This is a genomic window from Pseudomonas sp. GW822-FHT01E03 (assembly GCF_058802985.1).
The window spans coordinates 113,005-170,675 of the sequence record NZ_JBXAOQ010000004.1 but is presented as its reverse complement, the minus strand read 5'-3'; the positions used below and the strand labels follow the sequence as shown (position 1 = coordinate 170,675).

48 protein-coding genes (2 of these 48 only partly in view) are annotated in these 57,671 nt (G+C 60.5%); 26 read left to right on the top strand and 22 right to left on the bottom strand.

All coding sequences use genetic code 11. From position 1 onward, the window contains the following. Together AC1RP7_RS09575 and AC1RP7_RS09570 are read left to right on the top strand one after the other, a co-directional pair. Positions 1 to 1,074: the 3' portion of an NAD(P)/FAD-dependent oxidoreductase gene (locus tag AC1RP7_RS09575; protein ID WP_493181255.1), read on the top strand. 54 nt of this gene lie to the left of the window's left edge; only the last 1,074 of its 1,128 coding nucleotides appear in the window; its start codon lies off the left edge, out of view; the stop codon is at positions 1,072 to 1,074. Positions 1,075 to 1,164: 90 nt separating this feature from the next. Beyond that, positions 1,165 to 1,806 (top strand): helix-turn-helix transcriptional regulator, encoded by a 642-nt coding sequence (locus AC1RP7_RS09570; protein WP_407514535.1) that lies wholly within the window; start codon positions 1,165 to 1,167, stop codon positions 1,804 to 1,806. Positions 1,807 to 1,936: 130 nt separating this feature from the next. Here the strand turns inward: AC1RP7_RS09570 and AC1RP7_RS09565 are convergent, their stop codons facing one another. From AC1RP7_RS09565 to moaC, 4 genes are all read right to left on the bottom strand, one after another. Further along, positions 1,937 to 2,713, bottom strand: coding sequence for an ABC transporter substrate-binding protein (locus AC1RP7_RS09565; protein ID WP_057713394.1), 777 nt, complete (start codon positions 2,711 to 2,713; stop codon positions 1,937 to 1,939). 306 nt (positions 2,714 to 3,019) lie between these two features. Beyond that, the gene (gene moaE / locus AC1RP7_RS09560; RefSeq protein WP_007989960.1) at positions 3,020 to 3,472 is read right to left on the bottom strand and encodes a molybdopterin synthase catalytic subunit MoaE; all 453 of its coding nucleotides are present in this window, start codon (positions 3,470 to 3,472) and stop codon (positions 3,020 to 3,022) included. Positions 3,473 to 3,475: 3 nt separating this feature from the next. Beyond that, on the bottom strand, positions 3,476 to 3,718 hold the full coding sequence (gene moaD, locus AC1RP7_RS09555) for a molybdopterin converting factor subunit 1 (protein ID WP_493181256.1): 243 nt from the start codon (positions 3,716 to 3,718) through the stop codon (positions 3,476 to 3,478). Then, positions 3,715 to 4,188: a cyclic pyranopterin monophosphate synthase MoaC gene (gene moaC, locus AC1RP7_RS09550; protein WP_057713392.1), complete on the bottom strand. Its 474-nt coding sequence runs from the start codon at positions 4,186 to 4,188 to the stop codon at positions 3,715 to 3,717. The genes moaD and moaC overlap by 4 nt, the downstream gene beginning before the upstream one ends. Before the next feature lie 737 nt (positions 4,189 to 4,925). Here moaC and AC1RP7_RS09545 point away from each other — a divergent pair. Next, the gene (locus AC1RP7_RS09545; protein ID WP_493181257.1) at positions 4,926 to 5,369 is read left to right on the top strand and encodes an HIT family protein; all 444 of its coding nucleotides are present in this window, start codon (positions 4,926 to 4,928) and stop codon (positions 5,367 to 5,369) included. 128 nt (positions 5,370 to 5,497) lie between these two features. Here AC1RP7_RS09545 and AC1RP7_RS09540 read toward each other — a convergent pair whose 3' ends face one another. Further along, complete coding sequence (locus tag AC1RP7_RS09540; RefSeq protein WP_008050144.1) at positions 5,498 to 6,892, bottom strand: PhoH family protein; 1,395 nt, start codon at positions 6,890 to 6,892, stop codon at positions 5,498 to 5,500. Between the two features lie 336 nt (positions 6,893 to 7,228). Continuing rightward, positions 7,229 to 8,353 (bottom strand): polysaccharide deacetylase family protein, encoded by a 1,125-nt coding sequence (locus AC1RP7_RS09535; protein WP_218494236.1) that lies wholly within the window; start codon positions 8,351 to 8,353, stop codon positions 7,229 to 7,231. A 267-nt stretch (positions 8,354 to 8,620) separates the two neighbouring features. Here AC1RP7_RS09535 and yaaA point away from each other — a divergent pair, with 267 nt between their 5' ends. The 16 genes from yaaA to AC1RP7_RS09455 all read left to right on the top strand — a co-directional run bounded on the left by yaaA (position 8,621) and on the right by AC1RP7_RS09455 (position 28,941). Then, complete coding sequence (gene yaaA / locus AC1RP7_RS09530; protein ID WP_057713390.1) at positions 8,621 to 9,400, top strand: peroxide stress protein YaaA; 780 nt, start codon at positions 8,621 to 8,623, stop codon at positions 9,398 to 9,400. Between the two features lie 826 nt (positions 9,401 to 10,226). Then, positions 10,227 to 11,543, top strand: a complete 1,317-nt coding sequence (locus AC1RP7_RS09525; RefSeq protein WP_057713389.1) for a nucleotide sugar dehydrogenase — start codon at positions 10,227 to 10,229, stop codon at positions 11,541 to 11,543. A gap of 95 nt (positions 11,544 to 11,638) precedes the next feature. Continuing rightward, entirely contained in the window at positions 11,639 to 13,120 is a 1,482-nt protein-coding gene (gene alg8, locus AC1RP7_RS09520; protein WP_057713388.1) for a mannuronan synthase, read from the top strand. Positions 13,121 to 13,156: 36 nt separating this feature from the next. Continuing rightward, positions 13,157 to 14,326 (top strand): alginate biosynthesis protein Alg44, encoded by a 1,170-nt coding sequence (locus AC1RP7_RS09515; protein ID WP_102671020.1) that lies wholly within the window; start codon positions 13,157 to 13,159, stop codon positions 14,324 to 14,326. A gap of 15 nt (positions 14,327 to 14,341) precedes the next feature. Further along, a complete protein-coding gene (gene algK, locus AC1RP7_RS09510; RefSeq protein WP_493181258.1) occupies positions 14,342 to 15,844 on the top strand; it encodes an alginate biosynthesis TPR repeat lipoprotein AlgK in 1,503 nt (500 codons plus the stop codon). After that, complete coding sequence (locus AC1RP7_RS09505; RefSeq protein WP_150814297.1) at positions 15,841 to 17,325, top strand: alginate export family protein; 1,485 nt, start codon at positions 15,841 to 15,843, stop codon at positions 17,323 to 17,325. Before algK ends, AC1RP7_RS09505 begins: the two co-directional genes overlap by 4 nt. 26 nt (positions 17,326 to 17,351) lie before the next feature. After that, positions 17,352 to 18,926, top strand: a complete 1,575-nt coding sequence (gene algG / locus AC1RP7_RS09500) for a mannuronan 5-epimerase AlgG (RefSeq protein ID WP_349736461.1) — start codon at positions 17,352 to 17,354, stop codon at positions 18,924 to 18,926. A 10-nt stretch (positions 18,927 to 18,936) separates the two neighbouring features. Beyond that, positions 18,937 to 20,385, top strand: coding sequence for an alginate O-acetyltransferase (locus AC1RP7_RS09495; RefSeq protein ID WP_492587611.1), 1,449 nt, complete (start codon positions 18,937 to 18,939; stop codon positions 20,383 to 20,385). Positions 20,386 to 20,393: 8 nt separating this feature from the next. After that, positions 20,394 to 21,518 (top strand): mannuronate-specific alginate lyase, encoded by a 1,125-nt coding sequence (locus AC1RP7_RS09490; protein WP_057713382.1) that lies wholly within the window; start codon positions 20,394 to 20,396, stop codon positions 21,516 to 21,518. A gap of 213 nt (positions 21,519 to 21,731) precedes the next feature. Further along, complete coding sequence (locus AC1RP7_RS09485) at positions 21,732 to 23,297, top strand: MBOAT family O-acyltransferase (protein ID WP_057713381.1); 1,566 nt, start codon at positions 21,732 to 21,734, stop codon at positions 23,295 to 23,297. An 11-nt stretch (positions 23,298 to 23,308) separates the two neighbouring features. Further along, complete coding sequence (locus tag AC1RP7_RS09480) at positions 23,309 to 24,484, top strand: alginate O-acetyltransferase (protein ID WP_057713380.1); 1,176 nt, start codon at positions 23,309 to 23,311, stop codon at positions 24,482 to 24,484. 14 nt (positions 24,485 to 24,498) lie between these two features. Further along, positions 24,499 to 25,155, top strand: coding sequence for an alginate O-acetyltransferase AlgF (locus tag AC1RP7_RS09475; protein WP_493181259.1), 657 nt, complete (start codon positions 24,499 to 24,501; stop codon positions 25,153 to 25,155). Between the two features lie 187 nt (positions 25,156 to 25,342). Continuing rightward, on the top strand, positions 25,343 to 26,794 hold the full coding sequence (locus AC1RP7_RS09470) for a mannose-1-phosphate guanylyltransferase/mannose-6-phosphate isomerase (protein ID WP_057713378.1): 1,452 nt from the start codon (positions 25,343 to 25,345) through the stop codon (positions 26,792 to 26,794). Between the two features lie 290 nt (positions 26,795 to 27,084). After that, on the top strand, positions 27,085 to 27,549 hold the full coding sequence (locus tag AC1RP7_RS09465; RefSeq protein ID WP_057713377.1) for a hypothetical protein: 465 nt from the start codon (positions 27,085 to 27,087) through the stop codon (positions 27,547 to 27,549). Between the two features lie 33 nt (positions 27,550 to 27,582). After that, positions 27,583 to 28,407 (top strand): SDR family oxidoreductase, encoded by an 825-nt coding sequence (locus AC1RP7_RS09460; RefSeq protein ID WP_057713376.1) that lies wholly within the window; start codon positions 27,583 to 27,585, stop codon positions 28,405 to 28,407. Positions 28,408 to 28,551: 144 nt separating this feature from the next. Beyond that, positions 28,552 to 28,941 (top strand): DUF4440 domain-containing protein, encoded by a 390-nt coding sequence (locus tag AC1RP7_RS09455; protein ID WP_493181328.1) that lies wholly within the window; start codon positions 28,552 to 28,554, stop codon positions 28,939 to 28,941. A gap of 115 nt (positions 28,942 to 29,056) precedes the next feature. Here AC1RP7_RS09455 and AC1RP7_RS09450 read toward each other — a convergent pair whose 3' ends face one another. Genes AC1RP7_RS09450 through AC1RP7_RS09435 form a run of 4 tightly spaced genes read right to left on the bottom strand, consistent with a single transcriptional unit; the run spans position 29,057 to position 33,879 of the window. Next, complete coding sequence (locus tag AC1RP7_RS09450) at positions 29,057 to 29,920, bottom strand: efflux RND transporter periplasmic adaptor subunit (RefSeq protein ID WP_057395860.1); 864 nt, start codon at positions 29,918 to 29,920, stop codon at positions 29,057 to 29,059. A gap of 24 nt (positions 29,921 to 29,944) precedes the next feature. Further along, positions 29,945 to 30,145 carry a DUF1656 domain-containing protein gene (locus AC1RP7_RS09445; RefSeq protein ID WP_218494232.1) on the bottom strand — a complete coding sequence of 67 codons (201 nt, stop codon included), beginning with the start codon at positions 30,143 to 30,145 and terminating at the stop codon, positions 29,945 to 29,947. Then, positions 30,135 to 32,327 carry an FUSC family protein gene (locus AC1RP7_RS09440; RefSeq protein WP_493181260.1) on the bottom strand — a complete coding sequence of 731 codons (2,193 nt, stop codon included), beginning with the start codon at positions 32,325 to 32,327 and terminating at the stop codon, positions 30,135 to 30,137. Before AC1RP7_RS09440 ends, AC1RP7_RS09445 begins: the two co-directional genes overlap by 11 nt. A 52-nt stretch (positions 32,328 to 32,379) precedes the next feature. Continuing rightward, on the bottom strand, positions 32,380 to 33,879 hold the full coding sequence (locus tag AC1RP7_RS09435; protein ID WP_493181261.1) for an efflux transporter outer membrane subunit: 1,500 nt from the start codon (positions 33,877 to 33,879) through the stop codon (positions 32,380 to 32,382). A gap of 278 nt (positions 33,880 to 34,157) precedes the next feature. Between AC1RP7_RS09435 and AC1RP7_RS09430 the strand changes: the two genes are divergently transcribed. From AC1RP7_RS09430 to AC1RP7_RS09400, 7 genes are all read left to right on the top strand, one after another. After that, complete coding sequence (locus AC1RP7_RS09430; protein ID WP_150814291.1) at positions 34,158 to 35,126, top strand: LysR family transcriptional regulator; 969 nt, start codon at positions 34,158 to 34,160, stop codon at positions 35,124 to 35,126. Positions 35,127 to 35,808: 682 nt separating this feature from the next. Further along, the gene (locus tag AC1RP7_RS09425) at positions 35,809 to 36,969 is read left to right on the top strand and encodes an efflux RND transporter periplasmic adaptor subunit (protein WP_057713371.1); all 1,161 of its coding nucleotides are present in this window, start codon (positions 35,809 to 35,811) and stop codon (positions 36,967 to 36,969) included. Continuing rightward, complete coding sequence (locus AC1RP7_RS09420) at positions 36,966 to 40,067, top strand: multidrug efflux RND transporter permease subunit (RefSeq protein ID WP_493181262.1); 3,102 nt, start codon at positions 36,966 to 36,968, stop codon at positions 40,065 to 40,067. Before AC1RP7_RS09425 ends, AC1RP7_RS09420 begins: the two co-directional genes overlap by 4 nt. An 8-nt stretch (positions 40,068 to 40,075) precedes the next feature. Continuing rightward, positions 40,076 to 40,753: a heavy metal response regulator transcription factor gene (locus AC1RP7_RS09415; RefSeq protein WP_056726212.1), complete on the top strand. Its 678-nt coding sequence runs from the start codon at positions 40,076 to 40,078 to the stop codon at positions 40,751 to 40,753. Further along, positions 40,743 to 42,107 carry a heavy metal sensor histidine kinase gene (locus AC1RP7_RS09410; protein ID WP_493181263.1) on the top strand — a complete coding sequence of 455 codons (1,365 nt, stop codon included), beginning with the start codon at positions 40,743 to 40,745 and terminating at the stop codon, positions 42,105 to 42,107. The genes AC1RP7_RS09415 and AC1RP7_RS09410 overlap by 11 nt, the downstream gene beginning before the upstream one ends. A 247-nt stretch (positions 42,108 to 42,354) precedes the next feature. Then, positions 42,355 to 42,579, top strand: coding sequence for a hypothetical protein (locus AC1RP7_RS09405; RefSeq protein ID WP_057713368.1), 225 nt, complete (start codon positions 42,355 to 42,357; stop codon positions 42,577 to 42,579). A gap of 247 nt (positions 42,580 to 42,826) precedes the next feature. Beyond that, positions 42,827 to 44,329: a sensor domain-containing diguanylate cyclase gene (locus tag AC1RP7_RS09400; protein ID WP_493181265.1), complete on the top strand. Its 1,503-nt coding sequence runs from the start codon at positions 42,827 to 42,829 to the stop codon at positions 44,327 to 44,329. 174 nt (positions 44,330 to 44,503) lie between these two features. On the opposite strand, the gene lpxC is transcribed toward AC1RP7_RS09400, so the two are convergent. The 12 genes from lpxC to AC1RP7_RS09340 form a co-directional block, all read right to left on the bottom strand. Continuing rightward, on the bottom strand, positions 44,504 to 45,415 hold the full coding sequence (gene lpxC, locus AC1RP7_RS09395) for a UDP-3-O-acyl-N-acetylglucosamine deacetylase (RefSeq protein ID WP_007916984.1): 912 nt from the start codon (positions 45,413 to 45,415) through the stop codon (positions 44,504 to 44,506). 112 nt (positions 45,416 to 45,527) lie between these two features. Continuing rightward, positions 45,528 to 46,721, bottom strand: a complete 1,194-nt coding sequence (gene ftsZ, locus AC1RP7_RS09390; protein WP_007972612.1) for a cell division protein FtsZ — start codon at positions 46,719 to 46,721, stop codon at positions 45,528 to 45,530. Between the two features lie 73 nt (positions 46,722 to 46,794). Further along, positions 46,795 to 48,054: a cell division protein FtsA gene (gene ftsA, locus AC1RP7_RS09385; RefSeq protein ID WP_007989901.1), complete on the bottom strand. Its 1,260-nt coding sequence runs from the start codon at positions 48,052 to 48,054 to the stop codon at positions 46,795 to 46,797. Between the two features lie 15 nt (positions 48,055 to 48,069). Further along, entirely contained in the window at positions 48,070 to 48,939 is an 870-nt protein-coding gene (locus tag AC1RP7_RS09380; RefSeq protein WP_057713366.1) for a cell division protein FtsQ/DivIB, read from the bottom strand. Between the two features lie 4 nt (positions 48,940 to 48,943). Next, complete coding sequence (locus tag AC1RP7_RS09375) at positions 48,944 to 49,927, bottom strand: D-alanine--D-alanine ligase (protein ID WP_057713365.1); 984 nt, start codon at positions 49,925 to 49,927, stop codon at positions 48,944 to 48,946. Then, on the bottom strand, positions 49,924 to 51,384 hold the full coding sequence (gene murC, locus AC1RP7_RS09370; RefSeq protein ID WP_007989894.1) for a UDP-N-acetylmuramate--L-alanine ligase: 1,461 nt from the start codon (positions 51,382 to 51,384) through the stop codon (positions 49,924 to 49,926). The genes AC1RP7_RS09375 and murC overlap by 4 nt, the downstream gene beginning before the upstream one ends. Beyond that, positions 51,377 to 52,447: an undecaprenyldiphospho-muramoylpentapeptide beta-N-acetylglucosaminyltransferase gene (gene murG / locus AC1RP7_RS09365; RefSeq protein ID WP_218494226.1), complete on the bottom strand. Its 1,071-nt coding sequence runs from the start codon at positions 52,445 to 52,447 to the stop codon at positions 51,377 to 51,379. The genes murC and murG overlap by 8 nt, the downstream gene beginning before the upstream one ends. Beyond that, positions 52,437 to 53,654, bottom strand: coding sequence for a putative lipid II flippase FtsW (gene ftsW, locus AC1RP7_RS09360; protein ID WP_056726220.1), 1,218 nt, complete (start codon positions 53,652 to 53,654; stop codon positions 52,437 to 52,439). Before ftsW ends, murG begins: the two co-directional genes overlap by 11 nt. Further along, positions 53,651 to 54,997, bottom strand: a complete 1,347-nt coding sequence (gene murD / locus AC1RP7_RS09355; protein WP_057713362.1) for a UDP-N-acetylmuramoyl-L-alanine--D-glutamate ligase — start codon at positions 54,995 to 54,997, stop codon at positions 53,651 to 53,653. Before murD ends, ftsW begins: the two co-directional genes overlap by 4 nt. Positions 54,998 to 55,003: 6 nt before the next feature. Continuing rightward, on the bottom strand, positions 55,004 to 56,086 hold the full coding sequence (gene mraY / locus AC1RP7_RS09350; protein ID WP_015096766.1) for a phospho-N-acetylmuramoyl-pentapeptide-transferase: 1,083 nt from the start codon (positions 56,084 to 56,086) through the stop codon (positions 55,004 to 55,006). Further along, entirely contained in the window at positions 56,086 to 57,453 is a 1,368-nt protein-coding gene (locus AC1RP7_RS09345; protein ID WP_090457613.1) for a UDP-N-acetylmuramoyl-tripeptide--D-alanyl-D-alanine ligase, read from the bottom strand. Before AC1RP7_RS09345 ends, mraY begins: the two co-directional genes overlap by 1 nt. Then, a protein-coding gene (locus AC1RP7_RS09340; RefSeq protein WP_057713360.1) for a UDP-N-acetylmuramoyl-L-alanyl-D-glutamate--2,6-diaminopimelate ligase crosses the window boundary here: on the bottom strand, positions 57,446 to 57,671 show its final stretch. Its footprint extends 1,238 nt past the window's final position; only the last 226 of its 1,464 coding nucleotides appear in the window; its start codon lies beyond the right edge, outside the window — the gene reads right to left on this strand; its stop codon occupies positions 57,446 to 57,448. The genes AC1RP7_RS09345 and AC1RP7_RS09340 overlap by 8 nt, the downstream gene beginning before the upstream one ends.

The window sequence follows — 57,671 nt, the reverse complement described above, 5'->3', positions numbered from 1 at the left end:
GGTTTCTGGTTGTCGCAGCACGGCCGCGTGATCGTGCTCGAACGCGAATCCCATCCGGCCTATCACTCCACCGGCCGTTCGGCGGCGCTGTACACCGCGGCCTACGGCACCCCGCAAGTGCGGGCGCTGACCCTGGCCAGCCGGGACTTTTTCGACAACCCGCCCAGTGGTTTCTGCGAACACCCGCTGCTGACCCCGCGGGGCGAAATGACCGTGGACTTGACCGGCGACCCGGACGAACTGAACAGGCAATACCAGAGCGCAAAAACCACGGTGCCGGAAATGCAATTGCTCGGCGCCGACGAGGCCTGCGCGCTGGTGCCGATCCTGCGCCGGGAAAAGGTCCACGGCGCCATCTACGACCCGACCGCCAGCGACATCGACACCGACGCCCTGCACCAGGGCTATTTGCGCGGTATCCGCCGCAACCAGGGCGAAGTGCATACCGACAGCGAAGTCGTCGGCCTGAGCCGCGACGGCCAAGGTGTATGGCACGTTCAGACCAACAGCCAGACGTTCAGCGCGCCAATCATCATCAACGCCGCCGGCGCCTGGGCCGACAAGATCGGCGAACTGGCCGGCGCCAAACCGCTGGGCCTGCAACCCAAACGCCGTGCCGCGTTCATCTTCGCCGGCCCCGAAGGCGTGGACATCCACCATTGGCCGATGCTGGTCAGCCTCGACGAATCCTTCTACATGAAACCCGACGCCGGGATGTTCCTCGGCTCGCCGGCCAACGCCGACCCGGTGGAACCCCACGACGTGCAGCCCGAAGAGCTGGACATCGCCATGGGCATCTACCAGATCGAAGAAGCCACGACCCTGACCATTCGCCGCCCGACCCGCACCTGGGCCGGCCTGCGCAGCTTCGTCAGCGACGGCGACCTGTTGTCCGGCTTCGACCCACAGGTAGCGGGGTTGTTCTGGGTCGCGGCACAAGGCGGTTATGGCATCCAGACTTCGCCGGCCATGGGCCAGGCCAGCGCGGCACTGGTGCGCGGTGTAGCGTTGCCCGAGTCGCTCGGCCGTTTCGGCCTGAATGCCGAAATGCTCTCCCCTGCCCGCCTCGGCTGATCCTGATCCTCAGGTGACGTGCCCACACGATTACGGCACACTTTCAGCGCCCCTTTGATGGGGCGCTGACGCTGCCTGGAGTTCCACTGTATGAACGCCCTCGAAAAAGACTCGGCCCTGGACGACACGTCCCTGGATAACTTCCACGCGATCGCCGACGCCATTGCCACGTTGTTTTTCCCCCACGCCGAAGTGGTGCTGCACGACCTGCGCACGCAAAAGGTCGACTACATCGCCAACAACCTGTCCAAGCGGGAAATCGGCGACGACTCGGCGCTGGAAGACATGCTCAGCGACGATGTCAGCGAACGAAATATCGGGCCGTACGAAAAGCTCAACTGGGATGGTCAGAAGATTCGCAGCCTCAGCACGGTGCTACGGGACAGCGAAGGTCATCCGCTGGCGGTGCTGTGCATCAACCTGAATATTTCGTTGTTCGAAAATGCCAAGGCCGCTTTGGACCTGTTCCTGTCGCCGACCAAGCTGATCCCGCAACCGGATGCACTGTTCCGCGATGACTGGCAGGAGCGGATCAACACCTTCCTCCACGCCTGGCTGCGTGAGCGCCAGTTGAGCCTGAATCTGCTGACCCGCGACCACAAGCGTGAACTGGTGCTGGCGTTGCACGCCGAAGGCGCGTTCAAGGGCAAAAGCGCCTCGAACTACGTGGCCAATGTGCTGAACATGGGCCGGGCGACGGTGTACAAGCATTTGAAGGAATTGAAGGGCTGAACCCTGAGAGATGTACTGGCTGGCAGGGCCTCATCGCGAGCAAGCTCGCTCCCACAGTGTCCGAGTCGTGCGCAAGAGATATGTACACCACTGAACCTGTGGGAGCGAGCTTGCTCGCGATGGCGGTTTGTCAGTCGCCGTAGATATCAGACTTGAAGTACTTCTCGGAAATCTTCTGGTACTCACCACTGGCGCGAATGCCATCAATGGCCGTGTTCAGCTCGCTGACCAACTCGGTGTTGCCCTTGCGCACTGCAATCCCGGCACCCTCGCCCACATATTTCGGATCTTTGAGCTCCGGCCCGACAAAGGCGTAACCCTTGCCTCGCGGCATCGACAGGAAGTCATTCAGTGGAATGGTGTCGGCAAAAATCGCGTCGAGGCGACCGGCGGCCAGATCCATGTAGATTTCTTCGTTGTTGCTGTAGCGCTTGACGTTGATGCCCTTGGGCTCGAATACCTCGGAGGCGTAACGGTCGGTGGTGGTGGCGCGCTGCACACCGACAGTCTTGCCCTTGAGGCTGGCGTACTGGTCATCCACCACCGCGCCGTCCTTCATCACCAGACGCGACGAGGTGAAATAGTACTTGTGGGTGAAGTCCACCGACTTCTTGCGGTCTTCATTGATGGTCATGGACGACAGCGCCATGTCGATTTTCTTCACCTTCAGGGACGGAATCAGACCATCGAACTCACCTTCGACCCACACACACTTGGCCTTCATCTGTGCGCACAAGGCATTGCCGATATCATAGTCGAAACCGACGATTTCGCCTTTGTCGGTTTTCGAGGCGAACGGTGGATACGCCGCTTCGATACCGATGCGCAGGGTTTTCTCGGCGGCGAACACAGAGCTGCACGCCAACAGGCTCAGGGCCAGACCGGTAATGAGGGGGAACTTCTTCATGTTCGTTTTCTCGCGGTTGTTGTTGGTTTGGCAAGACAGAAGAAAAAGCTGAAACGGGTGGAAACCTTTTTTGTACTTATAATTCCATACTGGACTTTTATGTATGAACCGTCAATGAGGTAAATGCAGCCCGTTCCGGCCGATGGTCGGGTGGTGAATCCGGGAGTGATTGGTTGAATCGAAAGGCCTCATCGCGAGCAAGCTCGCTCCCACAGTGGATCTGGATGAACACAAACTTTGTGTACGACGCAGAACCCTGTGGGAGCGGGCTTGCCCGCGACGACTGACTAAAGAACGCCGCAGAAACTACTGCTTCCAGCGATCCGCCGCCGCATGATCACTGTCACGCCCCTCGACCCAACGCGGCCCGTCACTGGTGTTTTCTTTCTTCCAGAACGGCGCACGGGTTTTCAGGTAATCCATGACAAAGGCGCAGGCGTCGAATGCCGCCTGACGATGGGCGCTGGCCGCGCCGACGAAGACAATCGGCTCGCCCGGCTCCAGGGCGCCGATGCGGTGCAGCACTTCCAGCTTGAGCAGCGGCCAGCGCTGCTCTGCCTCGATGGCGATCTTGCCCAACGCTTTTTCAGTCATGCCGGGATAGTGTTCGAGGAACATCCCGGCGACGTCGAGGCCGTCATTGAAGTCGCGCACGTAGCCAACAAAACTCACCACTGCACCCACGCCGACATTGGCATCGTGCATGGCGTTGACTTCGGCCCCAGGGTCGAACGCCGTGGACTGCACGCGAATCGCCATGGTTCAGCCTCCGGTCACAGTCGGAAAGAACGCCACTTCATCGCCGTCGCTGACCGGTTCGTCGAGCTGGCACAGGTCTTCGTTGCGGGCGCACATCAGGTTCTGCTCGCTCAACACCTCGGCACCGTCACGTTGGGCCAACAGTGCGCGGACGTCGTCGACGGTGGCGAAGCTGCCTTCTACTTTCACCGAATCCAGACCCAGCGCTTCACGATAACGGGCGAAAAACTTTACGGTAACGTTCATGACTGCTCCGCCTGGAAATGTCCGCTCTTGCCGCCGACCTTCTCCAGCAGACGCACGCTTTCGATGGTCATGCCACGGTCCACCGCCTTGCACATGTCGTAGATCGTCAGCGCGGCGACACTGGCGGCGGTCAGGGCCTCCATCTCGACACCGGTCTGCCCTGACAGTTTGCAACGCGCCACGATACGCACCGAATCCTCGCCTTCGGCACTGAGCTCGACCTTGACACCGGTCAGCATCAGCGGATGGCACAGGGGAATCAGATCGCTGGTTTTCTTCGCCGCCTGGATACCGGCAATGCGTGCCACGGCAAACACATCACCCTTGGGGTGGCCGCCACTGACGATCATCTGCAGGGTTTCGGGCAGCATGCGCACCAGCGCTTGAGCGGTCGCCTCACGGAACGTCACAGCTTTTTCAGTGACGTCGACCATGTTGGCGCGACCTTGGGAATCGAGATGAGTCAGCACGGGATTACTCCTGATCAGGAGCGTCGATTGTAAACCTGCGGGTCAATTTTCCGCACGCACGATTATCGGGTCACAAATCCCCTGTAGGAGCGAGCCTGCTCGCGAAAAACGCAGGGACAACGCGGTCATTCAGGCAGCACGCGTTTTCGTTGACGTCCATCGCGAGCAGGCTCGCTCCTACATTTGGATTTGTGTTGGGCATAAAAAACCGGGCGACCTTGCGGCCGCCCGGTTCCGGTGGACTGTTACAAATGCGATTCCTTATTAAGCTTACAAACACTGCCAAACAACAGAAATACATGTAACAAAACCCTACTGGAAATGCGCTTTTTTTCACATCGTCGAACGACTCAACCTTGTTCACCAGTTGATAACTTACTGATTACTCTATAACAAATTTCGACGTAAGAATTCTCCGCAAGTCCGCACCAATAACCTGCTGTGAAACTTCCTACAACTGAATGATTGACCGAGTTGTTAATTCGAGAAAAACTGACCAACAAAGTTCACGATCCTACAAACTCAAGTCAGTGGTATCACAAAAGGTCTTTGGCACGCGTACTCAGTAAATCCAATATCCCAGTCTACGCTATTGCTCCCGGCGCAGTTTCCGGCAGTCATCAGCCAGGATCTCCTGAAGAAATCATGAACACGCTCACTTTTCTGCCGACCTCCGGAAGGAGCTCAACGGCGCGGGCCCTACACGCTAACCATGGTTGGCACACGGAAGGTTAGTCATGTCAGCACGGACAATTTACTCAGGAAAACACATCATGATCTCTCATTGCCGGGACTGTGACATCCCTGGCTACATGATTATTTCTCTTAAGCGGGACATAACAAGACTTGCAGAACTAAGCGCAGAGGAAAGTGCCGAACTGATGAGTGGGCTAGCATTTACGGAGCGAGCGTTAAACACTCTATTTTCTCCTGAAAAAATATACATAATGCGTATTTCCGAGCTCAATCATGAACTGCATTTTCACGTTTTCCCCAGGTATGCTTCCGTGACCAAGTTATATTTGTCGGAACACAACGAATATATTATTGATGGCCCCTTCTTTTTCAGTTGGGCGCGAAAAAAGTTTAGTAGCTCACAGCCTGAGCCGACCCAAGAGGTATTGAACGCTCAATCAATTCTTACGGAAACCCTCAAGGGCTATTTTTCGCAACCTCTGTAAACAAGACTGCTTTCGCCCCAGGCTTTGCAGAAACACATTCATCGGTATTGGGTCTGCCCTGAGGCACAGCCTTTACCTCGCGTACAAAAAACCGGGCGACCTTGCGGGCGCCCGGTTTCGGTGGACAGTTACAGATGCGATTCGGCGTATTCGGCCAGGATCGAACGTGGTACCCCTTGCAGGGTGATGTGCACCCCGTTCGGGAAGTCCTTGAAGCGTTCAGTGAGGTAGGTCAGCCCGGAGCTGGTCGCGGACAGGTAAGGGGTGTCGATCTGTGCCAGGTTGCCCAGGCACACCACTTTGGAACCGGCACCGGCACGGGTGATGATGGTTTTCATCTGGTGCGGCGTGAGGTTCTGGCATTCGTCGATCAGGATCAGGCTCTGCTGGAAGCTGCGGCCCCGGATGTAGTTGAGGGATTTGAACTGCAACGGCACTTTGCTGAGGATGTAGTCGACGCTGCCATGGGTGCTTTCGTCATCCATGTGCAAGGCTTCGAGGTTGTCGGTGATGGCGCCCAGCCACGGCTCCATTTTTTCCGCCTCGGTACCGGGCAGAAAGCCGATTTCCTGATCCAGGCCCTGCACGCTACGGGTAGCGATGATGCGGCGATAACGTTTGCTGACCATGGTCTGCTCGATCGCAGCGGCCAGCGCCAGGATGGTTTTACCCGAACCCGCGGCACCCGACAGGTTGACCAGGTGGATATCCGGATCGAGCAAGGCGTACAACGCCAGGCTCTGATAGATATCACGCGGCTTGAGGCCCCAGGCTTCCTGGTGCAGCAGCGGTTCCTGGTGCAGGTCGAGGATCAGCAAGCGGTCCTCTTCAATCTCCTTGATCCAGCCGACAAAGCCCTGTTCATCAATGATGAATTCGTTGATATGCACCGCCGGCAGGTTGTCGATCAATTGCACCTGATGCCAGGTGCGGCCGTGGTCCTGACGGGTTTCAACCTTGCTCACGCGGTCCCAGAAAGAGCCGGTCATGTTGTGGTAGCCATTGGGCAGCAAGGACACGTCATCGACCAGTTGGTCGGTGCTGTAGTCCTCGGCCGCGATTCCGCAGGCGCGCGCCTTGAGGCGCATGTTGATGTCTTTGGTGACCAGCACCACGGGCTTCTTCGGATCGCGCGCGTGCAGGTCGATCAGTTGATTGATGATTTTGTTGTCGTTCAGGTGCTCGGGCAGAATCAGGTTCGGCTCGGCATGCTTGCTCATCAGAATTGACAGCAAACCCTTGGGTCCGCTTTTGCCACGCTGGATCGGCACACCCTGCTCGACGTCCTCGGGTGAGGCATCGCCCAGAGTCTTGTCGATCAGGCGGATGGCCTGGCGGCATTCGGCGGCTACGCTGTGATGCCCGCTCTTGAGCTTGTCGAGCTCTTCAAGCACGGTCATCGGGATCGCGACGTGGTGTTCTTCGAAGTTAAGCAGCGCGTTTGGATCGTGAATCAATACGTTGGTATCGAGTACATAAAGGATTGGCTGGTTGGAAGAAGAGCTACGTCCGTGATCATCCATACTCGGTCACCTTTGTGGGAGCCATTCGACGCAATACCTTGACGGTGCTGCGCCTCGAAGTGACTGCCGAATACACCTGCGGGGACTCAAGTGTTCTGCATACATGCGGGGTCTTGGAAGACGCCACCTGTGTTGCAGGTTTCGGCGGTCTGTCTTCGTAATACTCCAAAACGTGTGACAGAAAAAAGTACTTTGACGCTTTTTTGAAGTTTATTTTGCAGATTGACCAATAGCACTTGGCGGACTGCCATCACCCGTTTAAAGTCGGAAGTCCACCTGCAACGAATCCCCTTCCAAAATTGCCAAAAACCCAATGTTTACGGGGTTTTGTCATTTTCAGCGAAACGCATCCTGGCAATCCTCCCAGCCGATCCCGACAGGCGCCGTTTGCGTGACCAGCCACGGCAACGCCGTTTTCACTGCATCCTGTTTCACATTGAAATTGATCACCCCGTGCCGCCACAGCAGCATCAGGGTCAGCACCCGTTGCGCACTCGGGTTGCCCTTGAGTTTGCCGGCACCGTCCTGGGCGTCGATGCCCCACAGCGCTATCTGCAACCCCTGAGTCTTGAAGAAACCTTCGGCATCGGAACGGCGCTGGCCATCGGGCGGACGGAACAGGGGCACGTAGTTCTCCGGCAACTTGCTTTTGACCAGTTCGGCGCTGCGGCGCACCGAGTCCTGCCAGTCCTGCCAGTGGCTGTGGGAACGGAACTCCCAGCCTTGTATGCCGATGCACTGGCTCGAGTAGGTCGCTTGCAGGTTACTCACCGAATGTTCGGCCAAACGGGCCAGGATGTCCTTGCCGAGGACGAAGAACGTCCCGCTCATGTTCGACTTGCGCAGGTACTCGGTGACCCAGGCGGTGTTATCCGGCACGGCGTTGGCGGCACTGTCGAAGGTCAGCAGAAACAGCCGGTCATGCATCCCGTCGCCGCTGCGCTCATAGTCGCCAAAATGATCGACTTCGCTGCTGGTTTGCGGGAACAAAGCGGCCTTGCGCAGCTGTTCGTCCAGGTACTGGGTGTGGAACACACGGCTCGGCTCGGCCCACTTGATGTAATAGCTGTCTGCGCCGACCTGGAATTTGGCAGCCTGCTCGCGCAAGGTGGGCATGTCTTCGACCAGAAAACAGAAGGAGGCATCCTGGTCGCAACTCTGTTGGGCGAAGTTGTAGTTGGCCAGCAGCCGTTGCCACATGCGCTGACGAACCCGGTCGACCGACTCCAGATTGATCGTGCGCAGGCCCAGGCGTTGGGCCAGGGCGGGTTCATCCAGCGACTCGCTGGCCAACAGGACACTGGAAAACATGAGGATCTCGGCCCTGGACGCCACGTCGAACAGTGTCGGGTTGCCGAGTTTCTCCGGCCAGGTGCTGCGATCGAGCGTCGCCACATCGCCCGGAGCCGCAATGGCGCCGAAGCTCAGTAGCCAGATCGAAATGAGAAAAGCGATACGCAATGGGATGTCTCCATAACAAAACCCGCGCGGCACTATAGCTGATCCACACACACCTCCTGCAGCAACACTGAACCACTGTGGGAGCGAGCTTGCTCGCGATAGCGATCTGACATTCAACAATGATGTCAGCTGACACACCGTCATCGCGAGCAAGCTCGCTCCCACAGGTTTTGTGCTATGCCACCAGTCATCACCTATGGACGCGATAGCTGGAGTCAACGAAGACAACCCCCTAGAATCGCCGCCACGATTAAAGGAGACGACTTCATGCTGATGGTGATTTCACCCGCCAAGACCCTCGACTATGAAACACCGCCGGCGACCCAGCGCTTCACCCAGCCGCAGTACCTCGACCACTCCCAGGAGTTGATCCTGCAATTGCGCGAGCTGACGCCCGCGCAAATCAGCGAATTGATGCACGTTTCCGACAAGATCGGCGGGCTCAACGCCGCGCGTTTCGGCAGCTGGACGCCCGCGTTCACCCCGGAAAACGCCAAGCAGGCGCTGCTGGCCTTCAAGGGCGATGTGTACACCGGCATGAATGCGCAAACCCTCAGCGAAGCGGATTTCGATTACGCCCAAAAACACCTGCGCATGCTCTCGGGCCTCTATGGCCTGCTGCGTCCGCTGGACCTGATGCAACCCTATCGCCTGGAAATGGGCACCAAACTGGCCAACGCTCGGGGCAAGGATTTGTATGCCTTCTGGGGCACGCGCATCAGCGAGTGGCTGAACGAAGCCCTGGTCGATCAAGGCGATGACGTGCTGCTCAACCTGGCGTCCAACGAGTACTTCTCGGCCGTCAAACGCAACGCCTTGAACGCGCGCATCATCAATACCGAATTCAAGGACCTGAAGAACGGCCAGTACAAGATCATCAGCTTCTACGCGAAAAAGGCCCGTGGCTTGATGAGTCGCTTCGTCATCGAAGAACGCATTAACGACCCGGCCACCCTCAAGCAGTTCGACGTTCAAGGCTATCGCTACAGCGCCGAACAGTCCAAGCCGGACAATCTGGTGTTTCTACGCGATCACGCACCAGAGTGATGCATCCGGTCGGTGCACGACCTCCACAAACCCTCGTGCGCCGACCCTTGATTCACTTCAGACTTCCCTGCCATTTCGCCATTTTTTTGGCGCCATAAAAACACCAACTGATTTTCTAACTTTAGTTTCACTCGACTTCAATCATTTTTTTGCGTAGTGGCACTGACTTTTTTTAACAGTAGTGGCAAAAAAATATCCCCTCTGTTGAGCCGCCTATATATAAAGGGCGAAACGGCAAGTGCTATCAATTTGAGAGCAGTGCCATCTTTCTCAATATTTCAAGAAATTTCAGATTTCGCGATGAGTGGGCTGGAACTATGTCCAAACGAGCCGCTCATACCACCGGTAACGATTCTCGCCGAGCGTGTACGAGATAACTTACGCAGATAAGCGATTCGTGTAGCGAAGTTGTAATATTAACTTGCGCTGACTAATCACCGATTTGGACAACAGCAATCGGACAGGAGATAACGCGGTATGACTATCCCCTACAAGGCCACGACAGCGCCCCTATAAACGTGCTCACCCGAGCACCCAACCGCTTGATCCACGGGCTTTCGGCCTGACATCAGGCGTGCAAGGCTGTTGCACCTGCATCCTTCCGACAGGAGGATCGGCTGCATAACAGGGCAAATCATAACAACAAGGCCTAGTTGCGCACCCCTTGAGTGCATTTATTTAGACACTCGTAACTTATATGCCAGCACAGGGCATTGTCGTGCCTGTAAGGCACACTTGCGAGTGCACTAAAACACGCTGAATACCATTAACTCCGGCCATTTAATGGCTTGATGTTTACAGGCTTGATAACAGAGAGGTAATTGCGATGCGCATCAGCATTTTTGGTTTGGGTTACGTCGGCGCAGTATGTGCCGGTTGCCTGTCTGCACGGGGCCATGACGTCGTTGGCGTCGATGTGGCCAAAGACAAGATCGATATGATCAATGCCGGCAAATCGCCGATCGTTGAACCAGGCCTGGGTGAACTTCTGGCCCAGGGCATCCAGACAGGTCGTCTGCGTGGCACCACCAACTTCGCCGAGGCGATTCGCGACACCGACCTGTCGATGATCTGCGTAGGCACGCCGAGCAAGAAGAACGGCGATCTGGAACTGAACTACATCGAGGCAGTGTGCCGCGAAATCGGTTTTGTCCTGCGTGACAAGACCACCCGCCACACCATCGTGGTGCGCAGCACCGTACTGCCGGGTACCGTGGCCAATGTGGTCATCCCGATTCTCGAAGACTGCTCCGGCAAGAAGGCCGGTGTTGATTTCGGCGTGGCCGTGAACCCTGAGTTCCTGCGCGAAAGCACCGCCATCGCCGACTACGACCAGCCGCCAATGACCGTCATCGGTGAATTCGACAAGGCGTCCGGCGACGTTCTGCAATCGCTGTATGAAGAGCTCGACGCACCGATCATCCGCAAGGACATCGCGGTCGCCGAGATGATCAAGTACACCTGCAACGTGTGGCACGCCACCAAGGTCACCTTCGCCAACGAAATCGGCAACATCGCCAAGGCGGTCGGCGTCGACGGTCGTGAAGTGATGGACGTGGTCTGCCAGGACAAGACCCTCAACCTGTCCCAGTACTACATGCGCCCAGGCTTCGCCTTCGGCGGCTCGTGCCTGCCAAAAGACGTGCGTGCCCTGACCTACCGCGCCGGTTCCCTGGACGTGGAAGCTCCGTTGCTCAACTCGCTGATGCGCAGCAACGAATCCCAGGTGCAGAACGCTTTCGACATCGTTTCCAGCCACGACAAACGCAAAGTCGCCCTGCTGGGCTTGAGCTTCAAGGCCGGCACCGACGACCTGCGCGAAAGTCCGCTGGTCGACCTGGCAGAAATGCTGATCGGCAAGGGTTATGACCTGAGCATCTACGACAGCAACGTCGAGTACGCCCGCGTTCACGGTGCGAACAAGGACTACATCGAGTCGAAGATCCCTCACGTCTCGTCCTTGCTCAATTCCGACTTCGACGCGGTGATCAACAACTCCGACGTGATCATCCTCGGCAACCGCGACGAGAAGTTCCGCGCGCTGGTGCAGGAAGTTCCACACGGCAAGCAAGTGATCGACCTGGTCGGTTTCATGTCCAAGGCCACCAGTGTGACTGGCCGGACTGAAGGTATCTGCTGGTAAAGCAGCCGCAAGCTTCAAGCTCCAAGCCGCAAGTTCAAAGCTCCTCGCTTGGGGCTTGAAGCTTGGGGCTTGCAACTGACTTTAGGATTCCGATTATGCACAGGCTAAAACACGGCCTACTCCAGGCCGCCGGTTGGCTGTTCTACCTGAGTTTACTGATGGGCCTCGCCATGGCGTTGCCCGTGTCCACGTTCGACTCCGAGTCGAAGGACTTTATTTTCCTGATTGGCGCCGTGGGTATCTGGCGCTATTCGATGGGTGCCACCCACTTTGTGCGCGGCATGATTTTTCTGTACATCGTCTACCCGCACCTGCGGCGCAAAGTGCGCAAGCTGGGCAAAGCGGCTGACCCGTCCCACGTGTTCCTGATGGTCACCAGTTTCCGCATCGACGCCCTGACCACCGCGCAGGTCTACAGCTCGGTGATCCGCGAAGCCATCGACTGCGGTCTGCCGACCACCGTGGTCTGCTCCATCGTGGAAATGTCCGATGAGCTGCTGGTCAAAAGCCTGTGGAAACGGATGAACCCGCCGTCCCGGGTGAAGCTCGACTTCGTGCGCATTCCCGGCACCGGCAAACGCGATGGCCTGGCCTACGGCTTCCGCGCCATCTCCCGGCACCTGCCGGATGATCGCGCCGTGGTCGCGGTGATCGATGGCGACACCGTGCTGGCCGAAGGCGTGGTGCTCAAGACCGTGCCGTGGTTCCAGATGTTCGGCAACGTCGGTGGCCTGACCACCAACGAATTCTGCGAAGTGCGCGGCGGCTACATCATGAGCGAATGGCACAAGCTGCGTTTCGCCCAGCGTCACATCAACATGTGCTCGATGGCCTTGTCCAAGCGCGTGCTGACCATGACCGGCCGCATGTCGGTGTTCCGCGCCACCGTGGTCACCAACCCGGACTTCATCGCCGACGTGGAAAGCGACTCGCTGCAACATTGGCGCCTGGGTCGCTTCAAGTTCCTTACCGGCGATGACAAGTCGAGCTGGTTCAGCCTGATGCGCCTGGGCTACGACACGTTCTACGTGCCCGACGCGGCGATCAACACCGTTGAACACCCGCCGGAAAAGAGCTTCATCAAGGCCAGCCGCAAACTGATGTTCCGCTGGTACGGCAACAACCTGCGGCAGAACTCCCGTGCCCTGGGCCTGGGGGTCAAACGCCTCGGCGTGTTCACTTCGGTGGTGCTGTTCGACCAGCGCGTGTCGATGTGGACCTCGCTGCTGGGCCTGACCGTGGCACTGATCGCCAGCTTCAAGTACGGCACCGCGTTCATCCTGGTGTACCTGCTGTGGATCGGCATCACCCGGTTCATCCTGACCTTGTTGCTGTCGTGCTCCGGACACCGGATCGGCCCGGCTTACCCGGCGATTCTCTATTACAACCAGATCGTCGGCGCGCTGGTGAAGATCTACGTGTTCTTCCGCCTCGACCAACAGTCCTGGACCCGCCAACCCACGTCTCTGACCCGTGATCTCGCCAGCTTTCAACGTTGGTTCAACACCTGGTCGTCTCGGACCATGACCTTCTCTGCCGGCAGCATTTTTGTCGCCGTGCTGCTGTTGATGGTCTGACCGCCCCCTTATTGAATTAACCAGGAAATCGCCTTTATGAATACCGCCGTCAACGCCAACGTAGTGCATGAATCCGAAGCCCAGCGCCAACACGCCCGAGTGAAAATCCCGGCCAAGTTGCGTTTCTTCGGCCCTGACCGGACGCCGGTCGAAGCCCGGGTGATCGACCTGTCCGCCGGTGGCCTGGCGTTCAACGCCGGTCAATTGCCGCTGAAGATGGGTGACGTGTACAAGGCCCGCCTGCAATTCGTCATCGACAACCTCGGCCTGGCCATGGACGTCGAGTTGCAGGTCCGCTCTTTCGATCGCGAGACCGGACGCGCCGGCTGCCAGTTCCAGAACCTGGAACCACGGGACATCTCGACCCTGCGCCACCTGATCACTTCGCACCTGGCTGGCGACATCGTCAGCGTGGGTGAAATGCTGGCGACCCTGCAGCGCGACAACTTCACCAAGGCGCGCAAGGTCAAGGACGGCGGCCACGGCATGTCCGCGTTCGGACGCCTGAAAGCCGTGACCTTCAGCCTGGGGATCTTCGTTGTCGGCGTGGCTGCATTCGGCTTTGTCTTCAAATCGGTGTATGGCATGTACTTCGTCAGCCACGCCCAGGCCGGTCTGGTCAGCGTGCCGGGCGTGAACATCACCATGCCCCGCGACGGCACCGTGCAGAGCCTGGTGAAAGCCGACGGCGTGGCCGCCAAGGGCGCACCGCTGGCGACCTTCAGCACCAGCATGCTCGACGTGCTCAAGGGCCATCTGGACGAAGACCAACTGCAACCGGCCAAGGTTGAAGAACTGTTCGGCAAGCAGATGACCGGCACCCTGACCTCGCCTTGCGACTGCACCGTGGCCCAGCAAATGGTCGCCAACGGCCAGTACGCCAGCAAGGGCGACGTGATCTTCCAACTGGTGCCGCGTAACAGCGAAGCCAACGTAGAAGCGCGCTTCTCCTATCGCCAGTTCAGCGACGTGCGCCCGGGTACTTCAGTGCGCTTCCAGATCGCCGGCGAGGACAAGAGCCGCACCGGCAAGATCGTCAGCAGCACCAGCCTGAAAAGCGCCGACCTGTCTTCGGACATCCGCGTGCTGATCCAGCCGGACGAAACCCTGGACAGCTCCCTCGCCGGCCGCCCGGTGGAAGTGAACAGCGACCGTGGCCCGAACCTGAACTGGCTGATCGACAAAGCCATGGCTGTCGGTCTTTAAGTCGAGGACATGCCTGTGACTACTCCAACCCTCAACACGCCGCCGACCCTGTGGGAGCGAGCTTGCTCGCGATGGGATCGACGCGGTCTGTCTGATGCACCGAGCCAGCCGCATCGCGAGCAAGCTCGCTCCCACATGGGATTTGCGTTCTGTTCGCTAGCCTTGGCGGTCAGCCTCAGCGGCTGCGCCGGCCTGCCCGACCAGCGCCTGGCCAACGAAGCGCTCAAACGTGGCGATACCGCCACCGCCGCGCAGAACTATCGGCAACTGGCCGACCTGGGCTACAGCGAAGCCCAGGTCGGCCTGGCCGATATCCAGGTCGACAGCCGTGACCCGGCGCAGATGAAACAGGCCGAGGCGACTTACCGCGCCGCGGCCAGCGTTTCGCCGCGCGCCCAGGCACGCCTCGGTCGTCTGCTGGTGGCCAAGCCCGGTTCCACCGAAGCGGAACAACACGAAGCCGAAACCCTGTTGAAAAAAGCCGCTGCGGCGGGCGAAGGCAATACGCTGATCCCGTTGGCGATGCTGTACCTGCAATACCCGCACAGCTTCCCCAACGTGAATGCCCAGCAGCAGATCAGCCAATGGCGCGCCGAAGGCAAGCCGGAAGCGGGTCTGGCGCAGGTGCTGCTCTATCGCACCCAGGGCACCTACGACCAGCATCTGGATGACGTGGAAAAAATCTGCAAGACCGCGCTCAACACCAGCGACATCTGCTACGTCGAACTGGCCACGGTCTATCAGAAACAGGCCAAGCCAGAGCAACAGGCCGAGCTGATCAAGCAGATGCAAGCGGCTCATGCCCAAGGCACCGTTTCGGCGCAGCGCGTCGACAGCGTCGCCCGCGTGCTTGCCGATGCGTCCCTGGGCAAGACCGACGAGAAGACCGCACAGTCGCTGCTCGAACCGATCGCACCGGGCTACCCGGCGTCGTGGGTCACCCTCGCGCAACTGCTCTACGACTTCCCGGAACTCGGCGACGTCGACCAGATGATGAAGTACCTGGACAACGGTCGCGCTGCCGACCAGCCCCGCGCCGAGCTGTTGCTGGGCAAGCTCTACTTCGAAGGCAAACTGGTACCGGCCGACGCCAAGGTTGCCGAAGCGCATTTCCAGAAAGCCGTCGGCCGTGAAGTCGCTGCCGATTACTACCTCGGCCAGATCTATCGCCGTGGCTACCTGGGCAAGGTCTATCCGCAGAAGGCCCTCGACCATCTGTTGACCGCTGCGCGCAACGGCCAGAACAGCGCCGACTTCGCCATTGCCCAACTGTTTTCCCAAGGCAAGGGCACCAAGCCTGATCCGCTGAACGCCTACGTTTTCAGCCAACTGGCCCTGGCCCAGAACACTCCGCAAGCCACCGAGCTTGCGCAAACAATCCAAACGCAATTGCCGCCCGACCGGTTGGCCGAAGCCCAACGCCTGTTGAAAGAAGAACAGGCCGTGCGCGGTGCCCTGAGCCCGAACACGCCGGAACTGCATGCCCTGCAAGAAGAAGATGGCGAGGAATCCCAATGAAGTTGAATCCATTCATGAAGGCCGGCATTGGCCTGACATTCGCGCTGATCTGGTCTTGCCCGACGCTTGCTGCGATGACTGAAGAAACCAAGAACTTCGGCCTGGACGTAAAAATCACCGGCCAGTCCGAAGACGACCGTGACCTCGGCACCGCCGACGGCGGCGACGTCAACGGCGTCGGCCTCGACCTGCGTCCGTGGGTCTACGGCGAAAGCGGCGCGTGGAGCGCCTACGCCATGGGTCAGGCTGTGACGTCCACCGACATCATCGAGACCGACACCCTGCAACAATCCGATGGCGCCGAGAACACCGACAATGGTGATCGCGAGACCAAGAAAAACTACCTGGCGATGCGTGAGTTCTGGGTCGGCTACAGCGGCTTCACGCCCTACCCCGGTGAGATCCTGAAGTTCGGTCGCCAGCGCCTGCGCAATGACGACGGCCAATGGCGCGACACCAACATCGAAGCCCTTAACTGGACCTTCGACACCACCCTACTGCGCGCCAACGTCGGTATCGCCGAACGCTTCAGCGAGTACCGCACCGACCTCAAGGAGCTTGCGCCAGAGGACAAGGATCGTCTGCACGCTTACGCCGATGCGGCGTACCAGTGGACACCGGGCAACTGGGTGGGCATCCGCGGTCATCACACCCACGACGACGGCAAACTCGACTACGCACAACCGGGCGTGCCGAGCGATTCGCTGGACAAGAAACAGAACGGCGACATCAGCTGGCTCGGCCTCACCGCCGACAGCGACGCCTACAACTGGCGCAATACCAACACAGTCAACTACTGGGGCAGCATCACCGGCATGAGCGGCGACCGTGACACGGTCAATCCGCTGAACGCCGATGGTACCGCTCCCGCACAAGCCAAGCGCAGCGGCGATGTCGATGGCTGGGCCACCGATCTGGGTGTTCGCCTGCGCCTCGATCCGCAATGGCAAGTCGGTGCGGCCTACGCCCGCGCCAGCGAAGACTATGAACAGAACGGTCTGGAAAGTAACCGCTCGAACTACACCGGTACCCGCTCGCGCGTGCACCGTTTCGGCGAGGCTTTCCGTGGCGAAATGAACAACATGCAGAGCGCCACTCTGTTCGGTTCGTGGATGCTCAACGACGAATACGACGCCAGCCTGATCTACCACAAATTCTGGCGCGTCGACGGCAACAAGCCGGTCGGCAGCAACGGCATCGACGCAGTGCAGAACAATACCGATGACGTGACTGGCGCGATCCTCTCCAGTACGTCCCTGCCGCTGAACGATGGCGAGAAAGACCTCGGTCAGGAAATGGACCTGGTGGTGACCAAGTACTTCAAGCAAGGCCTGTTGCCGGCTTCGATGAGTCAGGCGATCGATGAGCCTTCGGCCCTGGTGCGCTTTCGTGGCGGCGTGTTCAAGCCAGGCGATGCGTACGGCAAGGAAGTCGATTCGTACATGCACCGCGCGTTCATCGACGTGATCTGGCGCTTCTGATGCACATTGCGAAGGGAGTCTCCCAGATGAATCATCCAGCCCGAAAAGGCTCGATCAGCCTGCTGGCCGGCGCGATGCTGCTGGCCAGTGCGACTGGCTTCGCCAATGTGGAGCCGGCGAAGCCGGCAACCACGGCCAAGGAACTGCAACAGGCCAAGACCTACACCGTCAGCAGCGCACCGACCGCGCCGCTGGAACTGGCTACGCCGAAACTGCCGGACGTTTCCGGCTTCACAGCCGAAGCCATCGCCGCGAAGATCGTGCGCAGCAAACCGGGCAAGATCAGCCTGCGCCGGATGATGCAGGAAGACGCCCTGAAGGACTTCATCGGTGGCGACAACAAGATGGCCGAGTGGGTAGTGCGTCAGCACGGCATCCCCCAGGCGATCTTCGTCGACGACGGCTACATGAACCTCAAGGACCTGGCGAAAAAGGTCCCCAAGCAGTACTTCAGCGAAACCTCGCCGGGTGTGTTCCTGGCGAAGTTGCCGATCGTGGTCGGTCGCCACGGCATCCTGGAAATCGACAAACAGACCCAGGAACTGCGCCTGTCCCAGGAGGCCGGCTCGTTCCTGGTCAACGACGGCCAGCTGTTCGTGCGTGACACAAAAATCACTGGCTGGCGCGAGAAAGACAACGGCCCGGCGACGTTCAATTCGCCCAAGGAATTCCGTCCGTTCCTGCTGTCCTGGGGCGGTACCGAGACCTACATCGCCAACAGCAAGATCGCCAGTTTCGGCTACGCCAACAGTAAATCCTACGGCGTGAGTATTTCCCAGTACACGCCGAACATGGCCAAGGTGCTCAAGCGTCCTGAGCCGACCGGCTGGATCGTCGGCTCCGAGTTCTCGGACATGTGGTACGGCTTCTACTGCTATGAAACCCGCGACTTCGTGGTCAAGGGCAACACCTACAAAGACAACATCGTCTACGGCATCGACCCCCACGACCGTTCCCACGGTCTGATCATTGCCGACAACACGGTGTACGGGACCAAGAAGAAGCACGGGATCATTATTTCCCGTGAGGTCAACGACAGCTTCATCTTCAACAACCGCAGCTACGACAACAAGTTGTCGGGCCTGGTGATCGACCGTAACAGCGTGAACAACCTGATCGCCCACAACGAGATCTACCAGAACCACACCGACGGCATCACCCTCTACGAGAGTGCCGACAACCTGCTGTGGGGCAACAAAGTCGTCAGCAACCGTCGCCACGGCATCCGCATTCGTAACAGCGTGAACATTCGCCTGTACGAAAACGTCGCCATGGCCAACGGCCTGACCGGCGTCTATGGCCACATCAAGGACCTGAGCAACACCGACCGTGACATCAAGCTCGACCCGTTCGACGCCCAGGTGTCGCTGATCGTGGTCGGCGGTGAGTTGGCGGCCAACGGTAGCGGGCCGCTGTCCATCGACTCGCCGCTGAGTGTCGAGTTGTATCGCGTGTCCATGCTCGCCCCGACCAAATCCAGCGGCATCAGCTTTTCGGGGATTCTCGGCGAGCGCCAGGATGAAATTCTCGACCTGCTGGTGCGCCAGCAGAAAGCCGTGCTGATCGACCCCGTCGAACGCCAGACCGAAATGCGGGACTGAGGATAATCTTATGCACCCACACTTGATCAAATTACTCAGCCTGTCGGCCCTGACCGCCGGCATTCTCGCCGCCAGCGGTGGTGCTCGCGCCGATGAGGTCAAAGCGCCTAGCTTCACCGCAGAACCGTGCTGCAGCCTGTGCCCGGCCGCCCACGATGCGAAGAACTACACCACCCGTTATCAGCAGAACTTCACCACCCTGGTACAGGCTCAGGGCGACTGGCTGTTCCGGACCCAGGAAGACCTGCGCACCGAATTCGACACCACGCCCGCCGGCTACAAACGCATGAAACAACTGCACGATGCGTTCAAGAGCAAAGGCGTCGAACTGGTCGTGGTCTATCAGCCGACCCGTGGCCTGGTGAACCGCAACAAGCTCAATCCGGCAGAGAAAGCCAGCTTCGACTTCGACAAGGCGCTGAGGAACTACAAGTCCATGCTCGGTCGTTTTGCGCAGATGGGCTATGTCGTTCCGGACCTGTCGCCGCTGACCAACGAGCAACTGCCCGACACCCTGCCCGCCCACGATTTCTACTTCCGTGGCGACCAGCACTGGACCCCGTACGGTGCCCAGCGCACGGCGAAAATCGTCGCCGAGAAAGTCAAACAGTTGCCTGAATTCGCCGACATTCCCAAGCGCGAATTCGAGACCAAAAAGTCGGGGCGCATGGGCAAGACCGGAACATTGCACAACATGGCGGGTCAACTCTGTGGCACCAGCTACGCGATCCAGTACATGGATCAGTTCACCACCGAGCCGAAGGGCGAAGCGGGCGATGGCGATCTGTTCGGCGATTCCGGCAATCCGGAAATCACCCTGGTCGGTACCTCCCACAGCGGCAAGAACTACAACTTCGCCGGTTTCCTCGAAGAGGCCATCGGCGCCGACATTCTCAACGTGGCGTTCCCCGGCGGCGGCCTGGAAGGTTCGATGCTGCAGTACCTGGGCAGCGACGAGTTCCAGAAGAACCCGCCGAAGATTCTCATCTGGGAATTCTCGCCGCTGTATCGCCTCGACCAGGAAACCATCTACCGCCAGATGATGGCGCTGCTGGACAACGGTTGCGAAGGCAAGGATGCACAGATGTCCGGCAGCACCACCCTGAAGCCGGGCAAGAATGAACTGATGGTCAACAGCAAAAACCTGAACCTGCAAAACGGCAGTCACCAGGTCGACATCCGCTTCGCCGACACCTCGGTGAAAACCCTGCAAGCCACCCTCTGGTACATGAACGGACGCCACGAGGACATCAAGATCGAAAAACCGGAAACCTCCGATACCGACGGGCGTTTCGCCTTCGAGTTGCGCACGGACGAAGACTGGGCCACGCAGAATCTGCTGGCCGTCGAAATCCAGGGGCCTGAAAACGCCACCACGCCACAGAAAGTCGAAGCGAAAATCTGCAAACGCAACGTATTCCCGAGCGCCGAACAGCGTACTGCTTCGGTCGGGCAATGAGGTCTGCTATGCGAAATCCGATACTTTCAAAATTGTTGGCACCCACCCTGTTAAGCCTGGCGATGTTCGCCGGTGCAGCGCAGGCTGCGGCGCCACTGCGCCCACCGCAGGGATACTTCGCGCCGATTGAAAAAATCAAAACCGGCGACAAGAGCGAAGGCTGCGATGCGATGCCGACGCCGTACACCGGCTCGCTGCAATTTCGCAGCAAATACGAAGGTTCGGACAAGGCCCGCGCGACCCTGAACGAGCAGTCGGAAAAAGCCTTCCGCGAAAGCACCGCCGACATCACCAAGATCGAGCGAGGCATCAGTAAGCGCGTGATGCAGTTCATGCGTGACGGCCGCCCGGAACAACTGGAGTGCACGCTGACCTGGTTGACCGCCTGGGCCAAGGCCGATGCGCTGATGTCCAAGGACTTCAACCACACCGGCAAGTCCATGCGCAAATGGGCGTTGGGCAGCATGGCGTCGTCGTACATTCGCCTGAAATTCTCCGACTCCCGTCCGCTGGCCAACCATCAGCAAGAGTCGCAGCTGATCGAAGCCTGGTTCAGCAAGATGGCCGACCAGGTGGTCAGCGACTGGGACAACCTGCCGCTCGACCAGACCAACAACCACTCGTACTGGGCCGCCTGGTCGGTGATGGCCACGTCCGTCGCCACCAACCGTCGCGACCTGTTCGACTGGGCAGTGAAGGAATACAAGGTCGGCGCCAACCAGGTCGACGCCGACGGCTACCTGCCCAACGAACTCAAGCGTCAGCAACGGGCCCTGGCCTACCACAACTACGCCCTGCCGCCGCTGGCGATGATCGCCAGTTTCGCCCAGGTCAACGGTGTGGATTTGCGCCAGGAAAACAACGGCGCATTGAAACGCCTGGGTGATCGCGTGCTCGCCGGGGTGAATGACCCGGATGAGTTCGAGGAAAAGAACGGCAAGGAACAGGACATGACCGACTTGAAGGTCGACTCGAAATTCGCCTGGCTCGAACCGTTCTGCTCGCTCTACACCTGCTCGCCCGAGGTGCTGGCGAAGAAGCACAAGATGCAACCGTTCAAGACCTTCCGCCTCGGCGGTGACCTGACCAAGGTCTACGACCCGGCCAATGAAAAGGGCAGCAAGGGTTCTTGAAGACAGACACAAAACCTGTGGGAGCGAGCTTGCTCGCGATAGCGGTCTGACATTCAACATCGATGTCGACTGACACTCCCTCATCGCGAGCAAGCTCGCTCCCACAGGGTCGGTGTCGAAAGTGAGTTTTGTGAGTTAGCCCCCCGGATTTCCGTGGGGGGTTTGGGGGGGCCGTTGGCCCTTGACTGTTGGTTCAAACAAGGAGAGATCGGGATGGTTTTTTCGTCCAACGTGTTCCTGTTTTTATTCTTGCCGATCTTCCTCGGCTTGTACTATCTGAGCGGGCAACGCTATCGCAATTTGCTGCTGTTGATTGCCAGTTACGTGTTCTACGCCTGGTGGCGTGTGGACTTCCTCGCGCTGTTCGCCGGCGTTACGCTGTGGAACTACTGGATCGGCCTGAAAGTCGGTGCCGCCGGGGTCAGGACCAAACCGGCGCAGCGCTGGCTGCTGCTCGGCGTGGCTGTCGACCTGTGCATCCTCGGCTACTTCAAGTACGCCAACTTCGGCGTCGACAGCATCAACGCAATGATGACGTCGGTGGGCCTGGAACCCTTCATCCTGACCCACGTGCTGCTGCCGATCGGGATCTCGTTCTACGTCTTCGAGTCCATCAGCTACATCATCGACGTCTACCGTGGCGACACCCCGGCGACCCGCAACCTGATCGACTTCGCAGCGTTCGTGGCGATCTTCCCGCACTTGATCGCGGGCCCCGTGTTGCGTTTCCGTGACCTGGCCGACCAGTTCAACAACCGCACCCACACCCTCGACAAGTTCTCCGAGGGCTGCACGCGGTTCATGCAGGGTTTCATCAAGAAAGTCTTCATCGCCGACACCCTGGCGGTGGTGGCCGACCACTGCTTTGCCCTGCAAAACCCGAGCACGGGCGATGCCTGGCTCGGCGCCCTGGCGTATACCGCGCAGTTGTATTTCGACTTCTCCGGTTACAGCGACATGGCCATCGGCCTGGGCTTGATGATGGGTTTCCGCTTCATGGAAAACTTCAAGCAGCCGTACATCAGCCAGTCGATCACCGAGTTCTGGCGGCGCTGGCACATCAGCCTGTCGACCTGGCTGCGTGACTACCTGTACATCACCCTCGGCGGTAACCGCAAAGGCACGCTGATGACCTATCGCAACCTGTTCCTGACCATGCTGCTTGGTGGTCTGTGGCACGGCGCGAACATCACCTACATCGTCTGGGGTGCGTGGCACGGCATGTGGCTGGCGATTGAAAAAGCCATCGGCCTGAACACCTCGCCACGCAGTTTCAACCCGATCCGCTGGGCACTGACCTTCCTGCTGGTGGTGATGGGCTGGGTGATCTTCCGCGCGGAAAACCTGCACGTCGCCGGGCGCATGTACGGCGCGATGTTCAGCTTCGGCGACTGGTCGCTGTCGGAACTCAACCAGGCCAGCCTCACCGGTCTGCAAGTGGCGACCCTGATCGTGGCCTACGTGACCCTGGCGTTCTTCGGCCTGCGCGACTTCTACACCAACCAGCCTCCGGTCAAGACCAAGCCTGCCGTGAGCGTCGACACCGACGGCCCGGCCGCTGCGACACCGGGAACGATCAAGGCCGTGCCTGGGGATAACCCGGCGAGCATCCACCAGCCAGGCTACACCGTCGGCGTCGAAGCCCAGGTGCAACCGGCCTACTGGACCGCTGACTGGTCGCGTTACGTGATGCGTGCGCTGGTGCTGCTGCTGTTCATTGCCTCGATTCTCAAACTCTCGGCGCAGAGCTTCTCGCCGTTCCTTTACTTCCAGTTCTGAGGGATCTGACCATGACCCGCTCATTACGCATCTTCTACATCGCGCTGTTCCTGGTGACCTTGCTGGTGCTCGGTCTGTGGTCGGTGCGCAGCTTCTTCGGCTTCAGCACCAACGCCGATGCGACTGTGCTCAACGGCCGCTGGAGCAAAGCCGTGGAAACGCACTACGACGACGAGTTCCCGATCAAGCGCCTGGGCACCAACCTCTGGGCCGCGCTGGATTTCAAACTGTTCAACGAAGGTCGTCCGGGCGTGGTGCTCGGTCGCGACCAGTGGTTGTACAGCGATGAAGAATTCCACCCGGTAGTCAACGAAGAGCTGAACCTGCAAGGCAACTACGCGCTGGTCGAAGGCGTACGCCAGACCTTGAAGGAAAAAGGCGTGCAACTGGTGATGGCGGTGGTGCCGGCCAAGGTGCGCCTGTACCCGGAACACCTCGGTGAAGTGAAGCCGGCGAGCATCCACGCCAACCTCTACAAGGACTTCCACCAGCGCCTGGCCGCCGACCGTATTCCGGCCCCTGACCTGCTCGGCCCGCTGCAACAGGCCAAGCAGAATGGCCAGCAAGTGTTCCTGCGCACCGACACCCACTGGACGCCGCAAGGTGCCGAGATCGCCGCCAACCGTCTGGCCAGGACCATTGCCGACAAGTACCCGCTAAGCGGCGAGCCCCAGCGTTTCGTCACTGAACCTGCCGAAACCATTACGCACAAGGGCGACCTGCGTCTGTTCCTGCCACTGGACCCGCTGTTCGAAAACCTGATGCCTAAACAGGAGCAATTGCAGAAGCGCAATACGGTCGTGGCTGAAGATCAATCCGCCGGTGACGACGCGCTGTTCGCCAACACCGAAGTGCCGGTGGCCCTGATCGGCACCAGCTACAGCGCCAACCCCAACTGGAACTTCGTCGGGGCGCTCAAGCAAGCGCTGAACAGCGACGTGGTCAATTACGCCGAAGACGGCCACGGCCCGATTCTGCCGATGCTCAGCTACCTCAAGAGCGACGCCTTCAAGAACAGCCCGCCACAGGTGCTGATCTGGGAGTTCCCTGAACGATATCTGCCCGTGAACAACGAAATCGGCGACGCCGACCCGCAGTGGGTCGCAGAGCTTAAACAAGCCGGCGCCCGCCAACAAAACGTAGCTGCAAACACTAAATCCGAGACGCCCGACCGGGCGCAAAACTGAAAGAGAGGTACACCATGACTTTCACTACAACTCCTCGTCGTCTCGCTAAAAGCTTTGCCCTGGTTGCCGGCCTCAGCGTGCTGTCGGTACAGGCTTTCGCCGCAGGCGACGCCGCCCTGTACGGCCCGACCGCACCGAAAGGCTCGACCTTCGTGCGTATCTACAACGCCGGCAACGCCGAAGTCAGCGCCACCGTCGGCAGCACCAACCTGAGCGACGTCGCGCCACTGTCCAGCACTGACTTCAGCTTCATGCCGGGCGGCGACTACAGCGCCAAGGTCGGTAGCCAGAGCCTGCCGGTGAAACTGACCGGCGACCACTATTACACCTTGGTCAACAACGCCAGCGGCGCACCGCAACTGATCGAAGAGCCGCCGTTCAAGAACAAGCAGAAGTCCCTGGTACGCGTGCAAAACCTCAGCGACAAGGCGCTGACCCTGAAGACCGCCGACGGTAAGACCGACGTGGTCCCGAACGTTGCGCCCAAGGGTCGCGGCGAGCGTGAAATCAACCCGGTCAAGGTCAGCCTGGCCTTGTACGACGGCACCACCAAAGTCGGCGACGTGAAACCGGTCGCCCTGGAACGCGGTGAAGCCGCAGTGCTGTACGTCACTGGCAGCGGCAGCAGCCTGTCGCCGGTCTGGGTGAAACGCCCGGTGTCGACGCGCTAATACATTCGTCTGGTTTGACCCAATCCCTGTGGGAGCGGGCTTGCCCGCGATGAGGCCCTTGAGACCGCCATCGCAGGCAAGCCAGCTCCCACAAGGACCGAGGCGTCAATCCGGACACGGAACAAAAACAAGAGTGAAACGACAGAACGCAGTAGCTCTAACCAATCGATTTTCAAGGAGTAAAAACATGATTCCGGTGATCTTGTCAGGTGGTAGTGGCTCACGTCTTTGGCCGCTTTCCCGTAAGCAATTCCCCAAGCAGTTCCTGGCCCTGACCGGCGAACACACCCTGTTCCAGCAAACCCTGGAACGCCTGGTGTTCGAAGGCATGGATTCGCCAATCGTGGTCTGCAACAAGGACCACCGCTTTATCGTCAACGAGCAGTTGGCCGCGCGCAAGCTGGAAACCCAGCGCATCCTGATGGAACCGTTCGGTCGCAACACCGCGCCGGCCGTGGCCCTGACCGCGTTGATGCTGGTCAATGAAGGTCGCGACGAGCTGATGCTGGTGCTGCCGGCGGACCACGTGCTGGAAGACCAGAAAGCCCTGCAACGCGCCCTGGCCCTGGCCACCGTCGCCGCCGAAAACGGTGAAATGGTGCTGTTCGGCGTGCCGGCCACCAAGCCGGAAACCGGTTATGGCTACATCAAGTCGACCAACGACTCGCTGCTACCTGAAGGCGTCAGCCGCGTCTCGCACTTCGTCGAAAAGCCCGACGTGAAGCGCGCCACCGAGTTCGTCCAGTCCGGCGGGTACTTCTGGAACAGCGGCATGTTCCTGTTCCGCGCCAGCCGCTTCCTTGAAGAGCTGAAGAAGCACGATCCGGACATCTACGACACCTGCGTGCTGACCCTGGAGCGCAGCCACCAGGATGCCGACACCATCACCTTCGACGAAGCCACCTTCGCGTGCTGCCCGGACAATTCCATCGACTACTCGGTGATGGAAAAAACCCAACGTGCCTGCGTCGTGCCGCTGACCGCGGGCTGGAGCGATGTCGGCTGCTGGTCGTCGCTGTGGGAAGTCAATGCAAAAGACGCCAACGGCAACGTCACCAAAGGCGACGTGGTAATCCAGGACAGCAAAAACTGCATGATCCACGGCAACGGCAAACTGGTGTCGGTGATCGGCCTGGAAAACATCGTCGTGGTCGAAACCAAGGACGCCATGATGATCGCCCACAAGGACAAGGTCCAAGGCGTGAAGCAGATGGTCAACACCCTCAACGAACAGGGCCGCAGCGAAACCCAGAACCACTGCGAGGTCTACCGTCCGTGGGGCTCCTACGACTCGGTGGACATGGGCGGCCGCTTCCAGGTCAAGCACATCTCGGTCAAACCGGGGGCTTGCCTGTCGCTGCAGATGCACCACCACCGCGCCGAGCACTGGATCGTGGTCAGCGGCACCGCCGAGGTGACCTGTGACGAGAACGTGTTCCTGCTGACCGAGAACCAGTCGACCTACATTCCGATCGCTTCGGTTCACCGTTTGCGCAACCCGGGCAAGATTCCGTTGGAGATCATCGAAGTTCAATCGGGCAGCTACCTGGGCGAAGACGATATCGAGCGGTTTGAAGATATCTACGGGCGCTCGACGCCGGTTGAGCGTGGCGTGTCGGTGAAAACCATCGCGCAGTAACGTTCAGTAAAACAAGAAGCCCCCGTCCAGCCTGCTGCGTTCCCTATCCGCAGCAGGCTGGGCGGGGGCTTTTTTTGTACTGAGTTTTTGTAGTGCCTTGCCTGGCCCCATCGCGAGCAAGCTCGCTCCCACAGGGTGTTGGGTTGATCACGGATTTTGTGCTCGGCTCGGTACACTGTGGGAGCGAGCTTGCTCGCGATGGGGCCAGTCGGCACACCACCGAATCGCCCATCGCCAACCCCACCTGCGCTTAGGTAGGATGACCCTCTCTATTCCCGAGATTTCACGTCATGTTCATCGGCGTCCTGCTGGTCATCACCTGGCTGATCCTGTTGCTGCGCTATCCGGCCAAGGCCTTGCCCGTATCCGTGGCTGCCGCCGTGGGGCTGGGCATCGTCGCCACCTGGGTCATCTGGATGGACCACCACGAACTCAAGCAACTGCAACGCCTGGAGTTGCGCATCAGTTACGCGCCGCAGCAGTGTCCCGCCGACCGCCCATTGCAATTGACCCTGAACAACGGCAATGACGTGCCGCTCACTGAGTTGCGCTGGCGGGTCGCGGCTTATGCACCGGGCGATACGGTGAACCTGGCCGACAATCAATACACCGCCCCGCGTTATCGTGGCCCTGGTGAATTGCAGGCCGGTGGCAACTGGGAAGACTGTTTGCCGCTGCCGCCACTGCGCCCTGGCTACCGTCCGGAAACCCTGGAGTTTCGCGCCGAGCGATTGCAGGGTAGTTTTTCCGACTGATCCCTCCCCCCCTTTTTGCACAAGGAATGCGCCATGCCCGTTGCGTTGATTACCGGTTGCTCCAGCGGCATTGGCCGAGCCCTTGCCGACGCGTTCAAAGTCGCCGGCTATGAAGTCTGGGCCAGTGCGCGCAAGACCGAAGATGTTGCCATGCTGAGCGCTGCCGGATTTACCGCCGTGCAACTTGACGTAAACGACGGTGTTGCCCTTGAGCAGTTGAGCGAGCGCATCAACCAGGAGCGCGGTGGTCTCGACGTGCTGATCAACAACGCAGGTTATGGCGCCATGGGACCGCTGCTCGATGGTGGCGTACCAGCCATGCAGCGCCAGTTCGAAACCAATGTGTTCGCCATCGTCGGCGTCACTCGCGCGATGTTTCCCGTGCTGCGCCGGACCAAAGGATTGGTCGTGAATATCGGCAGCGTTTCGGGTGTGTTGGTCACGCCATTCGCCGGCGCCTACTGCGCCTCGAAAGCCGCCGTGCATGCCTTGAGCGATGCCTTGCGCATGGAACTGGCGCCGTTCGGTGTGCGGGTCATGGAAGTCCAGCCGGGAGCCATCGCGTCCAGTTTCGCCAGGAATGCCGGGCACGAAGCCGAGCAACTGATCAGCGAACAGTCGCCATGGTTTCCGCTGCGCGAAGGCATACGCGCCCGGGCCAAAGCCTCTCAGGACAATCCGACCCCGGCCAGTGAATTTGCCGTCGGTTTGCTCAAGGCTGTGCAGCAGGACAAGCCACCGCGACTGATTCGCCTGGGCAATGGCAGCCGCGCGTTGCCGCTGCTGGCGGGTTTGTTGCCCAAGGGTTGGCTCGAGTCCGGGCTGATGAAGCGGTTCGGGCTGCGTGGGCAGCTCTGAGACCACGGTGCCCCTATCGCGAGCAAGCTCGCTCCCACAGGGATTGTGGGTATGAATGCCATCTATGCCACCCAGATGCCCCCTGTGGGAGCGAGCTTGCTCGCGATGGCGCCGGAACAAACACCCCAGAATTCAGGTATCAACATGACCGACTACACCGAATATTTCGACGAAGTGATCCAGGCCCACGTGGCCATCGAACAATGGCTGGCCGAAGAGCGGGACCTGTCCGAACTCGAACAACTGCTGACACGTTTTTCGCCGCAGTTCTCCATGGTCTCGCCGCTCGGCCGGGTGCTGGACTTTGACGCGCTGAACGAATTGTTCTCGCTGGCGGGCGGCAAGAAGCTCGGGTTCCGCATCGAGCTCAGTGAGTTGCGTGGTATTGCGTTGCACGACGGTGGCGCGACCGTGAGTTACCGCGAACAGCAGACCGATGCGACCGGACTACACTCGGATCGTCGCTCGACCGTGGTGTTCGAGAAGGTGGAAGGCAAGATCCTTTGGCGGCATTTGCAGGAGACGTTTTGCTGATCAACTGTAGGAGCGAGCCTGCTCGCGATGGACGTCAACGATAACGCAGGCATTCAGAAAGTACGCGTCGCTCTCAGGTTTTTCGCGAGCAGGCTCGCTCCTACAGGGGAATGGGTTATGCCCCATCACCTTGCTTGACCACCACCGTACAAGTGATCCCCGCCGCCAACAGCACACCCTCCGGCACTTCATCGATGTGAATCCGCACCGGTACTCGCTGCGCCAAACGTACCCAGTTAAACGTCGGGTTCACATCGGCAATCAGCTCTCGGCTCTCCGGGTTGTCACGGTCGTAGATGCCACGCGAGATGCTTTCCACGTGGCCCTTGAGCACTTCGCCGCTCATCAGTTGCATGTCGGCCTTATCACCAACGCGCACATGGGGCAGCTTGGTTTCTTCGAAGAAGCCGTAGACCCAGAACGAGTTCATGTCGACCACGGCCATTTTCGCCTCGCCGATGCGCGCGTAGTCGCCGCGATGCACGTTGAGGTTGGTCACGTAGCCGTCCACCGCCGCGCGCACCTCAGTGCGCTTGAGGTTGAGTTCGGCGGCTTCCAGTTGCGCCTGGGCCTGCTGGTAATCAGCCAGGGCCGAGTCGGCGAGGTTACTGGCGTCGTCACGGTTTTCCCGGGAGATCACCAGGTTGTCCATATCGGCGCGACGATGGGCGTTGACCTTGCGCATCTCCCAGGTCGCCTTGCGCGATGCCACCAGACTCTGTGCCTGTTTCACTGCGAGACGGTAGTGCTCGGGGTCGATCTGCATCAGCAAATCGCCCTTCTTCACCAACTGGTTGTCGCGCACCGGCACGTCCACCACTTCGCCGGTGACGTCGGCGGCGACATTGATGATATCGGCGCGCACGCGGCCGTCGCGGGTCCATGGCGTGTTCATGTAGTGCTCCCACAAGGAGCGGCCGATCCACAGCGCGAGAGCCAGCACCAGCAAGGTCGCGAGCAGGCTGAAAAACTTTTTCATCGGGGCATTCTCAGTGATAGAGAGTCAACGGTAGACAGTCAGCGCCAACGCGCCGAACAGAGAGGTAAACAGGCTCAGGCGCAGCAACGCCGGATGCCAGAAAAAACGGTACAGGTCGAACCCGGACAGGAACCGGTCCAGCGCCCAGGAAAGCGCCGCGGCGATGAAAAACATCAGGGTCATGGTCGGCATGTACACGCCGTGGAAGGCGATTTCACGAGGCATGTTCAAGTCCTTGGGGCTGGCTGTTTGCGAAGGCGGCGAGCGGTGATTGCGGATCGAGCAGAGAGGTGCGGATGAAGTGCAGGTAGCTCTTCACCCGGCGCAACGCCGAGGTATCGAAGTGCGGGGCGAAGGGTTCGTCGGTGGACTGCACACGGCTGATCGCGTGATCGACGGCAATCAGCGCGCGTTCGAGATTGCTGCTGTTCGGTTGCAGGAACAGCCGCACCAGCGCACGCCCCATCACCCGGATCGCCTGGCGCCACGGCTGGGATTCGGCATAGGCCGGATGCACCGGCAAAATCGCCTGTTCCTTGCGCAACTCGATGATCGCGTGGCCGACTTCCAGCACTACGAACATCCAGCGCAGCAAGTCCCGCTGCACTTGCGGTTGGCCCGCCGCGAAGCCGTAGGCCTGATGCACCAGATCGCGGGTGCGGCTTTCGAAACTCGACGCCAATCCCTTGAGCTTGCCGCTGATGGCGTACACCACCTGGCCGCGCAAATCCTGCTCCAGCCGACGCCACAACCAGCGGCTGTTGGGCGGCAGAATGATCGCCCCGGCCGCTGCACACACCAGCATGCCCAGCACCATGGCGATGTAGTCGTTGATGAAGGTGTAGGGGTTGTAGACCGTGAGGTTGTCCGGCACCGAACCGGTGCTGAAGAAGATCAGCAAACCCAGGCCGACGCCGACGTATTGCGGCCGCGAAGTCAGGAACGAGCCCAGCACGATCACCGGCGCGAGCATCACGCACAGCAACGGGAATCCGTCGATCCACGGGAAAATGAAAAACATCTCGACGAAGCCGATCAGCGCCCCGAGCAATGTCCCGCACGCCATCTGAAAGGCCATGCGTTTCGGGTTCGGGGTAGCGGCGGACAGGCCCACCGTCGCGGCGGCAATCAGGGTCATGGTCGCGCCGCTCGGCCAGGCGGTTGCCACCCAATAGCTGCCCAATACCGCCAGAATGAACGCTGCGCGAATTCCCGATGCTGCCGCTGCCATCCAGTTGGTTTGCGGGGTGAACGGCTCGTCCCAGCGCTCCCGTTCGTGACTGTGATCGGCCAGGGAGGCGTGGGTCTGTGCATAACCGTGCAAGTCGTCGACGAAACGATAGAGCAGCTCGTACGCCGTGTGGAAATCCAGTTGCTCGGCATCGCTCGGATCGCTCTGCTGGAACGTTGCCCGCAGACAACGCACCCGCGCCGGCAAACCTTCCTTGTAGGCGCTCAGCACCGCGACCAGGCGTGCCGCATCGGCGCTGGTCAGGGCACGACCGCTGAAGCCGTCGAGCAACTCGGCGAGGTCCTGCAGACCCGGCTTGATGGCCGCCACCACGGTGTCCGCCGCGCTGCTGCGCAAGCGTTCAAGCAACTGGTGCAAGGCATTGAAGCGCGTGGTGATGCCCATGAACTCGCTGTTCAGGCGACTGAGCCGGCCATTGCGCCGACGCATGTGCGGGTCTTCAAAAACAGTCACGCTGCGCAAGCCTTCCAGGCCCACGGCTTCGGCGATGAAACGCACGTTGCCGGCCTCGAACGCCTCCCGCTGACTGCGACCGCGCAAGCCGTCGGTGACAAACAGGGCGAACACACCAAAGCGCTGATACAAGGCATTGCGCATCGCCGCGCTAGACGATTGCGGCAGGATGGCGGCACTGATCAGGGTCGAACAGAGAATGCCCAACGAGATTTCCAGCACCCGCCAGACCGCCGCCATGAACGCCCCCTCCGGATGGGCCAGCGCGGGCAAGCCGACCATCGCCGCGGTGTATCCAGCGAGGACGAAACCGTAGGCGCGGAAGTTGCGGCAGCGGGCGGCGCCGGCCGTGCAGATACCGACCCAGATCGCCAGCGAACCGAGGAACAACTCAGTGTTCTGCGCAAACAGGGCGATCAGCGCGACCATCACCGCCGAACCGGCCAGGGTGCCGAGAAAACGATAGAAACTCTTGGCGAACACCTGGCCGCTTTGCGGCTGCATGACGATGAACACGGTGATCATCGCCGTGCGCGGTTGCGGCAACTCCAGGCGCATGGCCAGCCATAACGTCAGGAACGCCGCGAACAGTACCTTGAAAATGTAGACCCAAGTCACGCCGTCGCTGCGTGCCCAGTCGAAGAAACCCCGGCGCCATTCCAGGGAGTACAGCCAGCGCAAGGGTGCGGGCAAGGGAGTCATGAAATCCTGCTCAATAAAAATAAGGTCAGACTCAGGACCTGTGGGTTCGTGTTCAACGCAGAAGGCTCGGGGTTTTCGGTGCTTGAGTCTGTTCGGCGCTCGGTACGTCATTGCCAGCACCCAAACCACCGCCCAACGCCGTCACCAGTTCGGCATGGGCACTGAGGCGCGCCGCCTGAACCTGCTGCTGCACTTGCTGCTGCTTGAACAACAAGGTCTGGGCATTGAGCACGTTGAGGTAGTCGGTCAGGCCACGCTGGTAGGCGATCATCGCGATGTCGTAGGTCTTCTGCGCAGTGGCCACCGACTCGGCGGCGAAAGCCTGCTGCTTGTCCATGGACTCGCGGCGGATCAACTGGTCGGAGATGTTTTTCAGGGCGTTGACCAAGGTCTGGTTGTACTTGGCCACCGCGATGTCATACCCGGCCGAGGCTTCGCCCAACTCCGAGCGCAAGCGCCCGCCATCGAAGATCGGTAACGAAATCGCCGGCCCCACGCTGTAGTTGAGTTTCTTGCCGGTCAAGAACTCCAGGGCTCCACCGCCGGTGGCCATGTAGCCAAGGCTGCCGACCAGATCGACGTTCGGGTAGAAACCGGCATGGGCGACATCGATTCCCCGCGCCTGCGCCGCCACTTGCCAACGACTGGCGACCACGTCCGGGCGTTGGCCGAGCAATTGCGCCGGCAGCGACGACGGCAGTTTCAGCGGCGCACCCAGCGACAGCGTTGGCCGCAGCAACTGCGCGCCCTCCCCCGGGCCCTTGCCGGCGAGGGCGGCGAGCTGGTTGCGGCTCAGGGCGATTTCTTCATCGAGGGCATCGATCTGGCGATGGGTTTCCGGCAACGGTGTTTCAGCTTGGCTGACTTCGAAATGGGTGCCGATGCCACCGTCCAGACGCTTTTGCGCCAGTTCGAGAATCTGCTGTTGCTGCTTCAAGGTCGCTTCAACGATGTCCCGCTGGGCGTAGTGCAACGACAACTCGATGTAGACCCGGACGATGTTGTCCTGCAATTCGAGCTGGGCCTGACGAGCCTCGGCGACGGTCATATGCGCCATGTCCACGGCGCGCTCGGTGGCATTGCTTTCGCGGCCCCAGAGGTCGAGGGCATAACTGAAACCCAGCGCGGCGTTGTTGTCCCAGGTAGTGCTGTTGGCCAGCTCACCGGGGCCATAGAACTGGTCGGTAGGCCAGTTGTGACGCTTGAGGGTGGACTCGCCATTGATCTGCAGCGATTCGGCCGCTTCGGCCACGCCGGCCATGGACCTGGCCTGACGCACCCGGGCGGCGGCCATGGCCAGCGTCGGGCTGTCTTGCAGGGCGAGGTCGATCCAGCGATTCAGTTGCGGGTCGCCGTAGGCTTGCCACCATTGTGCAGTGGGCCAGTGGGCATCCTGCGCGGCGCTCTGGATCGCTTCGTCGGTAGCCAGTGAGTTGGCCTCCAGCGCCTTGCCCTGTGGGGCAATACCTCCGGTTCCGATGCAGCCGCTGATTGCCAGGGTTAAAGCCAAAACACTGAGCGGCTGAAGCGCTCTGCTGATGCGACGCGGCACTGCTGCGATTTCCTGAAATAGGGGGAGGTACACGTTTTTTGGAAACAGCGCCGCATTTGTGGGAGCGAGCAAGCTCGCTCCCACAGGTTGTGCGGCTGGGGCCGTGCCCCCGGTTTGCCAAGTTGCGCAATTCTATGGGGCGGCCTGAAGGGCGATAAGCTGGGATTCCTGTGAATCTTTGTTACCGTTAACGAGATAATCCGTTGGTAGATCTTTAGTCGCCTGTAAATAAACAGAAACTTCGTGTCACAATTTGTCATTCGACGAGAGAGCACCCCATGGACACTTTGCAAAACATGCGCGCCTTCAGTTATGTGGCCGAAGCCGGCAGCTTCACCGCCGCCGCCGTGCAACTGGACACCACCACGGCCAACGTCTCGCGCGCGGTCTCCAACCTGGAAGCCCACCTGCAAACCCGCCTGCTCAACCGAACGACCCGCCGCATCGCCCTGACCGAAGCCGGCAAGCGCTACCTGTTGCGCTGCGAACAGATCCTGGCCTACGTCGAAGAAGCCGAAGCCGAGGCCAGCGACGCCCACGCACGCCCGGCCGGGCAACTGAAAGTGCACACCATGACCGGCATCGGCCAGCACTTCGTGATCGACGCCATCGCCCGCTACCGCAAGACCCACCCGGACGTGACCTTCGACCTGACCATGGCCAACCGCGTGCCGGACCTGCTCGACGAGGGTTACGACGTGTCCATCGTCCTCGCCAGCGAACTGCCGGATTCGGGTTTCGTCTCCCAGCGCCTGGGCATCACCTACAGCATCGTTTGCGCCTCGCCGGCCTACGTCAAAGCCAACGGCTGCGCACAAAAACCCAGCGACCTGCTCAACCACGCCTGCCTGCGCCTGGTCAGCCCGGTGATTCCCCTGGAGAAATGGGCCTTCGACGGCCCTGATGGCCAGGAAATGGTCACCATCAACAGCTCACCCTTCCTGGTGAACTCCGCCGACGCGATGAAAACCGCGATCATCAGCGGCATGGGCGTTGGGGTGCTGCCGCTGTACGCCGCGATAGAAGGCCTGCGCAACGGCACACTGGTGCGCGTGATGCCCAACTACCGCTCGCAGGAACTGAACCTGTACGCCATCTACCCGTCGCGCCAGTACCTGGACGCGAAGATCAAGACCTGGGTCGAGTATTTGCGTGGATCGTTGCCGGAATTGCTGGCGGCGCATCAGGCGGAATTGGCGGCGTATGAATTGAGCGGGAGCCTGGGTGGGGTTCGGGTGGCGAATTGATGGATGCCCGAGCCCGGCTCATATCAGATTGATCCCTTGTGGGAGCGAGCCTGTTCACGATGGCGTTCTCACATTCAAATCTCTGTGAGCAGATACACCGCTTTCGCGAGCAGGCTCGCTCCCACAGTTGGATTTGCATCAATCTGCCAGAAATTGGCCGGCTGTCAGGCCGCCTTCGCGAGCAAGCCCGCTCCCACATTTTGAATTATGCACGGTCAGGAAAATCAGGCCGGCCGGTAGGCCGCCTCGCTTTTGCTTTTGCGGTACACGCCCCCTCGAGAGGCTGAGCGCAGGTTCTGCGGAGTGGGCAACCCGGCATGGATGCCGGGTTAGCCGCCCCCGGCCATGGATGGCCGATGGCGGCGGGCCCACGGAGCAGGACCGGAGCGAGGGCACCCTGAGCCTAAGCGAAGGGCCGAACGTCAGGGGCAAGAGCCCTTGGTTACTTGGGGCTTTTCCAAGTGACCCGCCGTAAGGGCGGAACCGATAGCCGCCGTGACCGAAGAAACGGATATGCACACGGTCACCCACAACATGGTCGGCCCAGAGGCCGCCAAGACCAAACCAAACCGCAAACTGACAGCGCCGTCAGTTAGCCGTCACCCTCCTGACCAGCAAACAGGTTTATAAAGGAAACTACCTTACCCACCTACCGACCACCCAGCCCCGGCGCCCCACTCGCATGCGAATCCAGAAAAAATCCGCCCTGCTCGTCGCCCTTCTGATCGTCCTGGCAGCGCTGGGCCTGTGGTACGCCACCAAACCGGCCAAGGCCAAACTCGCCACCCCCACCGCCATCCCGGTGCGCGTGGTCGCCGTCGCCGAAAAAGACGTACCGCGCTACGTCAGCGGCATCGGTTCGGTACTGTCCCTGCACAGCGTCGTGGTCCGCCCGCAAATCGACGGCATCCTCACCAGACTGCTGGTCAAGGAAGGCCAACTGGTGAAAAAAGGTGACCTGCTGGCCACCATCGACGACCGGTCGATCCGCGCCAGCCTCGACCAGGCCCGGGCACAACTGGGCGAAAGCCAGGCGCAACTGCAAGTGGCGCTGGTCAACCTCAAGCGCTACAAGCTGTTGAGTGTCGACGACGGCGTATCCAAGCAGACTTACGACCAGCAACAAGCCCTGGTCAACCAGCTCAAGGCCACCGCCCAAGGTAACCAGGCCTCGATTGACTCCGCCGAGGTACAGCTTTCCTACACACAAATTCGCTCCCCGGTTAGCGGTCGTGTCGGCATTCGTACCGTCGACGAAGGCAACTTCCTGCGCATGACCGACACCCAAGGCCTGTTCACCGTGACCCAGATCGACCCGATCGCTGTGGAATTCTCCCTGCCGCAGCAAATGCTGCCGACCCTGCAAGGCCTGATCAACGACCCACAGCACGCTCGGGTCAAGGCCTACATCGGGGCCGACACCGACGGCGAAACCGGCAACCTGCTCGGCGAAGGTCACCTGACCCTGATCGACAACCAGATCAACGCCAACACCGGCACCATCCGCGCCAAAGCCGAATTCGACAACGACGCACAGAAACTCTGGCCGGGCCTGCTGGTGACGGTAAAGATTCAGACTGCCCTGGATAAAGATGCGCTGGTGGTGCCGCCGACAGTCGTACAACGCGGCCTCGACCAGCACTTCGTGTACCGGGTCAATGGGGACAAGGTCGAAGCCGTGCAGGTGCAGATGGTCTATCAAGGCAGCGGCCAGGACATCATCAAGGGTGTGAAGCCGGGTGATGTACTGGTCAGCGATGGTCAGTCGCGGCTCAAGCCCGGCGCTACTGTGCAAGTGCTGACCGAGCCACCTCAGGTGGTGCGATCGGAGGCGGCGCAATGAAGGGCCATGGTTCGATTTCAGCCTGGTGCATCGACCACCCGGTGGCCACGGTCCTGCTGACGTTCGCCCTGGTGCTGCTGGGTGTCATCGCGTTTCCGCGCCTGCCGGTAGCGCCGTTGCCGGAGGCAGAATTCCCGACCATCCAGGTGGCCGCGCAACTGCCCGGCGCCAGCCCGGAAACCATGGCTTCCTCGGTGGCCACGCCCCTTGAAGTGCAATTCAGTGCCATTCCCGGCGTAACCCAGATGACCTCGAGCAGTGCACTGGGCTCGACCAACCTGACCCTGCAATTCACCCTCGACAAGAGCATCGACACCGCCGCCCAGGAAGTGCAGGCGGCGATCAACACCGCCGCGGGCAAACTGCCCAAGGACATGCCGAACCTGCCAACCTGGCGCAAGGTCAACCCGGCCGACAGCCCGGTGCTGATCCTCAGCGTCAACTCCTCGCTGATGCCTGGCCCGGAGCTCAGCGACCTGACGGAAACCCTGTTGTCCCGTCAGCTCAGTCAGGTCGACGGTGTAGGACAGGTCGTCATCACCGGTCAGCAGCGTCCAGCGATCCGTGTCCAGGTGTCCGCCGACAAACTCGCCGCCATCGGCCTGACTCTGGCGGACATTCGCCTGGCGATCCAGCAGACCAGCCTCAACCTGGCCAAAGGGGCGCTGTACGGCGAATCGAGCATTTCAACCCTGTCGACCAACGACCAGTTGTTCCATCCCGACGAATACAGCCAGTTGATCGTTTCCTACAAGGACGGTGCACCGGTTCACCTCAAGGATGTCGCGAAAGTCGTCAACGGTTCGGAAGATGCCTACGTTCAGGCGTGGGCGGGTTCGCAACCGGGCGTGAACCTTGTGATTTTCCGCCAGCCAGGCGCCAACATCGTCGAGACCGTGGATCGCATTCAGGCCGCGCTGCCGGCGCTGCAAGCGATGTTGCCCGCCTCGGTGCAGGTCAAGGTGTTGATCGACCGCACCCAGACCATCCGCGCTTCGCTGCACGAGGTGGAAATCACCTTGATGATCGCTGTGATGCTGGTGGTGGCGGTGATGGCGCTGTTCCTGCGCCAACTGTCGGCCACGCTGATCGTGTCGGCAGTGCTCGGTGTGTCGCTGATCGCCAGCTTTGCGCTGATGTACGTCATGGGCTTCAGCCTGAACAACCTCACGCTGGTGGCGATCGTGGTCGCCGTGGGCTTTGTGGTGGACGATGCGATCGTGGTGGTGGAGAACATTCACCGGCATCTGGAGGCCGGCGACGGCATGCGCGAGGCGGCGATCAAGGGCGCCGGCGAGATCGGTTTTACCGTGGTGTCGATCAGTTTCTCGCTGGTGGCGGCGTTCATTCCGCTGCTGTTCATGGGCGGTGTGGTCGGCCGGCTGTTCAAGGAATTCGCCCTGACCGCCACCTCCACCATCATGATTTCGGTGGTGGTTTCGCTGACGTTGGCACCGACCCTCGCTGCGCTGTTCATGCGCGCGCCCGTGCATCATGCCCACGACAAACCGGGCTTTGGCGAGCGCCTGTTGGCGTGGTACGAAAAAGGCCTGCGCCGTGCCCTCGCCCACCAGAAATTGATGATCGGCGTGTTCGGTTTGTCCCTGGGGTTGGCGGTCGCCGGGTACATCTTTATCCCTAAAGGTTTCTTCCCGATTCAGGACACTGGCTTTGTTCTCGGTACCACCGAAGCAGCTGCGGATATTTCCTACGGCGACATGGTGAAAAAACACCTGGTGATGGCCGAAATCGTCGCCGCTGATCCTGCGGTTCAAGCATTTTCCCACTCGGTCGGCGTCTCGGGCAGCAACCAGACCATCGCTAACGGTCGCTTCTGGATCGCCCTAAAAAAACGCGGCGACCGAGATGTTTCGGCCAGCGAATTCATTGACCGGATTCGCCCGCAACTGATGAAAGTCCCGGGCATCGTCCTGTACCTGCGTGCGGGGCAAGACATCAACCTCAGCTCCGGCCCGAGCCGCGCCCAGTACCAATACGTGCTCAAGAGCAACGACGGTGCGACCCTCAGCACCTGGACCCAACGCTTGACGGAAAAACTGCGCAGCAACCCGGCGTTCCGCGATATTTCCAACGACCTGCAACTGGGCGGCAGCATCACCCACATCAGCATCGACCGTAGCGCCGCTGCACGTTTCGGCCTCACCGCCAGTGACGTCGACGAAGCCCTGTACGATGCTTTCGGCCAGCGTCAGGTCAATGAATTCCAGACCCAGATCAACCAGTACAACGTGATCCTGGAACTGGATACAAAGCAGCGCGGCAAGGCCGAAAGCCTCAACTACTTCTACCTGCGCTCGCCCCTGAGCGGGGAAATGGTGCCGCTGTCGGCCCTGGCCAGGTTCGATGCGCCGACTGTCGGCCCGCTGTCCATCGCCCATGACGGGATGTTCCCCGCCGCCAACCTGTCGTTCAACCTGGCCCCCGGCGTGGCACTGGGCGATGCGGTGATCATGCTCAACCAGGCCAAGGCCGACATCGGCATGCCGACCGCCATCAGCGGTAATTTCCAGGGCGCGGCCCAGGCGTTCCAGAGTTCGCTGGCCAGCCAGCCGTGGCTGATCCTGGCGGCGCTGTTGGCGGTGTACATCATTCTCGGCGTGCTCTACGAGAGCTTCGTCCACCCGCTGACGATCATTTCGACCTTGCCTTCGGCGGGCCTCGGCGCGGTGATCATGCTGTGGATTTGCGGCCAGGACTTTTCCATCATGGCGCTGATCGGGCTGGTGTTGCTGATCGGTATCGTGAAAAAGAACGGCATCCTGATGATCGACTTCGCCCTCGAAGCGCAGCGCAATGGCGGAATGTCGCCTGAGGACGCGATTTTCAAGGCCTGCATCACACGGTTCAGGCCGATCATCATGACTACCCTCGCCGCCCTGCTCGGCGCTCTGCCGTTGATGCTCGGCTATGGCACCGGCGCCGAATTGCGCCAGCCCCTGGGGATCGCGGTGGTCGGCGGTTTGCTGGTGAGCCAGGCGCTGACGCTGTTCACCACACCGGTCATATACTTGTGGCTTGAGCGGCTATTCCATCGACCTAAACCTGCGCCAGAACCGGTGCTGGCGACCACAGACTGAGGCGGGTCATGCGCGTTCTGATTATCGAAGACGAAGAAAAAACCGCGGACTATTTGCATCGCGGCCTGACGGAACAGGGTTTCACCGTGGATCTGGCCCGCGATGGCGTGGAAGGTCTGCACCTGGCGCTGGAGAGCGACTACGCGGTGATCGTCCTCGACGTCATGCTGCCGGGCCTCGACGGCTTCGGTGTGTTGCGCGCCTTGCGTGCGCGCAAGCAAACCCCGGTGATCATGCTCACCGCCCGCGAACGTGTGGAAGACCGCATCAAGGGCTTGCGTGAAGGCGCCGATGACTATCTGGGCAAACCGTTTTCCTTCCTTGAACTGGTGGCACGCCTGCAAGCGCTGACCCGGCGCAGCGGCGGTCATGAACCGGTGCAAGTGAGCATCGCCGACCTGTGGATAGATTTGATCAGCCGCAAGGCCACCCGCGCCGGTACACGCCTGGACCTGACCGCCAAGGAGTTCTCGCTGCTCAGCGTACTGGCCCGGCGCCAGGGTGAAATCCTCTCGAAAACCGCCATTGCCGAGATGGTCTGGGACATCAATTTCGACAGCGACGCCAACGTCGTCGAAGTCGCGATCAAACGCCTGCGGGCCAAGCTCGACGGGCCGTTCGAAGAGAAACTGCTGCACACTATTCGTGGCATGGGTTATGTGCTGGAGAGCCGTGGTGTCCAGTAATTCCATCGCCCTGCGTCTGAGCGCAATGTTCACGCTGGTGGCGCTGCTGGTGTTCCTGCTGATCGGCTGGGCGCTGTACCAGCAGGTCGACAAGGGCCTGGGCCTGCTGCCAGAAGCCGAACTCGATGCGCGCTACAGCGTGCTCGAATCCACGGTCGGCCGTTACGGCACGCCTGAGCACTGGGTGAAGATCAACAACAAGCTCAACCTGCTGAGCGAAGAAGACAAGCGCATCAGTTTCTGGATCATCAGCGGCGATCCACACTACGAATACGGCAACCTGACCTCGCAGATCCGTGCCTTTGCCCAAGGCTCGCTGGGCACGCGCGACATGCATCTGCCGGAGCACCCGTATCCGCTGAAAGTGCTGGTCAGCGAGTTTCCGGCCAAGGACCAGCGCCCAGCGTTGCGCTTCATGATCGCCATCGACACCGAAACGTTTTTCCATACCCAGCATCACCTGCTGGTCGCACTGATCAGCCTGGCGATTGCCGGTGTTCTGCTGGCCTCGGCACTGGGTTATTGGGTGGCGCGGATCGGGCTCAAGCCGCTGATCAAACTGTCCCAGGAAGCCCAGCGCCTGGCCCCGCCGTTGCGCTCGGGGCGCTTGCGATTATCACCGTTGCCGCCGGAACTCGATCAATTCGTCAGCTCGTTCAACTCGACCCTGGAACGGGTCGAGCAAGCCTACTCGCGCCTTGAGTCATTCAACGCCGATGTCGCCCACGAACTGCGCTCGCCACTGACCAACCTGATCGGCCAGACCCAGGTCGCATTGACCCGTGGGCGCTCCGCCGAGCACTACTTCGAAGTGCTGCAATCGAACCTCGAAGAGCTTGAGCGACTGCGTTCGATCATCAACGACATGCTGTTTCTCGCCAGCGCCGACCAGGGCAGCAAGGCGACCAAGCTCACCTCAACCTCGCTGGCCGATGAGGTGGCCACGACCCTGGAATATCTGGATTTCATTCTCGAAGACGCTCAGGTCCAGGTTGAGGTCAGTGGTGACGCGCAGGTGCGCATCGAGATCGCCCATCTGCGCCGGGCATTGATCAACTTGCTGAATAATGCGGTGCAGCACACCGCGCCCGGGCAGGTGATTCAAGTGCGGATCGAAGCCCAGGAGCATCAAGTCAGCATCGGCGTCGCCAACCCGGGTTCGCCGATTGCCAACGAACATCTGCCGCGCCTGTTCGAACGCTTCTACCGGGTCGATGCGTCGCGCAGCAACAGCGGCCACAATCACGGTTTGGGGCTGGCCATCGTCAAGGCGATTGCGTTGATGCATGGCGGCGATGTGTTCGTGCGCAGTGATCATGGGATGAATACGTTCGGGATTCATCTGCCCGTCTGAAACCCTCTCCTTTGTGGGAGCGAGCTTGCTCGCGATGCAGGCGACTCGGTGCAACTTCTGAACCGAGGTGATGCTATCGCGAGCAAGCTCGCTCCCACATTGGATTGGGTTGAACACATATAGGCGGCCAATCAACTATTGCCATAACCGCAACAGTCCTTTCATGAATCCGCTCTTTTTCCCCTCGCCCCATATCCTTATCTTTGCCCGCACCAAACAGCACTTGCCAAGCAAGAAGGTTTTAAAAATGTCCAACAGTATGGGTATTGCCAGCGCTTTCGTTTTGTCCTCTTTGTTCCTGTCGCCATTGGCGATGGCGGAAGAATCGCAGACTTTCGTCGCGCATAACGCCGCACGCGCTGCAACGTTCGAAGAGCATCAGATCGAGATGACGGCCAAGGCTGCTCAAGACTCCCAAGCCCCGCAGGCATCCAGCATCCAGGCCCAGCCACTGGCCGAGAAAGACAGCTGACCCGCACCGATCACTCCCGTTTCCCTCGACACTTTTCATCGGCTCTTCCCTTTGAGAAGTTGTCTTCAAAGCCGCTGCTGTCAGCGGCTTTTTTTATAGTGGCGACTCGGCCTTCATTGCAATTTGCGCAACGAAAGTCACTGACGCCCACACCCAAGATCAATCGTTCGAGCAACGGGAACGATTCACTCGGCTGCTACGTTTATGCAACTACGCTTAGAGCGTCCCTTTAGCGAACGTCAGCCCTATGACCGCAAGCCGCACCGCACATTTTCAAGGCCCGACCGGGCGACCCGAGATCATGGTGATCTTCGGCAGTACCCTGACCGTCATCTCGATCCTGTGCATCGTCACTTTCCTGCTGATCCGCGAACACGCCTACGCCCAGCAGACCGCCACACGCAGCGCGACCACCATCGCGCAACTGATCGATGCCGATGTCCTGCGTACGGTCGAGCTCTATGACTTGACCTTGCAGGGCCTGATCGCCGCCGCCCAACGGGACGACCTTAAACAGGTTGCACCGCAGATCCGTCATCTGGTGCTGTTCGACCGCTCCACCACTGCGCGCTACAAGGGCGACATCCTGCTGCTGGACAAGCACGGCGACGTGCTGGCCGACTCATCATTAATCGAGCCGAAACCGGGCAACTTCGCTGACCGCGATTACTTCCTGGCCCATGCCTTCAATCGCGACACCGGCATGTTTATCAGCCGACCGTTCAAGCCACGCTGCGACTGCGATGACAGCGACGAATGGCGCATCAGTTTCAGCCGGCGCATTTCTTCGCCCACGGGTGAGTTTCTGGGGGTCGCGGTGGCGTCGATGCGCATGAGCTACTTCGACCAACTTTTCAACAGCCTCGACATCGGCAACGGCAGTACGCTGGGCATCATCAACGATGACGGGATCCTCCTGGCGCAGAAACCGTACCGGGAGCAAAACGCCATCGGCAAAAGCCTCTCCAGCCGTCCCAACGTCGTACGCATGCTGCGCGAGCGCAGTGGTACCTTTGAAAGCGTATCGAGTGTCGATCATCAACGGCGCCTGTACACCTTTACCCGGGTCGGCAATCTGCCGCTGACCGTCATCGTGGCCCTTTCCATAGACGAAGTGTTCGCCACCTGGAACCGCACGGCCTATGTGATCAGCGGTGCAACAGGGGTCTTGTGCATCGGCCTGTTGTGGCTGACCTGGCTGCTCTGCCGTGAGCTGCGACGGCGCCAAAGTGCCGAGCAGGAATTGGCGCAACTGGCGGCCACCGATGCCTTGACCGGCGTGGCCAACCGTCGATCCCTTGATCAGACCCTGCGCCATGAATGGTTTCGTGCGCAGCGCAGTGGCAGGCCATTGTCGTTGCTGATGATCGATGCCGATCACTTCAAGGCCTTCAATGACCGGCACGGGCATCAGGCCGGCGACGAAGCCTTGCGGGCGTTGGCCGGGGTCCTGCGCGCCAATGTCCATCGCCCGACGGATCTGGTGGCTCGCTATGGCGGCGAGGAGTTTTCGGTGGTCCTGGCCGAAACTGACAGTGAAGGCGCGAAGCAGATCGCCGAGTACATCCGCGAGGCGGTGCAGAAACTGCCACTGGTGGACGCCGGTGAGCCGCCGATGAGTGTGAGTATCGGTATTGCCACCTGGACGGCGGCCAGCGATATCAACCTGGAGCAATTGCTGTTCAGTGCCGACAAGGCGCTGTATCAGGCCAAGGAAGGGGGGCGTAACCGGGTGGTGTGTGCCGAATAGGATTTTCATTGGATGGGCAGACGCCATCGCGAGCAAGCTCGCTCCCACAGGGGAATGCAATCCACTGTAGGAGCGAGCTTGCTCGCGATGAGGCCAGCCCAGGCACTACAAACTTCGGAACATAAAAAAAGGCCACCCGAAGGCAGCCTTTAAAAAACTAGAGAGGTTTTTTGCTTACACGGCCGCAACCGGACGCATGTAAGAGATCGGTGCAGTGCTGGCGTCTTCGAACGTCACGACTTCCCAGGCATCTGTCTGCTCAATCAACTTGCGCAGCAGCTGGTTGTTCAGTGCGTGGCCGGACTTGAAGCCCTTGAACTCACCAATCAGGCTATTGCCCAGCAGGTAGAGGTCACCAATTGCATCGAGAATCTTGTGCTTCACGAATTCGTCTTCATAGCGAAGGCCGTCTTCGTTCAGTACGCCATCGGCGTCGACCACAATAGCGTTTTCAACGCTGCCGCCGAGTGCGAGGTTGTGCTTGCGCAGGTACTCGATGTCACTCATGAAACCGAAAGTACGGGCGCGGCTGACTTCTTTTACGAACGAAGTGCTGGAAAAATCCACGCTTGCACTTTGGGTGCGGTCCCGGAAAACCGGGTGATCGAAATCGATCTCGAAGCTCACCTTGAACCCTTCGAAAGGGACGAAAGTGGCGCGCTTGTCGCCGTCTTCCACTGTCACTTCACGCAGGATGCGGATGAATTTCTTGGCGGCGTCCTGTTCTTCCAGGCCTGCCGATTGAATCAGGAATACGAAGGGTCCAGCGCTGCCATCCATGATCGGGACTTCGGACGCGGAGAGCTCGACGTAGGCGTTATCGATGCCCAGGCCAGCCATGGCCGAGAGCAAGTGCTCTACCGTGTCCACTTTGACGTCGCCATTGATCAGCGTGGTCGACATAGTGGTTTCACCGACGTTTTCCGCGCGGGCAGGAATTTGCACCACAGGGTCGAGGTCAGCGCGACAAAACACAATGCCAGTGTCGACAGGCGCAGGCTTGAGGGTCAGGTAGACCTTCTCCCCGGAGTGCAGGCCTACACCTGTGGCACGGATAATATTTTTCAGTGTGCGTTGTTTAATCATGGCTTGGGCCGCTTCAGCGCAAATTGCGAACTGGTATCAACAAAGGCTGGCGATGATAGCAGACCACGCCTTTGCTGAACACCAATCACCTTCATAGCCCTGATACATTCCATCAATCGGCCTGACGACGCAGGAAAGCCGGGATGTCCAGGTAGTCCAGATCATCTTGCGGATTCATCTTCGCGGCAGTCGCAGCACCGGCCTGAGCCTGGTTGCGCATGACGGTCGGACGGTCCAGGTCACGGTAGTTCACCGCTGGAGCTTCCTGACGAACAGGGGCCTGTTGTTGTGGCTGTGCAGCCATCGAAGTGTGAACGGTGTTGTCGATGACCTTCACAGGCTTCTCGATTTTAGCGCCCAGACCTGTGGCAACGACAGTCACGTGCAGCTCGTCGCGCATGTCCGGATCGATAACGGTACCGACCTTGACCATCGCGTGCTCGGAAGCGAATGCCTCGATGATGCTACCCACGTCAGAGTATTCACCCAGGGACAGATCCGGACCGGCGGTAATGTTCACCAGGATGCCGCGTGCGCCTTGCAGGTTCACGTCTTCGAGCAGCGGGTTGCGGATGGCCGCTTCGGTGGCTTCGCGTGCACGGTTCGGACCGCTGGCGCAGCCAGTGCCCATCATCGCCATGCCCATTTCGCTCATCACGGTACGCACGTCGGCGAAGTCGACGTTGATCATGCCCGGACGCTTGATGATGTCGGAGATACCGCGGACGGCACCGGCCAGTACATCGTCTGCCTTGGCGAAAGCCGACAGCAGGCTGGCGTCTTTACCGAGGATGGTCAGCAGCTTCTCGTTGGGAATGGTGATCAACGAGTCGACGCTTTCGGAGAGCATACGGATGCCTTCGTCGGCGATCTGCATACGCTTGCGGCCTTCGAACGGGAACGGACGGGTCACGACCGCAACGGTCAGGATGCCCATTTCCTTGGCTACTTCGGCGATGATCGGCGCAGCACCGGTACCGGTACCGCCGCCCATGCCAGTGGTGATGAACACCATGTTGGTGCCCTGCAGCACTTCGGCAATGCGCTCACGGTCTTCCAGAGCGGCTTGACGGCCGACTTCAGGGTTGGCGCCAGCGCCCAGGCCTTTGGTCACGCCGGTGCCCAGTTGCAGGATGGTCCGCGCGCCGATGTTTTTCAGCGCTTGAGCATCGGTGTTGGCGCAGATGAACTCGACGCCTTCGATGTTGCTCTTGACCATATGGTTGACAGCGTTGCCGCCGCCACCGCCGACACCGATAACTTTGATTACCGGGCTTGCGGGGATGTTGTCTACGAGTTCGAACATTTTCCCTCTCCTTTACATTCTCTAGTTTTTTCGCCTACTGCGTGCTTCGGTGTAACGGTATTGCGGTAAATCTTCAGAAATTGCCCTGGACCCACTTCTTCAGGCGGTCCAGCAGCGGAGCCTGTGGCTCTTCATTGCTGTAGCTGTCGCGACTGCCGATGCCCGAGAACGAGATGCCGTCGGACTGCTTCTGCAGGCCGTACATCAACAGGCCGACGCCGGTGGAATAGATCGGGTTGCGTACCACGTCATCCAGACCTTTCACGCCGTGAGGCACGCCCAGGCGCACCGGCATGTGGAAGATTTCCTCGGCCAGTTCGGTAGCGCCTTCCATCTTCGACGTACCGCCGGTCAGCACGATGCCGGCCGGGATCAGGTCTTCGTAGCCGCTGCGGCGCAGTTCGGCCTGGATCAGCGTGAACAGCTCGTCGTAGCGCGGCTCGACTACTTCGGCCAAGGCCTGGCGGGACAGCTCACGCGGTGGACGGTCGCCAACGCTTGGTACCTTGATGGTTTCACCGGCACCGGCCAGTTTGGCCAGGGCACAGGCGTAGCGGATCTTGATTTCTTCGGCGTACTGGGTCGGAGTGCGCAACGCCATGGCGATGTCGTTGGTCACCTGGTCACCGGCAATCGGGATCACCGCGGTGTGACGGATCGCGCCTTCGGTGAAGATCGCGATGTCGGTAGTACCGCCACCGATGTCCACCAGGCACACGCCCAGCTCTTTCTCGTCATCGGTCAGTACCGAGTACGCGGAAGCCAGTTGCTCGAGAATGATGTCGTCGATTTCCAGACCGCAGCGGCGCACGCATTTTTCAATGTTCTGCGCAGCGTTGACGGCGCAGGTGACCACGTGGACCTTGGCTTCCAGACGTACGCCGGACATGCCCAGCGGTTCGCGGACGCCTTCCTGGTTATCGATTACGTAATCCTGCGGCAGGGTGTGCAGCACGCGCTGGTCAGCCGGGATCGCCACGGCCTGGGCAGCGTCGAGCACACGCTCAAGGTCCGCCGAGCTGACTTCGCGATCACGAATCGCCACGATGCCGTGGGAGTTCAGGCTGCGGATGTGATTACCGGCCACGCCGACGAACGCCGAGTGAATGCGGCAACCAGCCATCAGCTGCGCTTCTTCGATGGCGCGCTGGATCGATTGCACGGTGGACTCGATGTTCACCACCACGCCTTTTTTCAGGCCACGGGACGGATGGGTGCCGATCCCGACGATTTCCAGCGTGCCGTCGTCCGCGACCTCGCCCACCAGCGCCACCACCTTGGAGGTGCCGATATCGAGACCGACGATCATTTTGCCGCTTTGCACGTTTGCCATGGGTCCTGCCTCTTCTTAATTCTTCGCGACAGCGGGTTGGGCTGCCGTGGGCGCTACAGGTTCCCGCCAGCCAACAGCGAGGCCGTTGGCGTAGCGCAGATCGATGCGCGCAATGTTCGTAATCTGTTCTTTGAGCGTCTTGTCATAGATGGCGATGAAACGGCGCATCTTTTCCACCTGGTTGCCGCGTCCCAGCAGCAGTTCGATCCCGGGACCCGCACTGCCGGGGCCGGTGGTCAGGAACCAGCTGCCGCGATCACGCAGTTCGAGGCGTGCAATCGAGAAGCCCAGCGGCCTGAGCATCTGGCTCAGTACCTGGTATTGCTGCATCACTTGCTGCTGAGCCCGCTGTGGGCCGAACAGCTGTGGCAGGTGTTCATAGTTCGCCAGCTCGCGCGGGGTGAAGGCCTGGCCCTGGTTGTTCAACAGCGACTCGTCGCCCCAACGGGCCACCGGCAGTTGTTCTTCCAGGCGGATCACCACTTGATCCGGCCACACCCTGCGCACTTCGGCGTGGGCAATCCATGGCATCTGTTCCAGCTCGGTGCGCATGCTCGCCAGGTCGATGGTGAAGAAGCTCGACGCCACGTAAGGGGCGATCCGCTGCTGCACCGCTTGCTGGCTGATGTAACTCAGGTCGCCCTGCACGTTGATCTTGGTGATCGGCCTGTCGGCATACGGCAACAACCGTGTCGCACCTTCGTAAGTACCGAACCCCAAAGCCACCAGCAGTACCGGCCAGAACAACGCTTTGAGAAAACCGAAGTTGGCTTTCGGCAGGCGCGCGGACATCGGCTCTTTGGCCACCATTCGGCTGGCACCACGCGGTACCGGCTTGCGGCCGGTCGGTGCGGTGGGCTGATGTCTGAGCTGAGCGCCTTGCATGGCCTTAACCTCTCGTCGACTCTTGGTTACCGGCAGTCTTGCCGACAACGCTCTCGGCCAGAATGGCCAGAACCAGTTGCTGGAAATCCAGACCGGCGGCACGGGCCGCCATCGGCACCAGGCTGTGATCGGTCATGCCCGGTGCGGTGTTGACTTCCAGGAACCAGAACTGCCCTTCGGCGTCCTGCATCACGTCTGCCCTGCCCCAACCGGCGATACCCAGCGCTTCACAGGCTTTCGCCGTGAGGTCCATGAGTTCCTTTTCCTTGGCGCTGTCCAGACCGCACGGAATGCGGTACTGGGTATCGTTGGCGATGTACTTGGCGTCGTAGTCGTAGAAGCTGTGCGTGGTACCCAGGGCAATCGGTGGCAACACCTGGTCACGCAGGGTGGCGATGGTGAACTCCGGACCGTGAATCCATTGCTCGACCAACACTTGCGAATCGTAGGTACTGGCCGCCTTCCATGCGTCGATCAATTCGGACGCGGAACTCACTTTGGCCATACCGATACTTGAACCTTCATGGGCCGGTTTGACGATCAAAGGGAAGCCCAGTTCCGTCGCCGCCGAAATACAATCGGCCTCGCTGCTCAGTACCGCGTGACGCGGGGTTGGAATGCCCAGGCTGTGCCAGACCTGCTTGGTGCGCAGTTTGTCCATGGCCAGGGCCGAAGCCAGGATGCCGCTGCCGGTGTACGGAATGCCCAGGCATTCGAGCAAGCCCTGCATGCTGCCGTCTTCACCACCACGGCCGTGGAGGATGATGAAGGCGCGGTCGATTTTTTCGTTGAGCAGACGCTGCAGCAGGTCATCGCCCACGTCGAGGCCGAACGCGTCCACACCGGCGCTTTGCAGTGCGTCCAGAACGGCGTTACCCGACTTCAGGGAGACCTCACGCTCGGCGCTCTTGCCGCCGAACAGCACGGCGACGCGGCCGAAGTCTTTCGGCGCGATCGTGGAGACCAGGTTGGCGTAGGCAACAGTCATTTCAACTTCCCCTTCTCCGGTGCGGCAACGGCACCGGCGAACAACTCACTTTTCAACAGTTTTGGTGCGAGACCGCCGATATCACCGGCGCCCTGGCACAGCAGGATGTCGCCGGCGCGCAGCAGCGGCTTGACTACTGGCGCGAGGTCGACGCCACGCTCGATGTAGATCGGGTCGAGCTGGCCACGCTGACGGATGCTGTTGCACAGCTTGCGGCTGTCGGCGCCCGGAATCGGCTCTTCGCCGGCCGGATAGACTTCCATCAGCAGCAGTACGTTGGCGTCGGCCAGCACATTGACGAAATCGTCGTACAGGTCACGGGTGCGGCTGTAACGGTGCGGCTGGTAGACCATCACCAGGCGGCGCTCCGGCCAGCCACCGCGTACGGCCTTGATCACGGCCGCGACTTCCGTCGGGTGGTGACCGTAGTCATCGACCAGCATCACATTGCCGCCGTCCACCGGCAGTTCGCCGTAGACCTGGAAGCGTCGGCCGACCCCCTGGAACCCGGACAGGCCCTGGACGATGGCTTCATCGCTGACGCCTTCGTCGGTGGCGATGCAGATGGTCGCAAGGGCATTCAATACGTTGTGGTTGCCCGGCATGTTCACCGAAACATCCAGTGGCTCGCGGTCGGGACGCAGTACGGTGAAGAAGGTCTGCATGCCTTGCTGGCGCACGTTGATGGCGCGCACGTCGCAGTCTTCGCCGAAGCCGTAAGTAACGGTCGGACGCTTGACCTGCGGGAGGATTTCACGCACCACCGGATCGTCCAGGCACACCACGGCCAGACCATAGAACGGCAGGTTGTGGAGGAACTCGACGAAGGTTTTCTTCAGTTTGTTGAAGTCACCGTCGTAGGTCGCCATATGATCGGCGTCGATGTTGGTGACCACAGCCACCAGCGGCTGCAAGTGCAGGAAGCTGGCGTCGCTTTCGTCGGCTTCGGCGATCAGGTAGCGGCTGGTGCCAAGCTGGGCATTGGTGCCCGCGGCATTCAGGCGGCCACCGATCACGAATGTCGGGTCCAGGCCACCGGCGGCGAACACCGAAGCGATCAGGCTGGTGGTCGTGGTTTTGCCGTGGGTACCGGCAACGGCGATACCGTGGCGATAACGCATCAGCTCAGCCAGCATCTCCGCACGCGGCACCACCGGGATACGGCGTTCCAGCGCGGTAGCGACTTCCGGGTTGGACGTGTTCACGGCGCTCGACACCACCAGCACGTCGGCGGCCGCGGCGTTCTCGGCGCGATGGCCGATGAAGATCTGCGCGCCGAAGGACTCCAGGCGTTCAGTCACCGGCGAAGCCTTCAGGTCGGAACCGGACACGGCATAACCCAGGTTCAGCAGCACTTCGGCAATCCCGCACATGCCCACACCGCCGATACCGACGAAGTGGATGCGACGGATACGGCGCATTTCCGGTTGCGGCATGGCTTTCTGACTCTCAACCATGGGCCACCTCCAGGCAGCTATCGACCACGTTACGGGTGGCATCGGGTTTGGCCAGGCGGCGTGCCGCGGTAGCCATTTCGTTGAGTCGTTGTGGTTGCATCAGGACCTCTGTCAGGCGAGCGGCAAGATCCGCTGCGCCAGTCGTTCTTTGTGGCATCAGGAAGGCTGCGCCTTCACGGGCCAAATATTCGGCGTTGCGGGTCTGGTGATCGTCGATGGCATGAGGCAAAGGCACCAGCATCGAGGGCAGACCGGCGGCGGCCAGTTCACTGATGGTCAGCGCGCCTGCGCGACATACCACCAGGTCGGCCCAGCTGTAGGCTTGGGCCATGTCTTTGATGAAGGGCTGCACCTGCGCCTCGACGCCAGCCGCGCGATAACGCTCTGCAGTCACTTCATCGTGGTTTTTGCCGGCCTGATGGAACACTTCCGGACGCAAATCGGCAGCGACTTGCGACAGGGCTTCAGGCAGCAACTTGTTCAACGGTTCTGCGCCCAGACTTCCGCCCAGGATCAGCAAACGCGCCTTGCGACCGGCCAGGGCAGGTCGCGATGTCTCGAGGAACAGCTCGGTGCGCACCGGATTACCGGTGGTCCGGCGGCTGTCCGACAGGGTAAAGGTGTCGGGGAACGCTTCACAGACTCGGGCGGCCAACGGCACCAGCAACCGATTGGCGGTACCGGCCACGGCGTTCTGTTCGTGAACGATCACCGGCACACCGGCCAGTTTGGCCGCGACGCCGCCAGGACCGGTCACAAACCCACCAAAGCCAACGACGCAGACCGGCTGCAGACGGCGAATGATCGCCCGCGCCTGCCAGACCGACTTGAACAACATGAACGGTGCCTTTAGCAGGGACAATTTGCCCTTGCCGCGCAGACCGCTGGCATTGATCCGATGCAGTTCGATACCGGCCGCCGGCACCAGTTCGTTCTCGATCCCACGCGGGGTGCCGAGCCAGTGCACGGTGTAGCCGCGCGCCTGGAATTCGCGGGCACAGGCCAGCGCCGGGAACACGTGGCCACCGGTACCGCCAGCCATGATCATGACGTTAGCGCCCATGGTTCGGCTCCTCGGCGAAGTCGCTCTCATGGAACTCCATCTCTTCGCTGCCCAGGTGGGTTCGACTTTCCCACTCGATGCGCAGCAACAAGCCGAGACAGGCGCAGCAAATCACCAACGAACTACCGCCATAACTGAGGAACGGCAGGGTCAGCCCCTTGGTCGGCAGCAGGCCGACATTCACGCCGATGTTGATCAGGAACTGGCCGATCCACAGGAACGACAGACCGTATGCCACATAAGCTGCGAAAAACTGCTTGGCCTTTTCAGCCCACAAACCGATGTACATGCCACGAATACACACGAAGACAAACAGTGCCACGGTGCACAACGAACCCACCGCACCCAGCTCTTCGGCCAGGACCGAGAACACGAAGTCAGTGTGGGCTTCCGGCAGGTAGAACTGTTTCTGCACGCTGTTGCCCAGGCCCACGCCCAGCCATTCGCCGCGACCGAAGGCGATCAATGCCTGGGACAACTGATAGCCAGCGCCGAACTGGTCGGCCCATGGGTCGGCGAAGTTGGTCAGACGCGCCATTCGATACGGCTGCATTTGAATCAACAGCACCACTGCACCGACGGCCAGGACCACCATCAGGGAAAAGCGGAACAACCCGACGCCGCCAAGGAACAGCATCGCCGCCGCGGCCCCCATCATCACGACGGTGGCACCGAAGTCCGGCTCCATCAGCAGCAGGCCCGCCATCGGCAGCAGCACGATGAACGGCTTGAAGAAGCCCATCCAGCTTTCACGCACTTCTTTCTGGCGACGCACCAGATAACCGGCGAGGTAGATCACCACGAACACCTTGGCGATCTCGGAAGGCTGGACGTTGAAGAAACTGAATCCGATCCAGCGCATCGAACCGTTCACTTCACGGCCGATCCCCGGGATGATCACCATCACCAGCAAGCCGAACGCCCCCAGCAGCATCAGCCAGCCCAGGCGTTGCCAGGTGGCAATCGGGATCATCATGGTGACGATGCAGGCACCCAGGCCCAGCACCACGTAAATAAGGTGGCGAATCATGTAATACAGGGCGCTGCCCGACTGCACGGCCGCCACTTCGGTCGATGCCGAGGCGATCATGATCAGCCCCAGGCCGAGCAGCGTCAGGCAGCCAGCGAGCATCGGGAAGTCGAGGTCGATACCGCGCCCGGTGATGAGCGGCGATGGATACGGCTTGATGATGCCTTTGAGGCTCATGCCAGATCCTCCACGGCTTGGACGAACTGGTGACCACGGTCTTCGTAGTTTTTGAACATGTCGAAACTGGCGCAGGCAGGCGACAGCAGCACCACGTCGCCCGGCTGGGCTGCAGCGCGGCATTGCTCGACGGCTTCGACCAGGGAGCCGGCGCGGATCAGCGGTACGGCATCGCCGATGGCTTCACCGATCTTGTCGGAGTCACGACCCATCAGGACCACGGCGCGGCAGTTGGCCGCCACCGGATCGCGCAGGTCCTTGAACTCGGCACCCTTGCCGTCGCCACCGGCGATCAGCACGATCTTGCCGTCGATGTCCGCGCCGAGGCCTTCGATGGCCGCCAGTGCGGCACCGACGTTGGTGGCCTTGGAATCGTTGTAGTAACCCACGCCGTCGAGGTCGCGGACCCATTGGCAGCGATGCTCGAGACCGGCGAAGGTGCGCAGGCTCGACAGCATGGCATCGAACGGCAGGCCGACCGCATGGCCCAGGGCCAGGGCTGCCAGGGCGTTGGACTGGTTGTGGGCGCCGCGAATCTTCAATTCGCGCACTGGCATCAGGTTCTGGAATTCGAAGCCCAGGTATTTCTCGCCGTCTTCTTCACGAATACCGAAAGCCTTGAAATCGGGTTTGCTCAGGCCGAAGGTCCAGCATGGCTGGCCCTCGCCCATCAGCGGACGGCTCAGGGCGTCCTGGCGATTGACCACGAACTGCCTGGCGCCACGGAAGATCCGGTGCTTGGCCAGGTGATAGGCCGGCAGACCGCTGTAACGGTCCATGTGGTCTTCGCTGATGTTGAGCACGGTCGCCACTTCGGCGTTGAGTTGGTCGGTGGTTTCCAGCTGGAAACTCGACAGCTCCATCACGTACAACTCGATATCGTCGCTGAGCAGGTCCAGCGCCGGCGTGCCAAGGTTGCCACCGACGGCAACACGCTTGCCCGCCGCCGCCGCCATTTCGCCGACCAACGTGGTCACGGTGCTTTTTGCATTGGAGCCGCTGATGGCCACGATCGGCGCCTTCGCGTTACGCGCGAACAGCTCGATGTCACCGGACAATTTCACGCCACGGGCGGCGGCGGCCTGCAGGGCCGGGGTCGCCAGCGCCAGGCCGGGGCTCACGTAGAGCTCGTCGGCGCGGCACAAGAACTCGACATCCAACTCGCCACAACGCACTTCCACGTGCGGATAGTCACGCTTGAGCGCGGCCAGTTCCGGTGGATTTTCCCGCGTATCGGCCACGGCAAACGCCACGCCCCGGTTCGCCAGGAAGCGAACCAGGGACATGCCGCTCTTGCCGAGGCCGACAACGATGCGGAAGTGGTCAGAAGCGATCAGAGACACTTGTTTCTACCTCAGCTTCAGGGTGGCAAGGCCGATCAGCACGAGAATCACGGTGATGATCCAGAAACGGACGATCACGCGCGGCTCGGGCCAGCCCTTGAGTTCAAAGTGGTGGTGAATGGGCGCCATGCGGAATACGCGGCGACCGGTCAGTTTAAAAGAGGCAACCTGAATGACGACTGACAGGGTTTCCATCACGAACACGCCGCCCATGATGAACAGGACGATTTCCTGACGGACGATCACCGCAATGGTGCCCAGGGCCGCGCCCAGCGCCAGTGCGCCGACGTCACCCATGAAGACTTGTGCCGGATAGGTGTTGAACCACAGGAAGCCCAGGCCGGCTCCGATCAACGCGCCACAGAACACAATCAACTCGCCTGCGCCCGGTACGTAAGGAATCAGCAGGTATTCGGCGAACTTCACGTTACCCGACAGGTAGCAGAAAATGCCCAGGCCACCACCAACCATCACGGTCGGCATGATCGCCAGGCCGTCGAGGCCGTCGGTCAGGTTGACCGCGTTGCTCGAACCGACAATCACGAAATAGGTCAGCACGATGAAGCCGGCGCCCAGCGGAATGCTGTAGTCCTTGAGCATCGGCAGGATCAGCGTGGTCTCCACCGGCGTGGCGGCAGTCATATAAAGGAAGATCGCCGCACCCAGACCGAATACCGATTGCCAGAAATATTTCCAGCGACTCGGCAAGCCACGGGAGTTCTTCTCGATGACCTTGCGGTAGTCGTCGACCCAGCCGATGGCGCCGAACAGCAAGGTCACCAGCAGAACGACCCAGACGTAACGGTTGCTCAGGTCAGCCCACAGCAGGGTGCTGACACCGATGGACGACAGAATCAGCGCGCCGCCCATGGTCGGTGTACCCGACTTGGACAGGTGCGACTGCGGGCCGTCGTTGCGAACGGATTGACCGATCTGACGGTTCTGCAACGTGCGGATCATCCACGGGCCATAGCACAGCGACAGGACCAGCGCGGTCAGTACACCGAGAATCCCGCGCAGGGTCAGGTACTGGAAGACCGCGAAGCCTTTGTAGAACTGTTGCAGATACTCCGCTAGCAGCAGCAGCATTAATGTTTCTCCAGACTGGACCCGCACAAAGCGGCGACGACGTTTTCCATCGCAGCGCTGCGCGACCCCTTGATCAAAATGGTGGTGTTTGTGTCTTGCTCGGCGTCCAGGGCCTTGATCAGTTCAGCTTGCGTGCTGAAGTGAAAAGCCTGAGGACCGAATGCGTTCACGGCGTGAGCCATCATTGGCCCGACGGCGTACAGCGCAGAAACCTTGCCACGGGCGTACGCGCCCACGTCGCGGTGCCCCTGCTCCGCCCATTCGCCCAACTCGCCGATATCCCCGAGCACCAGGACGGTGCGACCGGAAAAGCCGGCCAGTATATCAACGGCAGCACACATGGAGGTGGGGTTGGCGTTGTAAGTGTCATCGATCACGCGCATGCCGTTGGTGGCCAGTTGCGCGACGGTGCGCCCCTTGACCGGTTGCATCGCGCCAAGGCCGGTGGCGATACCGAACAGCGACACACCCAGGGCATGGGCGGCTGCGGCGGCGGCCATGGCATTGGCGACGTTATGGGTGCCGAGCAGGTTCAATTGAACGCGCTCCACGCCTTCAGGGCTGTGCAGGTTGAACGCCGGGCAGCCGCGGGCATCGGTAGTCAGGTCACTGGCGTAGAAATCGGCGCTGGCGTTGCTCAACGCAAACGTCAGCACTTTGCGGTCACCGGCGCGTGCCTTCCAGATACCGAATGCCTTGTCGTCAAGATTGAGAACGGCGACGCCATCGGCATCCAGCCCTTCGATGATCTCGCCCTTGGCTTCGACGATTTTGTCCGGGCCGCCGAACTCGCCGACGTGGGCGGTCCCGGCATTGTTGAGAATGGCCACGTGCGGCCGGGTCAGGCCGACGGTGTAGGCAATTTCACCCAGGCGCGAGGCACCCAGTTCGATCACGGCAGCGGTGTGTTCCGGTGCCAGTTCGAGCAAGGTCAGCGGCACGCCGAGGTCGTTGTTCAGGTTGCCACGGGTCGCCAGCACCGGACCACGGGTGCGCAGAATGCTCGCAAGCATCTCCTTGACCGTGGTCTTGCCGCTGGAACCGGTGACGGCCGCGACCGGATGGGTGTAGGCGGCGCGATTGAGCGCGCCCAACTGGCCGAGGGCCTGGCGAGTGTCGCTGACCAGTAACTGCGGCAGCGTGCTGCCAGCGACTTCACGCTCGACCAGCGCAGCCACGGCGCCCTTGGCGGCGACTTCATTCAGATAGTCATGACCGTCAAAACGCGGACCGGTCAGGGCAATAAACAGCTGGCCCGGCTTGATTGCACGGCTGTCGATGCTAACGCCGTCGAAGCTGGCATCGGCGGACACCAGGCGAGCACTCAGCGCACCGGTCAGCTCACTCAGTTTCAAGGCCTTAAGCATGGGCCACCTCCCACGCGGTCAAGGCATGATCAGCCTCGACCAGATCGGAAAAGGCATGGCGTTCGCCGTTGATTTCCTGATAGTCCTCGTGACCTTTCCCGGCCAGGACAATCACGTCATCCGCCGAGGCACTGGCGATCAACCGGGCAATCGCCTGACCACGACCGGCAACGAACTCCACTTTATCCACAGCCGTGAAACCGGCGCGGATGTCATCG

Excerpts from the sequence above, each read along its gene's own strand:
- AC1RP7_RS09570 (WP_407514535.1), top strand. The coding sequence starts at position 1,165 with ATGAACGCCCTCGAAAAAGACTCGGCCCTGGACGACACGTCCCTGGAT.
- AC1RP7_RS09565 (WP_057713394.1), bottom strand. The coding sequence starts at position 2,713 with ATGAAGAAGTTCCCCCTCATTACCGGTCTGGCCCTGAGCCTGTTGGCG.
- moaE (WP_007989960.1), bottom strand. The coding sequence starts at position 3,472 with ATGGCGATTCGCGTGCAGTCCACGGCGTTCGACCCTGGGGCCGAAGTC.
- moaD (WP_493181256.1), bottom strand. The coding sequence starts at position 3,718 with ATGAACGTTACCGTAAAGTTTTTCGCCCGTTATCGTGAAGCGCTGGGT.
- AC1RP7_RS09545 (WP_493181257.1), top strand. The coding sequence starts at position 4,926 with ATGTCAGCACGGACAATTTACTCAGGAAAACACATCATGATCTCTCAT.
- AC1RP7_RS09540 (WP_008050144.1), bottom strand. The coding sequence starts at position 6,892 with ATGGATGATCACGGACGTAGCTCTTCTTCCAACCAGCCAATCCTTTAT.
- yaaA (WP_057713390.1), top strand. The coding sequence starts at position 8,621 with ATGCTGATGGTGATTTCACCCGCCAAGACCCTCGACTATGAAACACCG.
- AC1RP7_RS09525 (WP_057713389.1), top strand. The coding sequence starts at position 10,227 with ATGCGCATCAGCATTTTTGGTTTGGGTTACGTCGGCGCAGTATGTGCC.
- alg8 (WP_057713388.1), top strand. The coding sequence starts at position 11,639 with ATGCACAGGCTAAAACACGGCCTACTCCAGGCCGCCGGTTGGCTGTTC.
- AC1RP7_RS09515 (WP_102671020.1), top strand. The coding sequence starts at position 13,157 with ATGAATACCGCCGTCAACGCCAACGTAGTGCATGAATCCGAAGCCCAG.
- AC1RP7_RS09505 (WP_150814297.1), top strand. The coding sequence starts at position 15,841 with ATGAAGTTGAATCCATTCATGAAGGCCGGCATTGGCCTGACATTCGCG.
- algG (WP_349736461.1), top strand. The coding sequence starts at position 17,352 with ATGAATCATCCAGCCCGAAAAGGCTCGATCAGCCTGCTGGCCGGCGCG.
- AC1RP7_RS09495 (WP_492587611.1), top strand. The coding sequence starts at position 18,937 with ATGCACCCACACTTGATCAAATTACTCAGCCTGTCGGCCCTGACCGCC.
- AC1RP7_RS09490 (WP_057713382.1), top strand. The coding sequence starts at position 20,394 with ATGCGAAATCCGATACTTTCAAAATTGTTGGCACCCACCCTGTTAAGC.
- AC1RP7_RS09485 (WP_057713381.1), top strand. The coding sequence starts at position 21,732 with ATGGTTTTTTCGTCCAACGTGTTCCTGTTTTTATTCTTGCCGATCTTC.
- AC1RP7_RS09480 (WP_057713380.1), top strand. The coding sequence starts at position 23,309 with ATGACCCGCTCATTACGCATCTTCTACATCGCGCTGTTCCTGGTGACC.
- AC1RP7_RS09475 (WP_493181259.1), top strand. The coding sequence starts at position 24,499 with ATGACTTTCACTACAACTCCTCGTCGTCTCGCTAAAAGCTTTGCCCTG.
- AC1RP7_RS09470 (WP_057713378.1), top strand. The coding sequence starts at position 25,343 with ATGATTCCGGTGATCTTGTCAGGTGGTAGTGGCTCACGTCTTTGGCCG.
- AC1RP7_RS09465 (WP_057713377.1), top strand. The coding sequence starts at position 27,085 with ATGTTCATCGGCGTCCTGCTGGTCATCACCTGGCTGATCCTGTTGCTG.
- AC1RP7_RS09460 (WP_057713376.1), top strand. The coding sequence starts at position 27,583 with ATGCCCGTTGCGTTGATTACCGGTTGCTCCAGCGGCATTGGCCGAGCC.
- AC1RP7_RS09455 (WP_493181328.1), top strand. The coding sequence starts at position 28,552 with ATGACCGACTACACCGAATATTTCGACGAAGTGATCCAGGCCCACGTG.
- AC1RP7_RS09450 (WP_057395860.1), bottom strand. The coding sequence starts at position 29,920 with ATGAAAAAGTTTTTCAGCCTGCTCGCGACCTTGCTGGTGCTGGCTCTC.
- AC1RP7_RS09445 (WP_218494232.1), bottom strand. The coding sequence starts at position 30,145 with ATGCCTCGTGAAATCGCCTTCCACGGCGTGTACATGCCGACCATGACC.
- AC1RP7_RS09440 (WP_493181260.1), bottom strand. The coding sequence starts at position 32,327 with ATGACTCCCTTGCCCGCACCCTTGCGCTGGCTGTACTCCCTGGAATGG.
- AC1RP7_RS09430 (WP_150814291.1), top strand. The coding sequence starts at position 34,158 with ATGGACACTTTGCAAAACATGCGCGCCTTCAGTTATGTGGCCGAAGCC.
- AC1RP7_RS09425 (WP_057713371.1), top strand. The coding sequence starts at position 35,809 with ATGCGAATCCAGAAAAAATCCGCCCTGCTCGTCGCCCTTCTGATCGTC.
- AC1RP7_RS09420 (WP_493181262.1), top strand. The coding sequence starts at position 36,966 with ATGAAGGGCCATGGTTCGATTTCAGCCTGGTGCATCGACCACCCGGTG.
- AC1RP7_RS09415 (WP_056726212.1), top strand. The coding sequence starts at position 40,076 with ATGCGCGTTCTGATTATCGAAGACGAAGAAAAAACCGCGGACTATTTG.
- AC1RP7_RS09405 (WP_057713368.1), top strand. The coding sequence starts at position 42,355 with ATGTCCAACAGTATGGGTATTGCCAGCGCTTTCGTTTTGTCCTCTTTG.
- AC1RP7_RS09400 (WP_493181265.1), top strand. The coding sequence starts at position 42,827 with ATGACCGCAAGCCGCACCGCACATTTTCAAGGCCCGACCGGGCGACCC.
- lpxC (WP_007916984.1), bottom strand. The coding sequence starts at position 45,415 with ATGATTAAACAACGCACACTGAAAAATATTATCCGTGCCACAGGTGTA.
- ftsZ (WP_007972612.1), bottom strand. The coding sequence starts at position 46,721 with ATGTTCGAACTCGTAGACAACATCCCCGCAAGCCCGGTAATCAAAGTT.
- ftsA (WP_007989901.1), bottom strand. The coding sequence starts at position 48,054 with ATGGCAAACGTGCAAAGCGGCAAAATGATCGTCGGTCTCGATATCGGC.
- AC1RP7_RS09380 (WP_057713366.1), bottom strand. The coding sequence starts at position 48,939 with ATGCAAGGCGCTCAGCTCAGACATCAGCCCACCGCACCGACCGGCCGC.
- AC1RP7_RS09375 (WP_057713365.1), bottom strand. The coding sequence starts at position 49,927 with ATGACTGTTGCCTACGCCAACCTGGTCTCCACGATCGCGCCGAAAGAC.
- murC (WP_007989894.1), bottom strand. The coding sequence starts at position 51,384 with ATGGTTGAGAGTCAGAAAGCCATGCCGCAACCGGAAATGCGCCGTATC.
- murG (WP_218494226.1), bottom strand. The coding sequence starts at position 52,447 with ATGGGCGCTAACGTCATGATCATGGCTGGCGGTACCGGTGGCCACGTG.
- ftsW (WP_056726220.1), bottom strand. The coding sequence starts at position 53,654 with ATGAGCCTCAAAGGCATCATCAAGCCGTATCCATCGCCGCTCATCACC.
- mraY (WP_015096766.1), bottom strand. The coding sequence starts at position 56,086 with ATGCTGCTGCTGCTAGCGGAGTATCTGCAACAGTTCTACAAAGGCTTC.
- AC1RP7_RS09345 (WP_090457613.1), bottom strand. The coding sequence starts at position 57,453 with ATGCTTAAGGCCTTGAAACTGAGTGAGCTGACCGGTGCGCTGAGTGCT.